Annotated in this window: 45 protein-coding genes (2 of these 45 running past the window's edge); 34 read left to right on the top strand and 11 right to left on the bottom strand. The window is 51.6% G+C overall.

The window, feature by feature from the left end:
• Positions 1-531 carry the 3' portion of a PrsW family intramembrane metalloprotease gene (locus K7P01_RS11750; protein WP_267293145.1) on the top strand. 183 nt of this gene lie to the left of the window's left edge, so 531 of the gene's 714 nt are visible here — the last part of the coding sequence; its start codon lies beyond the left edge, outside the window; the stop codon is at positions 529-531.
• Between the two features lie 39 nt (positions 532-570).
• Here K7P01_RS11750 and K7P01_RS11755 read toward each other — a convergent pair whose 3' ends face one another.
• On the bottom strand, positions 571-1,107 hold the full coding sequence (locus tag K7P01_RS11755) for a hypothetical protein (RefSeq protein WP_267293147.1): 537 nt from the start codon (positions 1,105-1,107) through the stop codon (positions 571-573).
• A 57-nt stretch (positions 1,108-1,164) separates the two neighbouring features.
• Complete coding sequence (locus K7P01_RS11760) at positions 1,165-3,540, bottom strand: GAF domain-containing protein (protein WP_267293149.1); 2,376 nt, start codon at positions 3,538-3,540, stop codon at positions 1,165-1,167.
• 200 nt (positions 3,541-3,740) lie between these two features.
• Here K7P01_RS11760 and K7P01_RS11765 point away from each other — a divergent pair, with 200 nt between their 5' ends.
• Positions 3,741-4,460, top strand: a complete 720-nt coding sequence (locus K7P01_RS11765) for a hypothetical protein (RefSeq protein WP_267293151.1) — start codon at positions 3,741-3,743, stop codon at positions 4,458-4,460.
• 114 nt (positions 4,461-4,574) lie between these two features.
• Positions 4,575-5,372 (top strand): pyrroline-5-carboxylate reductase, encoded by a 798-nt coding sequence (proC, locus tag K7P01_RS11770; RefSeq protein WP_267293153.1) that lies wholly within the window; start codon positions 4,575-4,577, stop codon positions 5,370-5,372.
• A 17-nt stretch (positions 5,373-5,389) separates the two neighbouring features.
• Here proC and K7P01_RS11775 read toward each other — a convergent pair whose 3' ends face one another.
• Positions 5,390-5,845, bottom strand: a complete 456-nt coding sequence (locus K7P01_RS11775; protein WP_267293155.1) for a hypothetical protein — start codon at positions 5,843-5,845, stop codon at positions 5,390-5,392.
• 306 nt (positions 5,846-6,151) lie between these two features.
• On the opposite strand from K7P01_RS11775, the gene rnr reads away from it, so the two are divergent.
• The 4 genes from rnr (at position 6,152) to K7P01_RS11795 (ending at position 12,026) form a co-directional block, all read left to right on the top strand.
• Positions 6,152-8,434, top strand: a complete 2,283-nt coding sequence (gene rnr / locus K7P01_RS11780) for a ribonuclease R (protein ID WP_267293157.1) — start codon at positions 6,152-6,154, stop codon at positions 8,432-8,434.
• Positions 8,435-8,498: 64 nt separating this feature from the next.
• Positions 8,499-9,476 (top strand): polyprenyl synthetase family protein, encoded by a 978-nt coding sequence (locus tag K7P01_RS11785; protein WP_267293159.1) that lies wholly within the window; start codon positions 8,499-8,501, stop codon positions 9,474-9,476.
• A gap of 126 nt (positions 9,477-9,602) precedes the next feature.
• On the top strand, positions 9,603-10,814 hold the full coding sequence (locus K7P01_RS11790) for a nucleoside permease (RefSeq protein WP_267293161.1): 1,212 nt from the start codon (positions 9,603-9,605) through the stop codon (positions 10,812-10,814).
• Positions 10,815-10,835: 21 nt separating this feature from the next.
• A complete protein-coding gene (locus tag K7P01_RS11795) occupies positions 10,836-12,026 on the top strand; it encodes a Gfo/Idh/MocA family protein (RefSeq protein WP_267293163.1) in 1,191 nt (396 codons plus the stop codon).
• A gap of 65 nt (positions 12,027-12,091) precedes the next feature.
• Here the strand turns inward: K7P01_RS11795 and K7P01_RS11800 are convergent, their stop codons facing one another.
• Complete coding sequence (locus tag K7P01_RS11800; RefSeq protein ID WP_267293165.1) at positions 12,092-14,257, bottom strand: S9 family peptidase; 2,166 nt, start codon at positions 14,255-14,257, stop codon at positions 12,092-12,094.
• Between the two features lie 113 nt (positions 14,258-14,370).
• On the opposite strand from K7P01_RS11800, the gene K7P01_RS11805 reads away from it, so the two are divergent.
• Entirely contained in the window at positions 14,371-15,357 is a 987-nt protein-coding gene (locus tag K7P01_RS11805) for a YpdA family putative bacillithiol disulfide reductase (protein WP_267293167.1), read from the top strand.
• 33 nt (positions 15,358-15,390) lie between these two features.
• On the opposite strand, the gene gldJ is transcribed toward K7P01_RS11805, so the two are convergent.
• Positions 15,391-16,617 (bottom strand): gliding motility lipoprotein GldJ, encoded by a 1,227-nt coding sequence (gldJ, locus tag K7P01_RS11810; protein ID WP_254082412.1) that lies wholly within the window; start codon positions 16,615-16,617, stop codon positions 15,391-15,393.
• A 272-nt stretch (positions 16,618-16,889) separates the two neighbouring features.
• On the opposite strand from gldJ, the gene K7P01_RS11815 reads away from it, so the two are divergent.
• On the top strand, positions 16,890-17,141 hold the full coding sequence (locus K7P01_RS11815; protein ID WP_254082413.1) for a hypothetical protein: 252 nt from the start codon (positions 16,890-16,892) through the stop codon (positions 17,139-17,141).
• Here the strand turns inward: K7P01_RS11815 and mfd are convergent.
• The gene (mfd, locus tag K7P01_RS11820) at positions 17,102-20,476 is read right to left on the bottom strand and encodes a transcription-repair coupling factor (RefSeq protein ID WP_267293172.1); all 3,375 of its coding nucleotides are present in this window, start codon (positions 20,474-20,476) and stop codon (positions 17,102-17,104) included. The two genes, K7P01_RS11815 and mfd, sit on opposite strands and share 40 nt — an antisense overlap.
• A gap of 153 nt (positions 20,477-20,629) precedes the next feature.
• Between mfd and K7P01_RS11825 the strand changes: the two genes are divergently transcribed.
• The 6 genes from K7P01_RS11825 (at position 20,630) to K7P01_RS11850 (ending at position 25,966) form a co-directional block, all read left to right on the top strand.
• The gene (locus K7P01_RS11825; RefSeq protein WP_267293174.1) at positions 20,630-20,821 is read left to right on the top strand and encodes a hypothetical protein; all 192 of its coding nucleotides are present in this window, start codon (positions 20,630-20,632) and stop codon (positions 20,819-20,821) included.
• Positions 20,818-21,282 carry a peroxiredoxin family protein gene (locus tag K7P01_RS11830; RefSeq protein WP_267293176.1) on the top strand — a complete coding sequence of 155 codons (465 nt, stop codon included), beginning with the start codon at positions 20,818-20,820 and terminating at the stop codon, positions 21,280-21,282. The genes K7P01_RS11825 and K7P01_RS11830 overlap by 4 nt, the downstream gene beginning before the upstream one ends.
• Before the next feature lies 1 nt (position 21,283).
• Positions 21,284-22,027, top strand: a complete 744-nt coding sequence (locus K7P01_RS11835) for a YqjF family protein (protein ID WP_267293178.1) — start codon at positions 21,284-21,286, stop codon at positions 22,025-22,027.
• A gap of 908 nt (positions 22,028-22,935) precedes the next feature.
• The gene (locus K7P01_RS11840) at positions 22,936-24,414 is read left to right on the top strand and encodes a Do family serine endopeptidase (RefSeq protein WP_267293180.1); all 1,479 of its coding nucleotides are present in this window, start codon (positions 22,936-22,938) and stop codon (positions 24,412-24,414) included.
• Between the two features lie 21 nt (positions 24,415-24,435).
• Positions 24,436-24,609: a hypothetical protein gene (locus K7P01_RS11845; RefSeq protein ID WP_254082419.1), complete on the top strand. Its 174-nt coding sequence runs from the start codon at positions 24,436-24,438 to the stop codon at positions 24,607-24,609.
• 130 nt (positions 24,610-24,739) lie between these two features.
• Positions 24,740-25,966: a 4-hydroxy-3-methylbut-2-enyl diphosphate reductase gene (locus K7P01_RS11850; protein WP_267295324.1), complete on the top strand. Its 1,227-nt coding sequence runs from the start codon at positions 24,740-24,742 to the stop codon at positions 25,964-25,966.
• 13 nt (positions 25,967-25,979) lie between these two features.
• On the opposite strand, the gene K7P01_RS11855 is transcribed toward K7P01_RS11850, so the two are convergent.
• Positions 25,980-26,222 carry a hypothetical protein gene (locus tag K7P01_RS11855; RefSeq protein WP_254082420.1) on the bottom strand — a complete coding sequence of 81 codons (243 nt, stop codon included), beginning with the start codon at positions 26,220-26,222 and terminating at the stop codon, positions 25,980-25,982.
• A gap of 266 nt (positions 26,223-26,488) precedes the next feature.
• Between K7P01_RS11855 and K7P01_RS11860 the strand changes: the two genes are divergently transcribed.
• The 10 genes from K7P01_RS11860 (at position 26,489) to K7P01_RS11905 (ending at position 40,629) form a co-directional block, all read left to right on the top strand.
• Entirely contained in the window at positions 26,489-28,408 is a 1,920-nt protein-coding gene (locus tag K7P01_RS11860; RefSeq protein WP_267293183.1) for a TonB-dependent receptor family protein, read from the top strand.
• A gap of 2 nt (positions 28,409-28,410) precedes the next feature.
• Positions 28,411-29,316, top strand: coding sequence for a fructosamine kinase family protein (locus tag K7P01_RS11865; protein ID WP_267293185.1), 906 nt, complete (start codon positions 28,411-28,413; stop codon positions 29,314-29,316).
• A gap of 39 nt (positions 29,317-29,355) precedes the next feature.
• Positions 29,356-32,379 (top strand): sensor histidine kinase, encoded by a 3,024-nt coding sequence (locus K7P01_RS11870; RefSeq protein ID WP_267293187.1) that lies wholly within the window; start codon positions 29,356-29,358, stop codon positions 32,377-32,379.
• Positions 32,380-32,418: 39 nt separating this feature from the next.
• Entirely contained in the window at positions 32,419-34,986 is a 2,568-nt protein-coding gene (locus K7P01_RS11875) for a M14 family metallopeptidase (RefSeq protein ID WP_267293189.1), read from the top strand.
• 24 nt (positions 34,987-35,010) lie between these two features.
• On the top strand, positions 35,011-35,625 hold the full coding sequence (locus K7P01_RS11880; RefSeq protein ID WP_267293191.1) for a 2OG-Fe(II) oxygenase: 615 nt from the start codon (positions 35,011-35,013) through the stop codon (positions 35,623-35,625).
• A gap of 85 nt (positions 35,626-35,710) precedes the next feature.
• Positions 35,711-38,452: a DNA polymerase I gene (polA, locus tag K7P01_RS11885; protein WP_267293193.1), complete on the top strand. Its 2,742-nt coding sequence runs from the start codon at positions 35,711-35,713 to the stop codon at positions 38,450-38,452.
• A gap of 33 nt (positions 38,453-38,485) precedes the next feature.
• On the top strand, positions 38,486-38,857 hold the full coding sequence (locus tag K7P01_RS11890) for an HU family DNA-binding protein (RefSeq protein WP_267295326.1): 372 nt from the start codon (positions 38,486-38,488) through the stop codon (positions 38,855-38,857).
• Between the two features lie 109 nt (positions 38,858-38,966).
• Complete coding sequence (locus K7P01_RS11895) at positions 38,967-39,470, top strand: GbsR/MarR family transcriptional regulator (RefSeq protein ID WP_254082427.1); 504 nt, start codon at positions 38,967-38,969, stop codon at positions 39,468-39,470.
• Between the two features lie 73 nt (positions 39,471-39,543).
• The gene (locus K7P01_RS11900) at positions 39,544-39,960 is read left to right on the top strand and encodes a hypothetical protein (RefSeq protein ID WP_267293196.1); all 417 of its coding nucleotides are present in this window, start codon (positions 39,544-39,546) and stop codon (positions 39,958-39,960) included.
• 66 nt (positions 39,961-40,026) lie between these two features.
• On the top strand, positions 40,027-40,629 hold the full coding sequence (locus K7P01_RS11905; RefSeq protein ID WP_267293198.1) for a 2'-5' RNA ligase family protein: 603 nt from the start codon (positions 40,027-40,029) through the stop codon (positions 40,627-40,629).
• 1 nt (position 40,630) lies between these two features.
• Here the strand turns inward: K7P01_RS11905 and K7P01_RS11910 are convergent, their stop codons facing one another.
• A complete protein-coding gene (locus K7P01_RS11910; RefSeq protein ID WP_267293200.1) occupies positions 40,631-41,317 on the bottom strand; it encodes a YciI family protein in 687 nt (228 codons plus the stop codon).
• 115 nt (positions 41,318-41,432) lie between these two features.
• Here K7P01_RS11910 and K7P01_RS11915 point away from each other — a divergent pair, with 115 nt between their 5' ends.
• From K7P01_RS11915 to hutF, 6 genes are read left to right on the top strand one after another with little or no spacing between them, the layout of a single operon-like run.
• A complete protein-coding gene (locus K7P01_RS11915; protein WP_267293203.1) occupies positions 41,433-44,207 on the top strand; it encodes a triple tyrosine motif-containing protein in 2,775 nt (924 codons plus the stop codon).
• 49 nt (positions 44,208-44,256) lie between these two features.
• A complete protein-coding gene (locus K7P01_RS11920; RefSeq protein WP_267293205.1) occupies positions 44,257-44,769 on the top strand; it encodes a DinB family protein in 513 nt (170 codons plus the stop codon).
• A 6-nt stretch (positions 44,770-44,775) separates the two neighbouring features.
• Positions 44,776-46,101: a D-alanyl-D-alanine carboxypeptidase/D-alanyl-D-alanine-endopeptidase gene (locus K7P01_RS11925; protein ID WP_267293207.1), complete on the top strand. Its 1,326-nt coding sequence runs from the start codon at positions 44,776-44,778 to the stop codon at positions 46,099-46,101.
• A complete protein-coding gene (locus K7P01_RS11930) occupies positions 46,088-47,395 on the top strand; it encodes a glycoside hydrolase family 3 protein (RefSeq protein ID WP_267293209.1) in 1,308 nt (435 codons plus the stop codon). The genes K7P01_RS11925 and K7P01_RS11930 overlap by 14 nt, the downstream gene beginning before the upstream one ends.
• Before the next feature lie 12 nt (positions 47,396-47,407).
• Positions 47,408-48,211, top strand: coding sequence for an N-formylglutamate amidohydrolase (locus tag K7P01_RS11935; RefSeq protein WP_267293211.1), 804 nt, complete (start codon positions 47,408-47,410; stop codon positions 48,209-48,211).
• A gap of 3 nt (positions 48,212-48,214) precedes the next feature.
• Positions 48,215-49,579, top strand: coding sequence for a formimidoylglutamate deiminase (hutF, locus tag K7P01_RS11940; RefSeq protein ID WP_267293213.1), 1,365 nt, complete (start codon positions 48,215-48,217; stop codon positions 49,577-49,579).
• 26 nt (positions 49,580-49,605) lie between these two features.
• Here hutF and K7P01_RS11945 read toward each other — a convergent pair whose 3' ends face one another.
• A complete protein-coding gene (locus K7P01_RS11945; RefSeq protein WP_267293215.1) occupies positions 49,606-54,411 on the bottom strand; it encodes a hypothetical protein in 4,806 nt (1,601 codons plus the stop codon).
• A gap of 65 nt (positions 54,412-54,476) precedes the next feature.
• Entirely contained in the window at positions 54,477-54,689 is a 213-nt protein-coding gene (locus tag K7P01_RS11950) for a DUF2905 domain-containing protein (RefSeq protein WP_267293217.1), read from the bottom strand.
• A gap of 44 nt (positions 54,690-54,733) precedes the next feature.
• Here K7P01_RS11950 and K7P01_RS11955 point away from each other — a divergent pair, with 44 nt between their 5' ends.
• Together K7P01_RS11955 and metK are read left to right on the top strand one after the other, a co-directional pair.
• The gene (locus K7P01_RS11955; protein ID WP_267293219.1) at positions 54,734-55,441 is read left to right on the top strand and encodes an SAM-dependent methyltransferase; all 708 of its coding nucleotides are present in this window, start codon (positions 54,734-54,736) and stop codon (positions 55,439-55,441) included.
• Positions 55,442-55,515: 74 nt separating this feature from the next.
• Complete coding sequence (metK, locus tag K7P01_RS11960; protein WP_267293221.1) at positions 55,516-56,772, top strand: methionine adenosyltransferase; 1,257 nt, start codon at positions 55,516-55,518, stop codon at positions 56,770-56,772.
• A gap of 71 nt (positions 56,773-56,843) precedes the next feature.
• Here metK and K7P01_RS11965 read toward each other — a convergent pair whose 3' ends face one another.
• Positions 56,844-57,371 (bottom strand): RNA methyltransferase, encoded by a 528-nt coding sequence (locus tag K7P01_RS11965; protein ID WP_267293223.1) that lies wholly within the window; start codon positions 57,369-57,371, stop codon positions 56,844-56,846.
• 57 nt (positions 57,372-57,428) lie between these two features.
• Here K7P01_RS11965 and mutS point away from each other — a divergent pair, with 57 nt between their 5' ends.
• Positions 57,429-57,671, top strand: partial view of a DNA mismatch repair protein MutS gene (mutS, locus tag K7P01_RS11970; protein ID WP_267293225.1) — the beginning only. Its footprint extends 2,364 nt past the window's final position; 243 of the gene's 2,607 nt are visible here — the first part of the coding sequence; its start codon is at positions 57,429-57,431; its stop codon lies beyond the right edge, outside the window.

Here is a 57,671-nt window from a genome sequence, read left to right on the forward strand (position 1 = left end):
ACAAAGCCCCACGACGTGGTAGGGGAGTTCTATAATGCCTTCTTCAAAGTCGCACTGGTGGAAGAGCTGAGCAAGTTCCTGTTCGTCCGCTTTGTGTTATACAACAACAAGAACTTCAACGAGCCCTTTGACGGCATTGTCTACGCCGTGATGGTAAGCATGGGCTTCGCCACACTCGAGAACATTATCTACGTCTATGAATTCGGCGTCACCACAGGCATCCTACGCATGTTTACAGCCGTGCCGGCCCATGCCATCTTTGGCGTGTTAATGGGATATTTTGTAGGCAAAGCACGGTTTGCCCCATACCGGCAGTTTTATTACAGCATCATAGGTCTCGGAGCGGCCGCGATCCTGCACGGCGCATACGACTACTTCTGGTTTCTCTCACACCTGCCAGCACTCTGGATCGGAGGCGTAGCCTCCCTGGTCCTGGGGTTCGTCCTCGCCCGCAAAGCCATCCGCCTGCATCAACAAGCTTCTCCTTTCTCAGTCCGAAGGGAGGAGTCCAGGCAGCAGGGAACAGAGTAAGCAAACAAGCATGTTCGCGCTCGCACGCACGCTGTATTTTTAGGGTGTTATTTCAATCCTCTTCAAAACAGCAACCTGTCTAAAATGCCCCTTTTTCAAAAGCCCCACCAACTGGGCCGGAGTAGGATCGATCTGGTATAGCTTCTTACCGTGGACAACCGACGAGTCTACCTTAATCTCGCGACCAAAGTTCTTAATAAACGTAGGAAATTCCTTTTCTTCTGCTCCCAACATAAAATAGGCTATATCGCCGTTGGCCTCGAGCCGCATCGCTCGCACCAGCCACTCCGGATTGTTAAAGAGATTGATAAAGTAATAGCCTTTATAGTAGCGCAATAACAGGCTGTCGCCCAGTACGCGCTTGTCGCCCTTGTCGCTCAGGGCAAAATAGGTATGCGCCTCCACCACCAACGTATCGCGTACTGCGCGGTTGTCTTCCGGCAACAGGTAGTGTCCGCGCATAGCCTCGGGTATTTCCGCCAGGGAATTCACCCCCTTGGGTTGGGGCGCGCGATAGGTAATTTCCTGACAACCGATGAGACCCAGGAAAAACAAGCTGATACAAAGCACTCTCATAAGATGAAGGTACAAAGCTTTCCTGGAAGTGTATAAACTAGAACGATTGAAATTTCATTACAACAACCGCAACGCCTCTTCCATACCAGCCGCCAGGGACGGGGCTTCACCAATCGTAGCGTGCTCTTCCGGGGCCACGGCTATACGCAGCGCCCGCAATCCGGTGGCGCCGGGCAAGGCTTCCAGCTCCAGCATTTCCACCACGCCCACCATCAGGTTGCGCGCCCGCAGGTAATGGAAGTACCGCTCGTATTCATCCTCGATTTTTACCTGGTTATATACAATAGCAATCTTGCCGGGTTGGGTCAGTCGTTCGCCGGTGTTTTTAATAAAAGCCTTGTCGATACGTTTCTTGACGATCTCGTACCGAATGTCATAGGCGCCGTCCACATCGAACTGGCGCTCGTCGGCGCGAAACCGGATCGACAGAGGCTGGTCGTGTACGAGAATGAGCTGGGTGATGTCCAGCGGCGCTTTCAGTGTCGCCTTGAGCGATGTTATCTTTCGTGCGATATCCACCATTGTCAGCAACTGCCACAGCCGAAAATTCTGCAGATTATAGGCGTCGAATGTTATATTTTTTAAAAGCGAGCTTCCGACATACAGCGTAAACTCCACACCGTCGGTTCTATACTTCTCAAAATAATGTGGAAACATCTTCTGCGCCTCGTCGTCGGCATCATCCAGACAGGCGCCAATGGTATGATTGATCTGTTGCAGACTGTCTTCAAATGCCTGCCGGCGCGTATAAACCACACCAAAGAACGGGTCCAGCTGCGACCGGTAATGCTCGATGGCCTGTTGCAACACAGCCTCGTGTTCAAAGCGCTGCAACAGGGGATGGATCTCTTGTTTCAAAAAGTCCAAAACATCGCTTTCGTCGCTCGACACCAGCCCGCGGCCCAACCGCGCAAAATGTTCCTCCACCTTGACCAGAGCTGCATCCAGCAACGGTAGGCTCATGTGCTCCTGAAACGTCCGCAGCAACGTGCCGGCCAGTACCAGGTTCTCCTGCAGGTCCCGTTGAATGGCCACATTCCGCTCGATCGATGAATTGCGTACGTCGGCCATACCAAACAGTGGGTATACATCTTTAAAAACAATCTCTTCCAGAACGGCCTTGTCGTTTGTACGGCGTTTGTTCATCAGGTTTACACCCGCCTCAAAGAATCGCCACTGCACTGTCGCATGGATCGCGGTACACTCTTCCTGTATCAGCGCACGCACCTCGGTCGACAGCTCCTCCTTCACACGCTTGACCGCCGTGGTAAACATGGGCAGCACATGCTCCATCTTGTGGGCGCTAACAGGATTCAGCTGGCCTGGCACCGGCGACACGAGCTCCAGCATACCGATCGTTTCTCCTTCGTCTACCAGCGGTGTCAGCAAAATATTCCGAACACCGTCTGTCAGTAAGTGTTCTTCAATGGGCGACCGGAACGGATAATCTTCTAAATTCTCTACCGTGATGCTGCGCCGCTCAATCCAGCTGCGTTCATATACCGACCCCGACAGATGGGCACCTTGCAAATCGCTGATGGTACCGAGCAGCGTCCTCCACCGTTCCGTGGCAGGATAGCTAATCGCCAGGCGATTGCTGGGGTCCAGGTACGCTATGCTCATGCGTATGTCTGCCATGCCAAACAACGACTGCACTTTGTGCTCAATGCGACTGAAGCTCTCTGGCTGCATCAGCGCCTGACGCTCCAGCAAATCATATTTGATCGACGACAGCATCTCCTGTTCGGTAACGTCGATCATGCGCATGATCAGAAAGCCTTGAAAAGTATAGTCTTCGGGCCGGAAGTATTGCAGCCATAAATCGACGTCATAAATCTTTTCGATCAGGAATTTGATAATGTTTTTGTCGATCGCCTTAGGCGCAGTATGCGGAATGATCTCGCAAAACTCTTGGTTTAGCTCCACTTTGTATACCCGGCCCAAACCTGTAACTTTATCTTTCAGGGCCACAATCACCGGCTTGGGATTGCTTGACGAGATGCGGCTGTCCTGATATTTTTCGAGGATCATGAGGCAGGCCCGCAAAATTTTCCCCAGTGTCACACGGCCACCTGGCACATTGGCCACCGCCTGCTCCTCAAAGTCTGTCAGGTCGATATGGGCGTTAAAGGCAGGAGTGGCATAAATGGCCTTAAGATTAAAGGGCTCGATAATCGCTACCAGGTCAGTGGAATTGGACGCCAGCGGAATGGCGGCCGTCAGGAGGAAGTTGATAAATGGACGGTGCTTTTCTAATGTCGAATAGTCGTCGATCGGCTGTCGCAGTTCTGGGGCTTGATCAATGTATGCCAGAAGCTGCTCCGCAAACGCCGGCAACTCGCCACTACGAATGCGCTCCTCCCAGTATTCCACCAGCAACCGCAAGCTCAATACAGTTTTAAACGGAAATGCACGGTGGTGGACGTTCGACATAAGACAGGTTTCGCTGGTAATACGCGACTGCGTGTTCAGGGTTCTAAAAAAGAGACGGAAAACACGATCGGTCTATTGTGAAATGCACATGAAATGACACTTATACGCTATCAAAAAAGGTCTCAAAACCTTATTTTTGAGGCCGTTGCAACCTAAAAGTGCAGGAGCGTGTCTATAGAGTACAACGCGGGAAAAGGACTATGAAGTCGTCAAGAATTTTAATTATCTGGGTAGGCATGCTGCTGGCAGCATGCGGCGTGGTGGGAGAGCCTGCTGTGGCAGACAGTGGGCTGCTTATTTCTTCCTTCTTATTTGATTTCAGCAAAGAGCAATACGACTGGCAAGCAGACTTTGCCGATTACCCTGTCGATTCTGCTCAAGCTGCCTCCTATTTGCTCAGCGCAACGTACACGGCCCGCCCCGAAAACCTGGGAAACGGTGTCAGCGCCATGATGCTGACCGGCAACAACCAGGGCGAGAAACTTTTTATGTATATGAAAAAGAAGGTCACCGGGTTGGTCCCCGATGTAAACTACACCGTGATCTTCGAAATTGAGCTCGCCTCTGAGCTTCCTGCGAAAGGATTGGGGAAAGAAGTATTGCTAAAAGCTGGTGCCACATACTCCGAGCCCAAAACGATGATCGATAACGGCAACTATGTGCTCAACGTTGACAAGGGCGAAAGCTTCAACCGCGGCGAGGACATGGTCCCGCTCGGCAACATTGGTACCACAGAAGGCACGAAAGACTTTCAGCTCATCACGCGCTCAAATGGGGAAACATCCGGTCCCTTCATTGCCAAGAGCAATAGCAAAGGGGAAATGTGGCTCATGGTAGGAACAGAAACGACCTTCCACGGCATCACCACGGTATACTATAGCAAAGTGAACGTTATCCTCAGCAGCAGCAACCAGCAGTAGCAAAGGCTACACAATGTATACTACCGAACAAAAGTAAGCCCACACGTATTACACAGTTGTATTAAATTTCAGACCGGGTGCTGAGAAGTCCCCGAAAGTATTTTAATTTTCACGATGAAGCATTCAAAAATAGCCATCATCGGAGGCGGAAATCTAGGCGCGGCCATTGCCGAAGGTTTGCTGAAAAGTAAGTTCATCACGCCGGACCACCTGACGGTTACACGCCGGAATACCGATGCCCTCAGTGCCCTCGCCAGGCAAGGTGTACACACCACCAGCGACAACAAAAAAGCCATACATGACAGCGACGTAATTATCGTGGCCGTAAAGCCCTATAACGTTCGCGAGATCCTTGATAGCCTGAAAGAGAGCTTCGATCCCTCCCGCCACATCGTCATCAGCGTAGTGACAGGCGTATTTCTCAAAGACTTGCAAGGTATTCTAACAGCCGGCATGCCCATCTTCCGCGCCATGCCCAATACCGCCATTGCCATTCAGGAATCTGTCACCTGTCTCTGCCACCAGGGCGCTACGACTGAACAAGTGTCGTATGTCACGGAGCTGTTTGACCAGTTGGGCATCACCATCAACATTGACGAGAAGTTGATGGATGCCGCCACTGTACTGGGTGCCTGCGGCATAGCCTTTGCGCTGCGCTTCATTCGTGCATCGACACAAGGTGGCATTGAAATTGGCTTTGATGCCAAGACCGCCAATCTCATCGCCGCGCAGACGGTCAAAGGCGCAGCCGAGTTACTGCTCAAGCTCAACCGCCACCCGGAAGAGGAAATCGACAAGGTAACAACACCCAAAGGCTGCACCATTGTGGGCCTGAACGAAATGGAGCACCAGGGCTTCAGCTCGTCGCTTATCAAAGGTATTGGCGCGTCGTACGATAAGATTGTAAAGTAACCGGGACGGGTCTGCGGCTAGAATTTGACGCGGACCTCGTCTTTGTACTTGACAGGTACTCGTAATGGAAAACCATGGTAGTTTACCTTGAGCACGCCCTCGTACCGTACTTCAAACTTCTTTCCTCCCAGCACACTGAAGATCGTATCCAGGAAGCCAAGCTCCTGCATAGCCAGCTTTACCTCCAGCGGCACCGTAAACTCACCCTTGGCGGGAATGATCGTGTTCAGCTCCTGGTCAACCGTACCAGCCTTCTTGCCGTCGACAAAAATCTCGACGTTAATACGCTTTAGCTTACCGTGCTGCGGATTGGGGTTGAAAAAAATGGCCTGTGCTTTCAGCATCGGGGCCGTGGTACCATCGACTACCACGTCTTTAATTTGTCGTAAAACAATGTCTTCCTTCGGTGTTTTACATGACGCCAGCATCACCAACAGACCGACTACCAGAAATTTTAACGTAGCTTTATACATAGTAAACAGATTCGTAACACACTATTTGTAGCAAGGATCGAACCATATCGAGCTGTTTACCGTTGGAAGGTGTGTAGGGGCTTCCCCAGCCTGACGATTTACCGTTGCAATCAGTTGTTGCTAATAATTGATTCTGCCGACCCTTCCATGTTTAAATGACCATGATCCGGGCAAGCACAGCGATATTTTTTGAATATAGCGACCACAAATATGCAGGAATTGGCTGAATTGCTGATATTTAGATGTCAAAATAACAACGTGGGGCATTTTTTTTGACTCCTACACCCCAACTAAAACAAGCTCACTATGAGCAAAAAGACAAAAAACGAAAAGACCAAAGCTCCGAAAGGAACGAAAACTCCAAAAGGGACCAAAAAACCGAAAGGCAAAGACCTTAAGAAATTCTTTCAACAGGCCATCCTCGAGATGCTCGACCATGCGGACGGAAGAGGCTACAGCATCAAACAAATTCTGAAAAAGCTGGACCTCAAAAAACGCGACGATATCAAACTGGCCACGTTCACCATCTATCAACTCGAAGACGACGATCAGATAAAACCGCTCAAGAACGGTAGCTTTGTCAGCAACCGTAAAGTAGAAGAACTCACCGGCATTGTTGACCATGTCAGCTCACGCTTTGCGTATGTTCGCCTAGGCGCAGGGAAAGATGATATCTTTATCAAAGGTGGCCGCGACCTGGCCGGCGCTGTCGATGGCGATACCGTGAAGATCACGCTGCTGTCTACACGCCACGGCGATCACCAGGAAGGTAGAGTAATAGAAGTCATACGCCGTAGCCGTACCCGCTTCGCGGGCAAGATCGAAATCTCAAAAAGCTTCGCCTTCGTCGTACCCGACTATCGCAAAATGCATCAGGACTTCTTCGTGTACCCCGAGAATGTCAACGGCGCCCGTAGCGGCGACAAGGTAATCGTAGAAGTCACCTCATGGGCAACCGACGATCGCAAGCCCGAAGCCAAGGTAATAGAAGTCCTCGGCCGCGCAGGCGAGAACGAAGCCGAGATCCACTCCATCATGGCGGAATTCGGACTGCCGTTCCGCTTCCCGCAAGAAGTAGACGACGAGTCGAAAAAGGTTAAAGAAGGCATTACCAAAGAAGAAGTTAAAAAGCGCTGGGATTTCCGCGAAGTCACGACCTTTACAATCGACCCCTTTGACGCAAAAGACTTTGACGATGCGTTGTCATTCCAAACACTGCCAAACGGCAACTATGAGATTGGCATACATATCGCCGACGTGACACATTATGTGAAACCCGACACCGAGTTGGAGAAAGAAGCGTATGAGCGAGCCACCTCGGTATACCTGGTAGACCGTACTATCCCAATGTTGCCCGAACGCATATCCAACGAGTTGTGCTCACTGCGTCCGCATGAGGATAAACTTACCTTCTCGGCCGTCTTCGAATTGGACGCCTCGGGTAAAATCAAAAAAGAGTGGTTCGGACGTACCGTTATCCACTCCGATGTACGCTTTAGCTACGAAGAAGCACAAGAGATCCTCGAGCGTGGCACAGGCACCCTGGCCGAAGAGCTGAAGATCTTGAACGACATGGCCAAGAAGCTACGCAAGCAACGCTTTGCCAAAGGCGCCGTGAACTTCGAAACAACAGAAGTGAAGTTCAAGCTCGATGAAAAGGGTAAACCGCTCGCAGTCATTCCGAAGGTGCGCAAAGATGCTCACAAGCTCATCGAAGAGTTTATGCTGCTGGCCAACAAACGTGTGGCCACCTATATCTACGACATGAAGAAGGGCAAGGAGAAAAATACGTATGTATACCGTATCCACGACTCGCCCGATCCGGAAAAGGTGCAAGACTTTGCCGTGTTTGCTAAACAATTTGGACACCAGATCAACATCGATGATGCGTCGATCAGCCAGTCGCTGAACAAACTGATGACCTCCATCGAAGGCAAGCCTGAACAAAATATACTGGAACAGCTCGCCATTCGCACCATGGCAAAGGCCAAGTATTCGACAGAAGCCAAAGGACACTTTGGCTTGGCGTTCGAACACTACTCGCACTTTACATCGCCGATCCGTCGTTATCCCGACATGATGGCGCATCGCCTGCTGCAGCACTACCTGGACGAAGGTAAGTCCGCAAACAAAGCCGAATACGAAGAAAAATGCGTGCACTCTTCCGAACGTGAAAAGCGTGCTGCCGATGCCGAGCGGGCGTCGATCAAATACAAGCAAGTAGAGTTCATGGCCAACGCCGAAAACCGCGCGTACGAAGGCCTGATCTCGGGCGTGACCGAATGGGGTCTCTATGTCGAGATCGTCGAGACGAAATGCGAAGGCATGATCCGATTGGCCGATCTTTCAGATGACTTCTACGAGTTTGACCAGCGCAGCTACCGCGTGATCGGCCGCAAGACGAAGAAGGTCTATACGCTGGGCGATAAAATAAAGGTGAAGGTGAAAAAGACCGACATCGACAAACGCCTGATCGATCTGGTCTTCGCCGACAGCAAACTGGAAAAAGGCCAGCGTGACGAGAAAGTCGAGCGGGGCGCCAGAGGGGAGAGACCCAGGAAAGGCCGCAAAAAAAGTTTTGAAGATTAACGCATAATTTGCTCTCTTAGCAGCCTGGTAGTAACACTACCAGGCTTTTTTTATACGTATACACATGGAGCAACAGGTAAAATCGTACTTGGCATTGGTTGAAAAGGAAATCGCCCGGCACAAATACGGCCGGCAGCCCGACTCCCTGTACGAACCCATCCGGTATCTGATGAGCCTGGGCGGCAAACGCCTGCGTCCCATGCTCACACTGCTATCGTATTCACTGTATAAAAGTGATGTCAAAAGCATTCTCCCCTATGCCGCCGCGGTAGAAGTATTTCACAACTTCACGCTTATGCACGACGACATCATGGACAAGGCACCCCTGCGCCGCGGCCATGCCACCGTACACGAAAAGTGGAATACCAACACCGCCATACTCTCAGGCGACGTCATGCTCATAAAAGCATACGAAATGTTTATGGGCCTCGAACCCACCACGCTCAAGACCGTGCTCAAGTCGTTTAACCAATGCGCCGCCGAAGTATGCGAAGGCCAGCAATGGGACATGGAGTTTGAGACCAGCCCTACCGTAACGGAGGCGTCCTATATTCAGATGATCCGGCTCAAGACCGCCGTACTGCTCGGCTTCAGCTTAGAGCTCGGCGCCATCCTCGCCGATGCACCCGAACAAGATCGTAAGGCTTTACGTGAATTCGGTACCAGCATCGGCATCGGCTTTCAGCTGAAAGACGACCTGCTCGATGCGTATGCCGACCCGAAGAAATTTGGCAAGCAGGTAGGGGGCGACATCATCGCCAACAAAAAGACCTTCTTGCTCATCAAGGCACTGGAACAAGCCAAAGGCAAGCAGAAAAAAGAGCTACAAACCTGGCTGGAAGCCAGGCGATTCAGCAAAAAGGAAAAAGTCACAGCCGTCAAGGCCATCTACGACGACCTCTCCATCCCAACACTTACTACAAAGAAGATCAACAGCTTCTTCACCAAAGGCTTTAGCCAATTAGAAAAACTCTCCGTGCCGGCCACAGCCAAAGACGCGCTACGCGCATACACGCAGGCGCTGATCGAACGGCAGTCGTAAGCCACAACGCACACGCACACATGTATTTCCGCTCTCACACTCACGCTCACGCTGATTATTACGTGGGTGGCTTCGTTGCTACGAAGCATCCCTGTATCTTTCTAGGCATGTAAAATTAACCATCCTATGAAGCCAATAGTTTTTACGAAACTCTCCGTCATGATGCTCCTCGAGTATTTTGTCTGGGGTGCATGGTACGTTACCTTGGGAAAATACATGAAGACTGTTCTTCATACGGACGATGTGGATGTTGGGAAAACCTTTGGTGCGCTGGCCATCGCTACGATGATCTCACCATTCTTTGTCGGCATGGTGGCCGACCGGTATTTCGCAGCACAACGTATCATGGGGGTATTGCACCTCCTGGGTGCCGCGGTGTTGTTCTTCGCCATCCAAGTAACAGACAAAGATGTATTCTACTACGTTATCCTTTTTTATTCGTTGCTCTATACACCCACCATCGCCTTGTCTAACAGCATCGTCTTCCATCAAATAACGGACCCCGGCCGGCAATTTCCGTGGATCCGCGTATTTGGTACGGTGGGGTGGATCCTGTCAGGCTTACTCATAGGATACCTGGCCCTGGAAGAGTCGGCAATCACGATGCCTGCCACCTTTCAGATTGCCGCCGCCGCATCGGCTCTGCTGGGCGTCATCAGTTTCATCATGCCTCATACACCGCCCAAGGGTAAGGCAGCTAAAAGCTCTGCTTTTAGCGCATTGGGTGGTGAAGCCCTGGTACTATTCAAAGACAAAGCCTATCTCGTCTTTTTTATCGCCGCAATTTTAGTATGTATTCCATTGTCGTTCTACTATGGATTTGCCAACATCTTCCTGGACGAAGTGGGTATGAAAAAAGCGGCCGGCGAAATGACCTGGGGCCAGGTATCCGAAGCAATCTTTATCCTGGCAATACCGTTTCTTTTTTACAGCATCGGCGTAAAGCGAATGTTGCTGCTGGGCATGGCCGCATGGATCTTACGATATCTCCTCTTTGCCTATGGAAACGTAGACGCTAACCTCTGGATGCTATACGCCGGCATCGTGCTGCACGGCATCTGTTACGATTTCTTCTTTGTAACAGGCTACATGTATACCGAGAAAAAGGCCGGCGAGAAAATCAAGAGCGCAGCCCAGGGACTATTCACCTTTGCTACCTATGGTCTGGGTATGTTCATTGGAACCTGGTTCTCGGGGTTGACGACCGATTACTATAGTGTCGGAAAAGTACACGACTGGAAAAGCATCTGGTTCGTGCCTGCCTACATTGCCGTGGCCGTCGTACTCTACTTTATATTGTTCTTCAAAGAAAAAAGCGAGATCAAGCAATCATCCTAAAACCAAAACATATACCGCACTATGAATATCGCCATGCTCGGCTCCGGATTTATCGGCAGATTTTATGCTGACTCCATGCAAGGTTACCGGAGCAAAGACAAAGTCGTCACCATCTATTCGCGCCGCGAAGAGAGTGCCAAAAAATTTGCCACCGACTACAAAGTGGCCTTTACTACCACCAATATGGAGGCGGCCATCAATCGCCCCGAAGTAGACGTCGTTTGCATCGCACTGCCCAACAACCTCCACGAAGAGGCTGTGATGCTCTGCTGCAAGCACAAGAAAGCCGTAATCACCACCAAGCCTCTCGGCCGCAATGCCCAGGAAGCCAAACGCATGCTGGAAGCCGTAGAAAAAGCCGGCATCTTCAACGGCTACCTCGAAGACCTCGTATATACTCCCAAGTTCATCAAAGCGCTGGAAAGCGTTAAGAACGGCGCACTCGGCCGTATCCTGTGGGCGAAGTCACGCGAAACACACCCTGGCCCACACAGCGATTGGTTCTGGGACATCGAGCAAGCCGGCGGCGGATGTATCCTCGACCTGGGATGTCACTGCGTAGAAATCACACGTAGCTATATCGGCAAAGACATCAAACCGGTAGAAGTAATGTGCTGGGCAGACACACAAGTAAAACCCATCGACGCCGAAGACCACGCCATCGGCCTGGTAAAATACGAGAACGGCGCCATCGGCCAGTTTGAAGTAAGCTGGACATTCCGTGGTGGCCTTGACTTACGCGACGAAGTAATGGGCAGCGAAGGCACCATCTGGATCAACAGCTTCCTACGCACCGGCTTCGACATGTTCACCACCGGCAAAGGCGCCGACTACGTAGCAGAAAAAGCCGAAAGCAACACAGGTTGGCTATTCCCAGTAGGGGATGAGTTGAACGAGCTCGGTTACAATCACATGTTCATGGACATGTTTGACGCCATGGAAAAAGGCATAGCCCCGAAAGAAACCTTCTACGACGGCTATGTAGTAAACTCCATTCTGGATTCAGCCTATCGCTCCGCCAAAAGCAAGCAATGGGAGCCCGTAAACCTCGACATCTGGCGCGGCAAAACCGGCGTAACAAAAGACGGCCACCTAACCGAATACGACGCCGACCACTACCTGGTAAAAGAAGAAATAACCCACTACGGCGCCAAAAAAGTCATCATCAAAAACAAAACCACCGGCAAGATCTCCGAAAAAGTAGTAGACTAAGCTTGACGGTTTCAAAAAAAAGAGGCTCCAACCAGGGAGCCTCTTCCTTTTATAGCGTCATCTTCTTACAAGCTCTCCACCACATAATCCACCATCATAGTATAAAGATGCAAGCGCGTCGCCCCACCCTGAATACCATGATGCTTATCCGGATAATAAAACGACCGAAACTTCTTCCCCGCATTAATCAACGCTTCTTGTAAAACAACGGAGTTCTGGAAATGCACATTATCGTCCCCGGTACCATGAATTAAAAGAAAATTGCCCTGTAAATTCTTAGCATACGTAGACGGCGAATTATCATCATACCCGGAAGCATTCAACTGCGGCGTCTGTTGAAACCGCTCTGTGTAAATGTTGTCATAAAACCGCCAGTTCGTAACAGGTGCCACAGCAATCCCCATCTTAAAGACACCCGCACCCTTCGTCATCGCCAACGACGACATATAACCACCAAAGCTCCAACCCCAGATGCCAATCCGGCTCGGGTCTATAAACGGAAGGCTTGCCAAATACTTAGCCCCCGCCAGGTGATCCTCCAATTCATACTTTCCAAGTTGCTTGTACGTAAGCTTTTTAAAATGCTCGCCACGCGCACCCGTACCGCGCGGATCGATGATAGCAACGATATACCCCTTCTGCACCAATATCTGATGGAAAATAAAATGGCCACCGCCCCAGGAATCAGTTACCTGCTGCGACCCAGGTCCACTGTATTGATATACCAACACCGGATACTTCTTACTCGCATCGAAGTTACGAGGCTTCAGAAAAAACCCATCCAGCATCGTACTACCATCAGCCGCCTTGAATGAAAAGAACTCCTTACCAGCAAAGCCATACTCCTCCTGTGCCTTAACCAACGCCTCGTTGTTCTCCAGCACCTTCAACACCGCATTGCCTTTCGTCTTATACAAGCTCACCACTTGCGGCTTGGCCGCCTGTGAATAATAATCGATATAGAATTGATAATCACTGCTCATGTTAATACGGTGAGTACCCGGAGCAGTCGAAAGACGCGCTTTCTTCTTCCCATCAAACGAGAGCGAGTACAAATAGCGCTCACGCGGCGAAACTTCAGTCGAAGTAAAATAAAGCACTTTTCCCTTCTCATCCACACCAACAACATCCGCTATCTCAAAGTTACCCTGCGTCAGCTGGCGCACCAGCTTACCATTCATATCGTACAGGTACAAATGCTTATATCCGCTCCGCTCACTGGCATGAATAAACTGCGTACCATTCTCCAGATACAGCAGATTGTCAATAAAGTCAAGATCCACATACGTCTCGCTCTTCTCATTCAGCACAACACGCGATGCACCTGTGGCCGCATTCACATGCAAAACATCCAGGCTATTCTGCAGCCGGTTCAGACGACGCACAGAAAGCAGTTGCGCATCATTCGTCCACTTGATCCGCGGTATATAAATATCCGTTTCAGTACCAATGTCTGCTTTAATTTTTTGTTTAGACGCTAAGTCGTACACCCAGATCTCGACAACAGAGTTTGCTTCACCCGCCTTAGGATATTTAAAACGATAATCCGTAGGATACAATGTCTTACCCCACCGCTGCAGATTATACTCATGCACGCCAGACTCATCAAAACGATAATACGCCAGCCTCTTCCCATCAGGCGACCAGTGAAAGCCATCAACAAAGCTAAATTCCTCCTCATATACCCAGTCCGTCGTACCGTTAATAATGTGGTTGAACTTGCCATCCGTTGTCACCTGCACCTCCTGCATATCGGCCAGCGTCACGTAGAAAAAATTATTCTCGCGCACAAACGCCACCTTACTGCCATCTGGAGAGAACGCTGCATAAGATTGCTTCCCGTTACCCGACAACGGCTTCACCGTCTTCTGCGCGATGTCGTACACAAAGTACTGCGCCGTAAACGAGTGGCGATATATACTCTCCACATTCGTCAGAAGCAACACCTTAGTTTCGTCGACGCTCAGCGAATAATCGTCGATTCGCAATGCCGGGCTCAGGGCAGAGCCGTCTACGATAGTCTCCACAGGTTGTCCCGTGGTAATACTGTACTTAATGACCTTATTGTCTTTTAAAGACGAGTAAAACTGGCCGTTTTTCATCCAGTTAATGCCGTACACGGATTTCTGTGCAAACGTATTCCGCACGGTAAAGTCCTCCACGGCGATCTGGCGCTGTGCGCTGGAGGCGTAGAAGGCTACGACTAAACAACTTATCAGAATCAGTCTCATAAATAGGTTAATGGATTTGGTTAATCAGTTATTCAACCACAAGAATAAGAAAGTTACCAGTAAACTCCCTACCGAATTATTTTGAATGGCGATTTCTGCCATCTTTGCCAACCATGCAAGACACATACGACCTCATCATCATCGGGGCCGGGCCCATTGGCCTGGCGTGTGGCATAGAAGCCCAGAAAGCCGGACTGCGGTACCTGATTATTGAAAAAGGATGCCTGGTCAATTCGCTATACCACTACCCGCTAAACATGACATTCTTCTCCACGTCGGACCGACTGGAGATTGGCGGCGTACCCTTCGTTTCCCATCAACCCAAACCCAACCGGGCCGAAGCCCTGGAATACTTTCGCCGTGTAGCCACCAGCTGGGAACTGAACGTGCATCTATACGAAGAAGTGCTCTCTGTAACACACGCCGACAACGGCAACCACCATACCGTCACCACACCCAAAGCACAATACAATACCAAAGCGCTTGTACTGTCGCTAGGCTTTTATGATCGTCCGTACTTGCTGAATGTACCAGGCGAAGACCTGCCGAAAGTAAAACACTACTACGACGAGCCCCATCCCTACTTCGCGCAAAAGATCGTCGTAGTAGGCGCGGCGAACTCCGCTGTAGACGTGGCCCTCGAAACCTGGCGCAAAGGTGCAGAAGTCACCATGGTCATCCGCGAGAACGGCATCCGCGACAGCGTCAAATATTGGGTTAAACCCGACATCGAAAACCGCATACAGGAGGGATCCATCAAAGCATACTTTCATTCGACCGTAAAAGCCATTACCCCCCATGCGGTGCAGATCATCACCCCCGAGGGAGAAGTATTAGTGGAAAATGATTTTGTATTAGCGATGACCGGCTACGAGCCGCCCTTCGCGTTTATGCGCGACATGGGCATTGCCTTTCAGGACGATGCCTTTCACACACCGGTCTATAACGAAGAGACCATGGAAACCAATGTGCCGGGCCTATACCTGGCGGGTGTGGTATGCGGCGGGTTAAAAACCAACAAATGGTTTATTGAAAATTCGCGCGTACATGCGGAGATGATCGTCACCCACCTGCAGAAAGCAAAAAAAGCCGCTCAATGAGCGGCTTTTTTATATCGTTGTTATTACGAGTTCTTAGTAGTTCGAACCGGCACGGATCATCGCGCAACGGAAACCTACAGTAGCCGTAGCAGAGTCCTGATCCAGGAAGCGGCGTGTACCGGGTGACATCCAGTAGGCTACGTCTTTCCATGAACCGCCTTTGAATACGCGGGCCTTGTCGGTAATAAGTGACGTGAAAGATTCAGGATTCTTGTCAGCGTCGCTGTTGTAACCGGCAGAAGGATCAAGGAAACCATCACGACGGATCGGGTTCAGATCGTCGAAGTCTTGGTAGGTAGTAGGACGGTAGATGTCTTGCACCCACTCGCTTACGTTACCAGCCATGTTATACAGACCATAGTCGTTCGGAGGGAATTCGTAGATATACGAAGTGATCAGCGCACCATCGTTCAGACGACCGGCAATACCGGCATAGTCACCACGACCGCGTTTGAAGTTCGCCAACATAAAGCCCATCTGCTTACCGTAGGGGTTACGCACAGCGTGACCATCCCAAGGGTAAATGCGTTGGTGGGTTTGCATTTCTTCCAGCCACTGTGTGCCGATGAGAGCTTGAGCAGCGTACTCCCATTCTGCTTCTGTCGGCAGGCGGTAAGCCGGAACAACGACACCAGATTCCAGGGGAATGCGGCCATCGCTTTCAGCGTATTCTTCACCAGCATTTTCAGCCAGTTTAATGTTTACAGCACGAGTTCTCCATACAGCATATTTGCTGGCCTGGTTCCAGGTTATACCCACAACAGGGAAATAACGGAAGCCCGGGTAACGCAGATAGTGATCCACGTACGGATCGTTGAAGGCCAGTTTACCCACCCACACCGAAGTGTCGGGAAGAGCAGCCTGGTAAGCTTCCTGCGACGAGTCCTTCGCCAGGTAGTGCATGTACTCCAACCAGTGAATATTAGCAATCTCCGTTTCGTCCATATAGAATGACGCCACAGAAACAGTTCTCTCAATATTGTCGCGATACGACATAACATCTTCCTCGAACGAGCCCATGACGGCACGGCCACCTTCGATGAATACCATATTCGGCGCATCTGGCTGACCTTCGTAAGGATTGACCATAAAGCCGCCCTGATCTTCGTCATTATAAGCGAGGCCTGTAGCCGAGCTCATCTGACCGGGGTTTTGGGCTGTAGGCTTACCGCCTTTGCCTCCAAAAAGTGAGCAGGAAGACAGCGCCACTGACCCTCCGGCTACGAACAAAAGAACCCTGAAAGAATACTTTATTTTCATTTTCTGATATTAAATCAAATGCTAATTAAAAGGATAATACCATGTTTTCCAAGTAGTCGCAAGTTATTCGTGAATCTTTGATAAAAGCGAACGAGTAAGTTTTTGAAGCGTTTTGCATGTGTTTTTAAAACGCCAAAAAGGCACTGGAATTGTTTCGGGAATATGGTATCCAGTTTTGGGAAGGCCAGCAGTCAAAAGTACGGTTTAGTGAACAAATTCGGCGGTTGGAAAAATGGCACATTATTTCGATTAACCACCTGCAAAAACCAACCATGTTAACACTAGACGATTTCCGCGTGATGCCTTTTGAGCGAAAATGCGATGTAATTACCTTCCATGGAAATTACCTGATGCAACGCGTTCTCGCAGACTGCAAGGTGTTCCTGTATTTCACGGAGGGCTTTTTTATCGAGGTGTTTTATTCACCAAAACACCAAAAAGTGTTGATGATCAACGCCTTCGATAATACGCTCGGCCTGAAGCCCTATTTGGACAAAATCTCTTTGACCGACCTGCTCTCCTGACCGGCCATCCGGCCAAGCAAGTCGATCGCTGCATCGACCGTCTTGATCGCATCCACGATAAGCATAGCTTTACCGCCGCTATCCTTCATCTTACACTGCTTCGAGTTCTTTTGCACGAACGAAAGGACCTGACCAAAGATATCGGAGCTGAAATAAGTGTCATTCGTGGATATGAAATAAGCCCGCAGCTTTTCATTTTTCAAGCTTAGTTTCTCAAATCCCAGTTTTTCGCCGAGCCAGCGTAGCCGCACCGTGTTAACGAGCTCCTCTACCGACGCCGGCAACGGACCAAACCGGTCGCGTACTTCGTTGGCGAACTTCGCCAGTTCCTCTTCATTGTCAATGTTGTCCAACCGCGAATACAGTTGTAGGCGCTCCGTGACGCTGGCCACGTAAGTTTCTGGAATCAATATTTCCAGATCGGTTTCAATAACGCAGTCCTGTACAATCAGCTTTATCTTCTCGGCAAGATCAGAAGCAAACAGGTCGCGGAAGTCCGTTTCCTTCAATTCCTGAATAGCGTCGTCGAGGATCTTGTGATAGGTGTCGAAACCCAGGTCTGTAATAAAACCTGTCTGTTCGCCACCCAACAAGTTACCCGCCCCGCGAATATCGAGGTCGCGCATAGCCACTTTAAAGCCATCCCCTAATTCCGAAAACTCTTCCAGCGCGCCCAGGCGCTTACGCGAATCGGCCGTTAATAGCGACGCCGGCGGTGTCAGTAAATAACAATATGCCTTTTTATTTGAACGCCCCACACGCCCGCGCATTTGGTGCAGATCGGAGAGACCAAACATGTGCGCCTGGTTGATCATAATCGTATTGGCATTAGGAATGTCAAGACCCGACTCGATGATATTGGTAGACACCAACACATCATACTCGCCGTCGATAAACCGGGCCATAACCTTTTCCAGCTTGTCGCCTTCCATCTGGCCATGGCCAATACCAATGCGCGCATCGGGCACCAGCTTATAGATCGTGTTGGCCATTGACTCGATGTCGCTCACCCGGTTGTGTACAAAGAAAACCTGGCCCCCACGACGAAGCTCGTTGCTGATAGCATCGCGTATAACCTCCTCGTTAAACGTATGCAGCTCGGTCGTAACCGGTTGCCGGTTAGGCGGCGGCGTCGCGATCACACTCAGGTCGCGTGCACCCATAAGCGAGAAGTGCAGTGTACGCGGAATAGGCGTTGCCGTAAGCGTCAATACATCGACGCTAATTTTCAGTTCTTTTAAGCGATCCTTTACTTTAACCCCAAACTTCTGCTCCTCATCGATGACCAACAACCCCAGGTCTTTAAACTTGACGTCCTTGCTCACAATACGGTGAGTGCCGATCAGGATATTTACTTTTCCCTCACCGGTATCTTTAATAATCTCCTTTATATCGGCATCGCTCTTAAAGCGCGATACATAGTCGACACGTACCGGGAAGCTTGCCAAACGATCGCGGAATGTACGGTAGTGCTGCATGGCGAGGATCGTCGTCGGCACCAACACCGCCACCTGCTTCCCTTCCGACGCTGCCTTGAACGCGGCACGTACCGCCACCTCGGTTTTACCAAAGCCTACATCACCACACACCAAACGGTCCATCGGGTGTGGGTTCTGCATATCGCGCTTCACGTCCTCAGTCGCACGGGCCTGATCAGGAGTATCTTCATAGATAAACGACGACTCCAGTTCCGCTTGCAGAAACCCATCGGGTGAATACGCATACCCCGGCGCAGACTTGCGCTTGGCATACAGCTCGATCAGCTCCTTGGCAATATCTTTAACGCGTCGTTTTACTTTCGACTTCTTCGTCTCCCACTCCTGCGTACCCAGCTTGCTCATGATCGGCGGCGTACCTTCCTTGCCGGAGTACTTCGAAATCTTGTGCAGCGAGTGAATGCTGATATACATCAAATCATCATCACGGAACACAAGGCGGATCGCTTCCTGCTCATGTCCGTTCACATCGCGTTTCTCGAGGCCGGCAAACTTGGCAATGCCGTAGTCGATATGCGTCACAAAGTCGCCGGGCTGTAGCGTTTGCAGCTCGCGCAGCGTAAGCGCCTTCGACTTGGTAAACTTTTCTTTGGCGCGGTACCGATGGAAACGCTCAAAGATCTGGTGGTCCGTATAACACACCATTTTCATGTGCTGGTCCACATAGCCTTGACGCAACGCAAACTCCAGGGGTTGGAACTTCAGACTGATGTTGATCTCCTCCAGAATGCCCTTAAGGCGATCCAACTGACGCGGTACATCCGCCGCGATAAAATTACTGTAGCCATGACCCTGTTGATCGTACAGATCCGTGGCCAGCATGTCAAAATTCTTGTTAAACGAAGGCTGTGCCGACGAAGGATAATCAAAAATAGCCGCATCGTGAAAAATGGCACGGCTGCCAAACTCCACACGCACAAACGCGTTGATGCGCTGCAGAAAAGCATCACGTGTATCAAACAGCTTCTCCGGTGCGCTGACAACCTGAGCCCCACTCGCACGAATGATCTTATCAAATGAGGCCGCAACCTTCTCAAAGCTCTTCTGAATGATGTCCGCCGTAAGCTGAACATCCTTGAACCACACTCGTGCTTCCGGCGAAATAAACTCAAAAAGCGACTGCCGTTCCTCTTGTACGAGCTTGGTCTGTACATTGGGGATGATACTGACCTTGTCGAGCTGTGCTACCGACAACTGCGAGCCCGGCTCAAACGTACGAATGCTGTCCACTTCGTCACCGAAAAGCTCGATACGAACCGGCAGCTCGTTGGCAAATGAAAATATATCGATGATCCCGCCGCGAATGGCAAACTGCCCCGCTTCGTACACAAAGTCGGTCTTCTCAAAATCGTACGTGTGCAGAAAATCTTCCAGGAAAGCGATGTCGAGATTCTCCTGCAGCTTAATTGTAAAGGTATTGGACGCCAGCGAGCGCTTGTTGATCACTTTCTCGCTAAGCGCTTCAGGATAGGTAACGATGATCTCCGGTGCCGTTTTATTGGCAATGCGGCTCAGTACCTCGGCACGCATCAGAATGTTGGCATTTTCAGTTTCGTCGTATTCGTACGGACGACGATACGACATCGGGAAGATCGGCACCTCACGATCCAGCAGATTTTGCAGGTCGTTTTGAAAGTACGCAGCCTCCTCACGGTCCTGTAAAACGATGACGTAATCCTGTGGATGAAGCTTAAAAGTGGCCGCTACCATAACAGCGTCAAGGCTTCCAGCCAGCCCTTTAATGCGCACAGCTTGCGCCTGAGACGCCTTTATCCCTGCGGCTACGGTCTTGACAAATCCATCCGCTTTGTAAATACTTATAAAATCGGTCGCCCTCACTGTATCCTGATCCGTGAATCGTTTAAAACGTTAATGTGTGCTGAATGTTTTGCCTGCAACGTGACCCGTCGGTAAAACGAAGACACAAAGATAATGGCTTTCGAAAATTTTGTGCCAGTGCATACAAGTGATATTTTTAAGGCTGCGAGTCATATGTTTTTTATCCGCCAGCTTTTTCTGTACATCAGCATCACCGCCGGGTTGTTCCTGCTCATCGGTCTTTTCCGGCCATGGATCATGCTGTGGTGGGAAGACGTTCAAAACCGCCGCAAAGTAATTAAGCTGTACGGCAGCGTAGCCGTGGTCGCTTATCTCGTATATTGGCTCACGATTCTCCTCGTATGATAAAACCTGCAATTTTTCTCCTGGCAACGTTACTGCTGACCGTCGCGTCGTATGCGCAACAGGTTACCTCCGATCTGCCCGCCCTGCAAATCACCGGCCTCGATGGCAAATCCTTTTCCGCCAAAACCCTGAAGGGCAAAACCGTAATCGTGATGTATCAACCTGACTGCGACCACTGCCAGCGCGAAGCGACCCAGATACAGCAAAACATCGCATCCTTCAAAGCGTACCAGATTTACTTCGTCACTACCGCTACATCCGCCGAAATCAAAAAGTTCGCCGCCGAATACAAATTAAACACTTCCCGCAACGTACACTTCGGCACAACCACCCTCGGCAACATCCTCAGTACCTACGGCCCCGTCGAAACTCCATCACTATACATCTACAGTGCCGATGGCCACCTCGTAAAAAAATTCAATGGCGAGACCGACATTCAGGTAGTCAAAAAGCACTTGTAACATGGCCGGCACATTCCTGACCGCCGAATGGAAAAAGTTGCTCATGGTGAACTACGTAGTAGACCCCGCCATACTGCAACCTCACGTACCCGTCGGCACCGAGCTCGACCTGTGGCAAGGCCGCTGTTACGTAAGCGTAGTAGGCTTTATGTTCGTCAACACGCGCCTGCGCGGCTTTCGCATCCCCTTTCACAGCAACTTCGAAGAAGTAAACCTGCGCTTCTACGTGCGCTATAAACACCCCGTGGACGGCTGGCGTCGGGGCGTGGTGTTCATCAAAGAGATTGTGCCAAAGCCAGCACTCACGTTTGTAGCCAACACCATCTATCGCGAAAACTACCAGACCATGCCCATGGCACACCGTTGGGAACAGTCTAACGACACCCTCACGGTGGAATATCGCTGGCACCACAACGACTGGAACAGCATTAGCCTGACTACGGCAAATGCCCCCGCACCGTTACAACCAGGTAGTGAAGAAGAATTCATAACAGAACACTATTGGGGCTACACCCGCATCGGCACTGCCCGCAGCGCGGAATACGGCGTCGAGCACCCCGCATGGCTCGTTTACCCACCCGCAACCCAATATATCGTTAATGTCGACTTCGGCCCACTCTACGGCCCAGAGTTCGCCCACCTGGCAACCACCACCCCAGCCTCCGTCTTCCTCGCCGAAGGATCCCAAATCGTCGTAAAAGAAGGCCATAAGCTACCCCATCAAGCATTGCTCGCGCAAGCCTGAGGCCCGCCCAGGGCCAGCGACCTGTGACCACAACTGCCAGGTTTCCACAAGCCATTCAGCTACGTATCTATCGCCCAAAACCAAACAACAGTTCGTTCTCTGTGCGGGCACACGATATAAAGCTTTCTCCCAACATGTGAAGAGTTTGTTAAAAAGCGCGTCATAGCTAAAAAATCACCCAAATTGGGCCAAACATAAAGCTAACGAGTTCCGTAACGGAGGGTATAAATATGGAACAATCGTATCCCCACCCCATGCGGTCTAACCATGATGTAAAGGAGTCTGCGAATAGGAGTCTCCGACGCTTGCGTATTTTATTACTGATCTGGTTGATTTCGTTAATGGCAACAGTGCTTTGGTATTCGCTGAGCGTCTAGACGTAAACGGCCCCGAGCCTCCAGTTGTACCCACTCCTTACGTTATGGCCTTTCCCCGACCTGAACCAACAGGCCCGCCTGCCGTAGGCCTGCCCGAAATATTAATTTATTATTATTTTTCACCACGTTGCCATAGGCCAAAACCATAGCCGAAATAGACCATCGCTAGGGTCCAGCTAGGGATTACCCGTATCAAACCTATACCATAGCCATACCTTAGCTATACCCGACATATAGCTGACTTTAGCATAGAGGGGGTCTGGCAATAGGTCCTTCAACATTTCCCCAAAAACCGCGCTCTTCTTTCAACTTTCCACCGAGCATTTTCATCCTCAATAAATCAGCACGAAACACCCAAAAAACCGTTTGAAAAGATCCTTGAACCAAAATCCGAAAAGTTTCGTAGATAGTACTACTGCATAAAAAATCAGCAAAAAAGTCGCTCCTGACACGGCCGTGCTGACAAAATTTCTGACGAGGGCTTGTTGCCTGATTTTTGATATGCAATGAACCGCTAATAAAAACGTGATTATGAAAAGATTCGCATCTCTTTTTTTAGCCGCAGTGCTCGGAAGCGCCAGCACAGTGGCCATCGTACAGTGGCTTGACAACAACAAACCCGTGAAGTTGGAGTATATGAGCGGCGTGCCGACGACGCAGGTCGCCTACAGGGTTGATGAACATGGGCAAGCCGTTCCATTGGATTTCACGCAAACTGCCGAAGCCGTAACGCCCGCAGTCGTATTCATTCAGTCTACGCAAGACGCCCCGCGTCGCAGTGAAGCGCCCGCCGAGGGATATGATCCCTTCCGCGAGTTCTTCGGGCCCCGTGGTCCGCAAGGCCCCAGTCAAAGCTCCGGCTCGGGTGTGATCATCAATGAAAAGGGCTATATCGTGACCAACAACCACGTGGTACAAGATGCCGACGTGGTGGAAGTAACACTCTCTGACAACCGTACACTGAAAGCCGAGGTGATCGGTACCGACCCCGATACAGACATTGCCTTGATCAAGATCGAGGCAACCGGTTTACCGCACCTTTCTTTCGTCGATTCTGACAAATCAAAGGTAGGCGAATGGGTACTGGCCGTCGGCAACCCTTACAACCTGAACTCCACCGTCACGGCGGGTATCATCAGCGCAAAGGGGAGAAACATCAACATTTTGCAACGCAACTCGCAGGAAGGAAACACCGCCATTGAATCGTTTATTCAAACCGATGCGGCCATCAACCCCGGCAACAGCGGCGGCGCACTGGTAAACCTCAACGGCGGCCTGCTGGGTATCAACACCGCCATTGCCAGCCCGACCGGTTCATACTCCGGGTATGGTTTTGCAGTACCGGCTAACATCGTGAGCAAGATCACCGAGGACCTCATCCAGTTCGGGGCAGTGCAGCGCGGGTGGTTGGGAGTATCGATTGCGAGCGTAAACAGCGCCCTGGTGAAAGAAAAAGACCTGACTGTAAACGAAGGTGCTTACGTCTCTGCCTTTGCTGAAAAGAGCTCTGCCAAAGATGCCGGATTGAAGGAAGGCGACGTGGTTACTAAAATTGACGAAACGCCTATTCGGTCCAGCGCTGCGCTGATTGAATACATCGGCCGTCACCGCCCGGGCGATAAAGTGAACATGGTCGTAAACCGCCATGGCAAAGAGATGACGCTTCCCGTAACATTAAAGAACCGCGACGGTAATACTGTCGCGGTAAAACCGGAAGAGCGTGATGGTTTTGCGGCCCTTGGGCTGGAGGTAGAAAATATTGATGGAAATGTTCTAAAAAAATTGGATATTGAGAACGGTGTTCGGGTAAAAGAACTCAGCAACGGCAAACTAGCCAAGCACACCGATATTCGTGAAGGCTTCATCATTACGAAAGTCAACGAAGTGCAGGTGAAATCCGTTAAAGAGTTTAACGAACTACTGAAGAAGAAAAAACCGGGCGAAATGGTAATTCTTTCCGGCATCTACGAAGACCTGCCAAGAGAGTTCAATTACGCCTTTAGGATGTAATCTTATAGGTAACACACACATATGAGGAGACTTTTTAAAAAAGGCGAACGTGTTCGCAGCAAGATCGACGGGAAAGTGGTGGAAGTTTTAAAGTACATTAAGAACAACTTCGTTGAAGTAAAATGGTTTGATCTCGAAACAAAGGAGATCCACACCAACAAGATCAAAGAAGACAAGCTCTCAAAAGCTGCATAGAAACTATAGTCCTTACCCGTTAATAGCCACATATCAGGATGTTCTCATCCCTAGTAACTATTAACGGGTAATTACTCCGTTTTTTACCCGCAACATCCCTAACTTTGCAGTTAGAGTAAAAGCTATTGTTATTAAAAAGTTTGAAATTCCCGCGTATTACCGGTCTTCCATCACAGGCAAGATCAAAGAAGCACGCCGAATAAAAGACCTGCGCAAACAGGATTTTACCCCCACTGTACTGGACTTCGGACCAGTTCAATTCTACATCGCACGCCATTTTGGATTCTGCTACGGCGTGGAAAATGCCATCGAGATCAGCTACCGCGCCCTGGAAGAAAACCCGCATAAACGCGTATTTCTCTTAAGCCAGATGATCCACAACCAGGAGGTAAACAACGATTTACAAAGCCGCGGCATCGAGTTCATCATGGACACCGACGGCAATCAGCTCATTCCGTGGGATGCCCTGCGCCCGGAAGATGTCGTGATCATTCCCGCCTTTGGTACCACCGTTGAGATCGAGCACTTGCTGCTCGACAAAGGCATCGAAGTACAGAAATACAATACCACCTGCCCCTTCGTGGAGAAAGTATGGAACCGCTCCGAAAAGCTAGGCAAGGATAGCTATACCGTGATCATTCATGGCAAGCCGCGCCACGAAGAGACACGCGCTACGTTTTCACACAGCGCGCAGAATGCGCCGTCGGTAATTGTGCGCGATATGGAAGAAGCCCGCGCGCTGGGCGAGTATATGCTTGGCCACAAACAGCCGGCGGAGTTTCTGGAAGAGTTTAAAGGCAAACATTCGGTCGATTTTAATCCTGCAATAGATTTGCGCCGCATTGGGGTGGTCAATCAAACAACGATGCTGGCGACAGAGACACAAGCCATCGCCGATTACTTCCGCAGTATCATGATTGATGTATATGGTGTCGATACCTTGCGCGAGCATTTTGCCGATACACGCGATACCCTGTGCTACGCCACCAACGACAACCAGGACGCTACCTACCAGCTGCTCGAAACCGATGCCGACCTGGCCATAGTGGTGGGCGGCTATAACAGCTCGAACACTTCACACATCGTGGAGCTCTGCGAACGTAAATTCAACACTTATTTTATTAATTCGGAGCACGAGATAAAATCGCCCCACGAGATCCACCACTATCACTACCACGCAAAGGAGAAAGTGGTCACAACAAATTTTTTGCCCGGCAAAAGTCCCGTGAAGATTGTCCTGACCAGTGGCGCGTCCTGTCCGGATACGCTGGTAGACCGGGTTATGCTGCGTGTATTAGAGTTCTTTCCGGGTGTACGGCCCGTAGAAGCGGTATTACAAGACTTTGGAGGAAAATAAGAAGCCGCCCTTACTAGGCGGCTTTTGATAAGGTTTTCTTCTTTTTAGCGCCGCCAGAGGCGTCCTCAACTTTTTTACCATTACGGTGCTCACCGAGGATCACTACATCTTTGGTGTTTTGATATTGACGGGCAGCCTGCATCATCGCTTCTTCCGTATCTCGAATGATAATAATCCCCGTCTTGGCTCCTTTGTTTCTCAACTCGAGCCAGAATCCGTCCTTTTTCTTCTTCGGTAATACTGGAGGTCTTCCCATGATAATACTTTTGTTAATTATACTGTTATAACCAGATAATGAGGCATTTGGTTCTGACCTTCCATCAAAAACCCTGCCGCTGCGACCTAATTTCCGCTATCTTTCCCTTCTATTTTCTTCAATCGAGCACAATGATACGCCGTTTTATTATCTTTTTATGTACAACCCTCTCCCTTTCAGCGGTTGCCCAGCGTGAAAACACATTCGCAGACACCACAAGGGTACTGGGAGAGGTCACAATACAAGCCTATCAATACGACCGGCCTTTGTCTGAAATCCCTGCTTCCGTCGCCTTTTTAGGGCAGCGCGACCTGGCACGCTTCAGCGATGCCTCCCTGCTTCCTTCGTTAAATACCGTACCCGGTGTGCGGATGGAAGAACGTTCACCCGGCAGCTACCGGTTGGCGATCCGCGGCAGCGCCGTCCGTTCGCCTTTTGGCGTCCGCAATGTAAAAGTGTACTGGAACGACCTGCCGTTTACCGACGCCGGCGGCAATACATACCTAAACTTGTTCGACCTGCAGGCAGTACAACAAGCCGAGATTATCAAAGGTCCGGGTACAAGTGTATACGGCGCCGGCACAGGCGGCGTACTGATGTTAAACAATGCCCCTCCCATCCAAAGCGGTGTAGATATTTCTACCCTCGTAGGAAGCTATGGATTGCGTCGTTACGACGTACAAGCACGGATAAAGTCAGACAAGGCCTATAGCCGCTTGCTCTACGCCCACCAGGAATCCGACGGCTATCGTCAGCAGACTGGCATGGCCCGCGACGCAGTACAACTGCAAAGTAACTTCACGCTGAGCGACAAGTCTGCATTGTCAGTATACATGCTATATTCCGACCTGCTATACCAAACACCGGGTGCGCTGACCAAACAACAATACGACGAAGACCCGAAGCAAGCACGCCCGGCAGGAGGCCCGAACCCCAGCGCGATCGATCAACACGCGACCATCTACAACAAAACCTTCTACTCGGGCCTAAGCTACCAGCACCAGTGGAGCAATCACTGGTCTAACCGCACAGGCTTTTACGGCACCCTCACGCAGTTCGATAACCCTACTATTCGGAACTATGAGCGTCGTGCCGAGCAAGGCTTTGGCGGCCGCACCAGCACCGCGTACAATTTTGCCAAAGGCAAGCTCACCTTTGGCGGCGAGTTCCAACACAGCTTCTCACCCGTCCGGGTATATGATAACAATCAAGGACAAAGCGGAGCGCTGCAAACCGACGATGAGATTGCCATCACCACCTACTTTGCCTTCGCACAAACCGAGTTCTTTCTACCCGCCAATTTCTTCCTGACCCTCGGCGGTAGCATCAACAAACTGAAAGTAGACTTCAAACGCTACTCCGACGTACCCAACGTAACGGGCGACAGCGACTTCGACGCTGTATTCTCACCGCGCATAGCCTTGCTCAAAAAGCTAAACGACAACCTGTCTCTCCACGGCAGCTTCAGCCAGGGCTACTCACCGCCCACCGTGCAAGAGCTCTACCCGTCAGCCGGCTTCTTCGACACAAACCTGAAACCCGAGCGCGGTACCAACTTCGAAGCGGGCATCCGCGGCGCATGGTTCCACAAAACGCTGTCGGTAGACGCCGTCGTATATGACTTTGGCCTGCGTGAAACAATTGTAATCCGCCACACCGACGACGGCGGCGAGTACTTCATCAACGCCGGCAAGACCTCACAGCAGGGCGCTGAAGTGGTGATCGCCTGGACACCGAATCTCAATCCCTCCTCCGCGCTCTCGAACATCCGCGCCTGGACCAGCCTGACCTGGAACCGCTATACCTTTGAGGATTACGTGAAAGACAACGTAAACCTCGATGGTAACGACCTGACCGGTGTATCGCCCAACGTGCGGGTAGTGGGCTTCGACCTCGCATTACGTGCGGGCCTCTATCTGAATGCCACCGGCACCTATACAGACCGCGTTCCGCTGGACGACGCCAACACCGCCTACGCTGACAGCTACATGCTGATCGGCGGCAAGCTGGGCTACAAAAAGACCTGGAATCAGCTGGCGCTGGATGTCTTCACAGGCATAGACAACGCCCTGGATGAGCGCTACAGCCTGGGCAACGACCTCAACGCCGTAGGCTCACGCTACTATAACGCCGCCATGCCGGTGAATTATTATGCAGGGGTAAAGGTCGGTTGGAGCTTTTTATAGGCATGACACGCGATATTCCCAACGACGTTCAGCGGGGCGCGACGGCCGCCCTGCAGCAGGCCTACCCCGGGGGATATACTGGTGACGTTGTATTAGAAGATTTTATACTGGTTGGAGGGGGGTCTATCAACCAGGGAGGTAAGCTCAGTACTTCCGTCGGCACCTTCTTTCTAAAGTGGAATGATGCTCATACATTGCCGGGCATGTTTGCCGCCGAGGCGAAAGGGCTCAGCCTCCTGCGTGACACACGCACGCTTTACATACCCGATGTGGTGGCTTCTGGAGAGGGCAGCAGCGATCAATTTCTCTTACTGGAATACTTGGAGCCGGCACACCGCCCGAAAGATTACTGGGAACGCGCAGGACAGGAGCTTGCTCAGCTGCACGCAACCACGGGACCTTCGTTTGGCCTCGATCTGGCTAATTATATTGGTTCGCTACCCCAGGCGAATACGCTCCATGACTCATGGATACAGTTCTTCATCCGCCAACGCCTGCAACCACAACTGACACGCGCCAGGCAAGCGGGTCTGGCCGATACCGCGCTGGTGAACCAATTTGAAACGTTGTACACCCGGTTGCCCGACTTATTACCCGAAGAAAAACCGTCGCTACTGCACGGTGACTTGTGGAGTGGCAACATCATGGCGGCGCAACAGGGTATACCGTGTCTTATCGATCCTGCCGTTTATTTCGGACACCGGGAAGTAGACCTGGCCATGACCACGCTCTTTGGCGGGTTTGAGCCTGCTTTCCTGGAAGCTTACCTCGAAGCCTGGCCGCTGTTGCCCGGCTACCGCGACCGTTTTAGCCTGTATAATCTATACCCGTTGCTCGTGCACGTTAATCTTTTCGGGAAAAGCTATCTTTCCCAAATAAATTCCGTGCTCCGACAATTCCTTTCCTAACCTTGATCGCGTAAATTCGTTGTTCCGCATGTACTTACCGTGAACCTAAAACACACCCTTCTACTGTTATTATTTGCCGTCGCGCTGCACGTCACAGCACAATCTTTCCGGTTTGATCATGTCACCGGCCGCGAGGGTCTTTCGCAGTCGCAAGCCTATTGCATGCTGCACGACAGCGAAGGATACCTCTGGATCGGCACACAAGACGGTTTGAACCGGTTCGATGGAAGCGAGTTCAAGGTGTTTAAGAACGACCCGTTCGACAGCACCACCCTCACGCATAACTGGATTTGGAGCGTGGAAGAAGATCGCCATGGCGACCTGTGGCTTGGCACCTTCCAGGGCCTTTGCAAGTATGTACGCAAAGAGAACCGCTTTGTACAATACTATAACAAACCCAACGACTCCACCACGGTCAGCGGCAACCGCACAAACTACGTCCTGCGCGACAACAAAAACCGGATATGGGTTTCTTCCTGGGGTAGCGGTCTAAGCCTGTACAACGACACGACCAACACCTTCCGCCAGTTCCGGCACAACGCAGACGACCAGCGCACGATCAGCGACAACTATGTGCGCGCCATCTTCTGTGACCGCGAGGGTACCCTGTGGGTGGGCACCTGGAACGGCGGCCTGAACCGCGTGCTGGAAGACGCGAACGGCAATGTTTCTTTCCAGCACTACTATTCCACGGAAAACAATATGTTTCAGGGCGGCAATCAGATCACATCGATTGCCGAAGACACACAAGGCAACCTGTGGATCGGTAGCTACCAGGGCGGGCTCTTTCAGTTTAACAAAAAAACAAACCAATTCCGGCGTATACCCGAGTTTGTAGCCAACGACATCAACAAAGTCCTCGGCGACGCACAAGGCAACATCTGGATCGGCACCAACAAAGGCCTGAAATTTTGGGATGCCACCGCGCAGACCTTTCGTACCTACCATCATCATCCTAACCAGGGCTCCAGCATCAGCAGCAATACGATCTATGCGTTGTTACAAGATCGCAACGGCATGGTTTGGGTCGCTGGCAACGGATTAGATAAATACGATCCACGCAAGAATATATTCCGCTCGTACGAGAGTGAGCCTGACAACAAGAATAGCCTGAGCGAGAACAGCGTATGGTCATTCTGTGAAGACGACGAGGGCAAGATCTGGATCGGTGGCGAGAGCGGGCCGCTAAACGTCTACGATCCCGTCACAGGCACCTTTCGTCACGTAATCATACACGACGACCGGGGTAACCTCGCCAGTAACGTGCAACGCCTCATCTATACGGACAGCGTCTTCTGGATCGCGTCGTTCAACAACGGGTTGATCCGGTACAATAAACACACCGGACGCTCCCGGTTCTTTCTGGGCAGCCATCCCTCTCCCTTGGGTAAGACCGCTTTCATCAAAGAAGTGCTCCGCGACCGCGACGGCACATTGTGGATAGGTACATACGACGAAGGCCTCATTCACTACGACCCCCGCACAGAGGCCGTCACACATTACCGCATGAGTAAGACCGACCCCGGCAGTATCGGCTCCGACTTCATCAACTCCATCATGCAAGATCGCCAGGGCAACGTCTGGATTGGCTTTATGGGCGGCGGCATTAGCGTCTACGATAAAAAGACCTCCGCCTTCACACACTATCGATACGACCGCAAAAACGCCAGCGGCTTGAGTGACCAGATGGTATCAAGCATTACGCAAGAGAGCGATAGCATCTTTTGGATTTGTACGCACTCCGGTATAAATCGCCTGAACGTACACACAGGTAAGTTCCGGCACTTCTTTGAAAAAGACGGCCTCGCCAACAACGTCGCCTACGAAATGCTGCACGACCCCGCCGGCTTTTATTGGATCAGTACCAACAAAGGCCTTAGCAAGTTCAACCCGCAGACCTACACCTTCCGGAATTATACCAAGGAGGATGGATTGCAAGACGACGAGTTCAACGCCAACGCCTCGTTGCGCAGCCGTCGTGGCCAGTTTTACTTCGGCGGCGTAAAAGGCTTCTCGGTCTTTGATCCGGCGCAGATCCAACCCGATACTGTACCACCCCAACTGATCATTCAATCGTATTCCATTTTCGATAAGGTCTTTACCCCCGAGCCCTCGCTGGCGTTGGACTACGATCAGAACTATATAACCATCCGCTTTGCCGCGCTGGAATTTTCGTCCCCGGAAAAGATCCGCTATCGCTACAAGCTGGAAGGTATCGATGCCGATTGGATCGACGCGGGCACTGCCCGCCAGGCACATTATACCAACCTCGATCCTGGCCGCTATACCTTTCGCGTCAAAGCCGCCAACGAAGATGGCTATTGGACAGAGCCCGGTGCTACCATGAATCTGGTCATTCACCCGCCCTTTTGGAAAACCGGGTGGTTCATTGCCCTGGCCATTGTTTTTTGTGGATTGTTGATCTACGCAGCCCACCGATACCGCCTGGAACAGTCACTTAAGGTAGAACGCCTGCGAAACAAGATCGCCAGTGACCTGCACGACGAAGTGGGCTCGAGCCTGACGCGCATCTCGATCTATTCCGAGCTGGTACAAAATGGCACAACCGTCGGCACCGAGAGCAGCAGTTACTTAAAAAACATTGGGACACTAAGCCGCGAAGTGGTCAGCACCATGAGCGATATTGTGTGGTCCATCGATAACCGATACGATACAGTCGAAGCGCTGGTCCTGCGCATGAAAGACTTTGCCATTGAAATGCTGCAAACGCGGAACATCACACTGGAATTTCACACCGGCAAATTCGAACTGACAAAAGTCCTCGACCCTGCTACCAAACAGAATATATACCTAATCTTCAAAGAGGCCGTCAACAACATCGTCAAGCACGCCCAGGCCACCCGTGTTGCCATTCTTTTTAGTGACGACAAAGGAACGCTAACGCTGACGATACAAGACAACGGCAAGGGACTGCCAACCGACAGTTCCGGCAAAGGCCACGGCCTGCGCAACATGAAGCGGCGGGCAGAAGCGATCGGCGCCACGCTCACCTTTGTACAGGAAGCAGGTACGACCATCCACGTACGCGGCCGCAGCCTGTAACCGGATCGCCTTTTAAACAATTCGTATACAACGACATTAATGTTTCCCTATTTTCGCTACATGAACCTCTTTCGCTTGATAAAATGCCAGCTCACCCTCGCCGCGGTGGGGCTATGCCTGGCCGCCACCGCCCAGACACGTCTTCAAAGCCCCCGCGAGTTTTTAGGATATGAGCCCGGCGACCGCTTTACATATCACCATCGCGTGGTGGAATATTACAAGCACGTGGCCGAAGCGTTGCCCAACGTAGACGTGGTGCAATACGGAGAAACCTATGAACATCGCCCGCTGATCTACGCCATCGTAACCGCGCCGGAGAACTTCTCGCAATTGGAACAAATCCGCACCAACAACCTGCGGCGCACGGGCCTGACCGACGGCAGCGCTACAGGCGACAAAAAAGCGATTGTATGGCTTAGCTACAATGTACACGGCAATGAAGCCAGCGGCACCGAAGCAGCACTCGAAACGCTGTATGCGCTGAGCAACCCGCAGAACCAGCAAACACAAGCATGGCTTAAAAACACAGTCGTCATTCTCGACCCGTGTCTGAACCCCGACGGTCGCGACCGGTATGTGCACTTCTACAATCAATATGGCAACTTTCCACCCAACCCCAGTCCCGAAGCACAAGAGAACCGTGAGCCGTGGCCGGGCGGTCGCCCCAATCACTACTTCTTCGACCTGAACCGCGACTGGGCGTGGGCCACACAACAAGAAACGCAACAGCGCATCAAACTATACAATACCTGGATGCCGCACATACACGTGGACTTCCATGAGCAAGGGTATAACTACCCATACTTCTTTGCCCCGGCCGCCGAACCTTTCCACGAAGTCATCTCAGGATGGCAGCGCACCTTTCAAGGCATGATCGGCAAGAACCACGCAAAATATTTCGACGAGAACGGCTGGCTCTACTTCACCAAAGAAGTCTTCGATCTATACTACCCCAGTTATGGCGATACATACCCAACGTACAACGGCGCCATCGGCATGACCTATGAGCAAGGCGGACAACGCGGCCTAAGCATCCATACCAGGGACGAAGACATCCTCACGCTCCACGACCGTCTGACACATCACGTCACCACGGGCCTGTCGACCGTGGAAGTGGCATCGCAGAATGCTACACGCGTGGTGGATGAATTTGAAAAATACTTCCGCGAAAACAATACTACACCCACCGCGCCGTACAAAAGCTACGTCGTCAAAGCCACCAACAATGCTGACAAGCTGGACCGCCTCACGCGGTGGCTCGACATACATGGCATCCGTTACGGGCATGTAACCGCAGGGCGTAGCACGCGGGGCTTTGATTTCCAAACGCAAGGCAACGGTGCAGTAAACATCGCTACCGAGGACCTGGTGTTCAACATCTATCAACCAAAGTCACGCTTTATCACCGCCGTATTCGAGCCGCAGTCAGTCCTGGCCGATTCCCTGACCTATGACATCACCGCCTGGAATCCCTTCTACGCCAGCAACCTGAAAGCCTATGCGTTGCCCGAGCGCCTGACCATAGGGAAGCCCTACAAAGCACCGGTACAGCCACCCGCTGCGCCGGCAGGCAAGCCGTATGCCTATATCTTCAAATACCAAAGCATGCAAGACGTGGCCTTCCTGTCGGCCATGATGCAGCAGGGCATTAAAGTTCGCTCGTCGGCGCTCGCCTTCAGCACCGGCGGTCAGGACTTCGAGCCGGGCACGCTGGTCGTCACACGCAAGAACAACGAGAAGCTGGAGCGCTTCGATAGCCTGATCGTCAACCTGGCTACCCGCATGGGCCGTCGCCTCTTTACCACCACCACCGGGTTTATGGATCGCGGCAAAGATATAGGTTCAGTGTTCGTGCATTACCTCAAGCCGCCAAAGGTGGCGCTTCTTACCGGCGATGAAACACACTCGCTGTCAACCGGCGAAGTATGGCACTTCTTCGAACAGCAGCTGCACTACCCGCTCACGCTGCTACACACCAGCTACTTTAAACGCACAGACCTCAGCAAATATACCGTGCTCATCGTCCCCGAAGGGTCCTACACCTCGCTCGACGAAAAATACCTCGAGGTGCTTTCAGCCTGGGTCGGTGAAGGAGGGAAGCTCATTGTGATTGGGAATGGCCTCACCACCTTTGAAGACAAAAAAGGCTTTGCCTTAAAAACTTTTGCTTCTAACGAAGAGCGCGAAGAAGCGGAAAAGTCCGAAGAGAAATTAGAAAAGCAAGACGCCCTGCAGCGCTTTGAGACCGTGGAGCGCCGCGATATCTCCAATGTTATCTCCGGCGCTATATACAAACTACAGCTCGACAACTCGCATCCATTGGCCTTCGGATTGAGCCCTGTGTACTATTCTCTTAAAACCAACGAATTACACTACGCCTACCTGGAACACGGCTGGAATGTAGGGATTCTGCCCGGAAAGGCTCGTCCCGTGCAAGGCTTTGCCGGTGCACGTGCCAATCAGCGGGTGACCAATAGTCTGGTATTTGGTGTGGAGGAGCGTCGAAGAGGCAACATTGTATACCTGGCCGACAACCCGCTGTTCCGCAGTTTCTGGGAAGATGGAAAAATGTTATTTGCCAATGCGGTTTTTGTCGTCGGACAATAGCGCAAGCGATGTACATTTGCACCCATGAATGACACCTTGGAGCGCATTGTAGACGGGCTGGCAGAGCAGGGATATGCCGTCATTGACAATTTCCTGGAACCGGAAGAGGTAAAAGCCATCGTGGGCCTCGATGCCTTTCACGAGGCGGCCGCCTCGTTTAAGAAAGCCGGCATCGGCAAAAACCAGGACCTTCAAATCAACGAAGCCATCCGCGGCGATTACATTCAGTGGGTAGACCGCAACACAGCGCCGGCGCCGGTGAAGGTATATCTTGACAAGCTTCAGGCATTGATCCAGGCCGTCAACCGCGGCCTCTTCCTCAGTCTGAAAGACTACGAAGTGCACATGACCGTGTACCCGCCCGGCAGTTTCTACAAACGTCACCTCGACCAGTTCAAAAAAGACGACCACCGTAAACTGTCGGTGATCTGTTACCTGAACGAAGACTGGCGCGAAGAGCACGGCGGCCAATTGCGCATGTACCTGTCCGACCAAACCGTGGACTTTCTTCCACTGGCAGGCCGGCTGGTGTGTTTCCGCAGCGACCAGATTGAGCACGAAGTGATCGCAGCCACCCGCGAACGCCGCAGTCTTACCGGTTGGATGCTCGATCAGGTCGCCGAATTGAGGCACTTGTAATCCACGCCGCGGCAGACTTTTTCAATCGTTTTTTATTTCTCGCCCGGTCGTGATTATTTAGTCATCTTTTCCAACTTTGCAGGCTATGAGTAGCCCTGACAAAAAACTCTTCCTGCTGGACGCCTACGCGTTGATCTATCGCGCACACTTCGCTTTTACAAAAACGCCACGCATCAACTCCAAAGGAATCAATACATCGGTACCGTTTGGTTTTACCAATACGCTGTTGGAAGTCCTGCAAAAACAAAAGCCGACACACATCGGCATTGCGTTCGACACACCCACCAAAACCTTTCGCGACGAGATCTTCGCAGAATATAAAGCCAACCGCCAGGAGACACCCGAAGACATCCGGTATGGCATTCCCAAATGCAAAGAGATCATCCGCGGCTTTAACATACCCATTCTCGAAATGGATGGCTACGAAGCCGACGACGTGATCGGTACGCTGTCCTACCAGGCCTGCCGCCAGGGCTTTGAAGTGTACATGATGACGCCCGACAAAGACTACGGCCAACTCGTAAATGACTGTGTATTCCTCTACAAGCCCGCCTACATGGGCAACGCCGTGGATATCCTCGGCGTAAAGGAGGTATGCGAAAAATGGGATGTCGAAAATGTGTCGCAGGTCATCGACATGCTGGGCCTGCAAGGCGATACATCCGATAACATTCCGGGTATTCCAGGCTTTGGTCCGAAGACAGCTGCTGTCTTACTAAAAAAATATGGTAGCGTAGAAGGCATTATCGCCCACGCCGACGAGCTCAAAGGAAAACAGAAGGAATCGGTCATACAATACGCCGACCAGGCGCTGCTCTCCAAAAAGCTGGCGACCATCATCACCGACGTACCAGTGGCCTTCGACGAAGAAGCGCTGCGTTACAAAGGACCCAACGTAGAGGTACTGAAGCCCATCTTCGACGAGCTGGAGTTTAAGAATATTGCCCAACGCGCCTATGGCGATGCGGCGCCTAACGCACAGGCCGCCGCCAAACCCCAGGATGCACAACTGTCGATGTTCGGAGGCAGCGCTGAAACCGAAATAGCGGCAGACGTCCCTTCCGAAAAACGCACACTGGCGCAAGGCACTATACAATACCAGGTCATTGACACCAGCGAGCAACAGAAAGCCCTCGTCGAAAGATTGAAAGACCAGACAGCGTTCGCGATCGAAACCATTACCGATGACCTGACCAACTTTGACTATACACTAAAGGCCCTGGCCATTAGCTACCGCGAGAACGAAGCATACTTTCTGCAAGCCGGCACAAACGAGCTGCGCGACGAGATTATCCGAAACTTTCAGGAGATATTACAGAACGATAAGATCCTGAAAATTGGCCATAACATTAAACATACCGTGCTGGCGCTGAAGAAAGCCGGTGCTGAAGTAAAAGGCCCGCTGTTTGACAGCATGATAGCGCACTATCTCATCGAGCCCGAAGCCTCACACGATCTGCATAGCATCGCCTCACTATACCTCAACTACGATCTGCTGCCCGACCATCACACCGACCTCCGCGAGCGGCTGTGTGAGCGCGCAGATCTCTTGATCCAGCTACGCCCCAAGCTACGCGTAGCGCTCGAAAGCCGGCGCCACATCAAGCTCATGGCCGAAACCGAAATGCCGTTGACCCTCGTACTGGCCGCCATGGAATACGAGGGTGTGAAGGTCAACACCAACGCCCTCGGTAAAATGTCAGACGAGCTACGCCAGGAAAGCGACAAGGTACAACGCGATGTATATACCATGGCGGGCACCGAGTTCAACATTGGCTCGCCGAAACAACTGGGAGAAGTGCTCTTCGAAAAGATGAAGCTCATTGAAAAGCCGAAAAAGACCAAGTCGGGCCAATACGCTACAGGGGAAGAAATTCTGCTTACCCTGGCTCCTAAGCATGACATCGCACGCAAGATCCTGGACTACCGTGAGTTTGAAAAGCTGCGCTCTACCTACGTCGACGCATTGCCAAAAATGATCAGCAAGACCGACGGACGAATTCACACCGACTACCGCCAGGCGGTAGCCGCCACGGGACGCCTGAGCTCGAACAACCCCAACCTGCAAAACATCCCTATCCGCACGGCGAAGGGACGCCTGATCCGCCAGGCCTTCGTCTCGCGCGGCGAAGACTACCGGTTTATGTCCGCCGACTACTCGCAGATCGAGCTGCGTATTGCCGCCTCGTTTGCCAAAGATCAAACCATGATCGATGCCTTCCGCAACAAACGCGACATCCATACTACTACCGCGGCGAAAGTCTTCAAAGTAGCACTCGACCAGGTCACACCCGACATGCGTCGCAAGGCGAAAGAAGTAAACTTCGGCATTCTGTATGGTAGCACTGCCTTTGGGTTATCCCAGAACATCGGTATTTCGCGTACAGAAGCGTCGGAGATCATTGACTCGTATTTTAAGGAGTTCCCGGCTATTAAGCAATACATGGATGACTCCATCAATACGGCGCGGGAAAAAGAATATGTAGAAACATTGTTGGGCCGTCGCCGCTACCTGCGCGACATCAACTCCCGCAACGTGACGACACGGCAGTTCGCCGAGCGAAATGCCATCAACGCGCCCATCCAGGGTAGCGCTGCCGATATTATCAAGATCGCTATGGTCAACATTCACCACTGGATGGAAAAAGAAAAGTTACAGTCTCGTATGATCATGCAAGTACACGACGAATTGGTCTTTGACGTACACAAAGACGAAGAAGATCGGGTAAAAGAACGCATCGTCTATTTGATGAAACACGCTGTAAATCTTGAAGTACCGATGGAAGTAGAGGTAGGCATTGCTGACAACTGGCTCGAGGCACACTAGTGTTATTTATATCCTGTATATACAATGTAGGGTATAAAAGGTACAGATGAATATCGGAGTTTTACGCGCAAAGCATTTGCAGGAAACAAAAAGCCTTTATATTTGCGTCCCAACAAACTTACACTAAGTAAAACTATGACGAAAGCTGAATTAATTAGCAAGATTGCCGATGACGCTGGTATCACTAAAGTAGCGGCGGGAACTGCCTTGTCTTCTTTCATGGAAGCTGTTGAAAAGACGCTGAAGAAAGGTGACAAAATCACCCTGACCGGCTTCGGTACTTTCTCTGTGTCGAAGCGTGCTGCCCGCAAAGGCCGTAACCCCTTCACCGGTGAGACCATCAAAATCAAAGCTAAAAAAGTTGCCAAATTCAAAGCTAGCAAAGAGCTTTCTGGCAAGCTGTAATCGAGCTAACACGAATAGAAAAATGCCCCGGCCACAAACCGGGGTATTTTTTTTCAACATGTTTCAATAAAACCTGAAAGTTTCGAAACTCTTACTATCTTTGGTACGTATGAAATACACAGAAGCAAAGGAAGAACTGATCCAGGCGTGGGGTAATCTCGGGTACAGCTGGGGCCTCAACAAGACTATGGCGCAGATTCACGCTTTGCTCATGATCTCGACCAAACCGCTCTCGACAGAAGAGATCATGCAGGAACTCGCCATCTCCCGTGGCAATGCGAACATGAACATCCGGGCCTTGCTGGACTGGGGCATCGTGTCGCGCGTTTCCATACCCGGCGAGAGAAAAGAGTATTTCAAGTCGGAAAAAGACACGTGGAGCCTGGCCCGCCAGGTAGCACGCGAACGGAGAAAACGCGAGCTGGAGCCAATCTTAAAAATACTACGCGAGGTAAGCGAAGTATCCAACGATGGCACCGACGAAACAAAAGAATTCCGCAAGGTGGTAAAAGACCTGAAGAACTTCGCCGAGAAGTCAGACAACCTGCTCGAGACGTTTATCAAAGCGGAAGAGAGTTGGTTCTGGAACTCGATCATCAAGCTACTCAAGTAGCTTTTTATTTTGCCTTTTAATTTCAGTAAAGATTGAAAGTTTGAAAAGATTAGACACTTAAAAATATTTGGGTATGCGTCTCTACGGGAAATATATTGATCTTGTTGTACAGAGCCTGTGTATAGTAATAGCTTCGTTCATCGGTGTGGCCGTAATCATCGCATCTAATCCGCACGACCGCGATTGGCCGTTGGGCATACTGTTTATTCAGTTAATACTGGGACCCTGGCAGTTAATTGGCTCACTTGTATCCGTTTTCCGCAAGGCAAAATCGCGAAAGCTTAAAAGCATACACCTCTTTGCATCCCTGCTGTACCTGGCTGTTCTAATTCCACTTATCCAGGCAGACTTCGCCAATAAACACACACGTCTTCTTCTCTTGACAGTACCTGCGTGGACCCTGGCAATCGGCTACTATAGCATTACCTGGCGTGGGATTCTGAAAAGAAGCGAACGGGGCAAAGGCTTTCTTCCGCACCTGGGCTTTTAGAAAAGTTTATGGGGAAAGATTATTAGATACAGAATTTGTTTTCGAATTTCCGGGTCTGAAAAGTGCATGGAAAGACTGGAAAGACAATACTTTATTGCGATTATCCCACCACCCCCGGTGTCCGATGATGCCTTACGACTGAAGCACTACTTCCGCGACCAGTACAACAGCAAAGCCTCCCTCAACTCGCCGCCGCACATCACGCTGCATATGCCCTTTAAGTGGAAGGAAGAAAAGGAAGGCGACCTACTGGAAGCCCTGACACAGTTTGCCACAGGTCGTGAAGCCTTCAAGGTAGAGCTGATAAACTTTAAGGCCTTCCCCCCACGCGTGATCTTCATCGACGTGGAGGCGAACCCGTTGCTCAACGCGCTGAATAAAGACCTGCACCGCTTTTGCAAACGCAGCCTGAACCTCTTTAACGCTGACTATAAAGACCTGCCCTTTCATCCACACCTCACGCTGGCGTTCCGCGACTTGAAAAAGCCCCTGTTTGCAAAGGCATGGGAGGAATTTCAACAACGCACCTTCTCCGCGCGCTTTAATGTCGGCAGTTTCGTGCTGTTAAAACACAGTGGCAAAATCTGGGAGCCCTTCCGGGAATTCCTATTCGACCCCGCGGCTTCGTTGGGGGATGAACGGCCGGGGCCTATCGAGCTGCATCAATAATTTATTCCTTCGGCTCGCAGAACGAACCTTTGGCGATCCACAGCGTTTTATACTGCACTTCAAATAACCCTTCCTGTATGCCGGGGTCCGCTTCGATTACCTCACGCTGCACCTCGCCTTTCATGACCAGGATGCCCGTATCGTGCTCACCCAATATACCGTAGGTAACGACGTTGCCCGTCGTAGCCAGCTTCTTGACAAACTCTTCGTGACGCCGCAGGATATCAGGGTAGCTTTGTGCCGTAAACTTGGTGACGACCATATCGAAACGCACAAAAGCATAGCTCACCATTTCGTACGGTTCCTTCACCGCGCAGACCGAGCCGATCAAAGGTTTATAGGGATGTAACGTTACCTCCCATCGGCGCGCACGGATTCCCGGATCGGTGCTGAGCCAGTCCTTGGCCTGGTCCGTCGAAGCCGTGCGCAGGATAAAAATACCCCCGCCACCATCAAAGGGACCTGCCGCAATAAGCTTGCCTTCCGCTGCCAGGCGGTTGATATTGGCCATGTGCCCCTTCATGAGCGAATCCAACAAAGTCTGCGAGATTTTATCGGCGTTGGCGTTTTTTGTTAGGAAAACAAACGTGTACGCATCCTGTTGGGCCCGTCCGCAATACGCGGGGCCCAGTAACAGTAAACAGAAAAACAACCGTTTCAGGTGCATAATGCTGTAGTCAAAAGCCATCTATAAAGCTACTAATTTGGAGTATCTGTTTATGAATATTACATCGCTATTCTTTTTTAACCGGTCACTACTTTTCACGGGCTACACTCCGTAACTTTGAGACACCTGGCTTTATATGAAATTTACTGTGTTCACCCTCCTGCTGCTGGCTTCGCTTCAGCTGTATAGTCAGACAGGAAATTATTTCCTTTCGCACTACACGCCTGGTGAAGATCGGTTTGACGAGGTCTGTTTTGATATCGCTCAGGAAAAAAGCGGCCTGGTATATTTTGCCACACGCCGCGGTATACTCGAATTTGATGGCCGGAACTGGAACACGCTGCTGAACGACGGCGCCGTATATTCCATTCAAATAACTCCTTCGGGCGAGCTTTATTGGGCCGGCGCGGCCGGTTATGGTACCCTTGCGCCCCGCAAGATCGGCAATCCCAAAACCACCGTTATTTCACCCAAAGGCGTTACCGACGTCTATCAATGCCTCATCCAGGAAAAGAAATCCTACTTCGTGGGCGAAAATTCGCTCTACATCGAAACACCCGGCCAGACTACGCTTACCATAAGCGCCACCAAACAAACCGGTGCGTTCGGCAGCATCTTTGAGATCTTTGGCGCAGTATACGTCAACACCGCCCACATGGGCTTGTTCAAAGTAGACGGAAACAAACTGGTGCGGTCGCGGTTAAACTTCTCGAACACCGAAGAAGTGGTCTTCTCGCAAGGCTACGACAATCAATACCTCATTGGCCTTTCTGATAACAACGTATACCTCGTCGGCGAAAATCTCAAGCCCCGTTTGATCGTGCTGGAAGACGAAATGTATGCCAGCGCCAGTGTAATTGTGAGCGGTACATGGGTAAACAAAGACATGTTTGTGCTGGGCACACTGCGCGGCGGCCTCATCTTCGTACAAGCCAGTACCGGTAAAACACAAGAGATCGTAAACTATAATACCGGCCTGCCCGACAACGAAGTCTATGCGTTGATGAGTGATCAGAGCCAAAGCATTTGGGCAGCCCATGAATATGGCTTTACGCGCGTGTCACCGTACCTGCCCTTCCGCTCTTTTAGTCACTACAACGGACTTGCCGGCAACCTGCACTGCGCACGGGGCTTCCAGGGAAACGTCTACGCCGGCACGTCGGTGGGACTCTTCAAGCTGGAGAAAGAAGATCTCTACGATGAGATTACGTACTTCACGGAAGTGACAGAAAAGAAACCGGCACCCGCTATTACGCAAGCGGCGACACCGGCACCCGCTACACAAACAACGCCGACCACGCCCACCACCGGAACAGCCCAGCCCGCCACGGAGCCTAAGCGCAAAGGATTGCTCCGTTTCCTGAAGAAGAATCGCAGCAAAGAAAGTGCGTCGGTCGTAACACCCGCCAGACCCGCGGAGACCACCACAGCGACTACACCGACGACTCCGTCGGTGACACCACAACCAGAAACCGTCAAACGCAGGATCAAAAAGAGTGAGCGCGTACTCCGCACCACCACGTATCGGTATAAAAAAGTACAGGGTATAAATGCCAAGATCACACAGCTGGTGATCGTCAACAACAAACTGATTGCCGTTGGCCTGGGTGGCGCCTTTGAGATTGAAGGCCTGACCGCCCGACCCATCCTGGAAGAGCCCGTGCGGATAGCCTATGCCTCGCGCAACCTAAAGATGCTGCTGGTATCGACCTACGACGACGAAGTACGTGCCTTCACACCCGGCGCAACAGGGTGGGTACCGTCATCCATTCTCAGCACCATCAACGACGACATCGAAGCCATCACGGATGGTAACAACCAGGACCTCTGGCTGTGTGCATCCGACAAAGTATACCACCTGGACGTCACCACCGGCACGTTAAAGAATGTCGAGGGGCTGCCCATCAGCAACCCCACCCTCAACAAAATTGCGTGTGTGCGTTGGAACAAAGATATTGTCCTCGCCCACAAAGATGGTTTCTTCCGGTTCGATGAGCCGCAGCAAACCTTTGTGCGCATCGACTCGCTACCCAAGCCCCTGCTGCACTTCTCCGACGGCGAAGACATTCTCTACAACGACGGCCGCACCTGGAACATCCTCGGCAAGACACATGGTCAAAGCAACCTGCAACTGTTAAACCTGCTGCAGAACCTACGCTTTGTGACGATTGACCAAAATGGCGAAAACCTCTGGGTCGTAACCGGCAACAACGAGCTATATAAATTCTATGGTGAAAAACTGACGCCCTATGAAGTCGGCAACAAGCCGCTTCTCAAAGCCGCCCGCAACGAAAACGAAACGATGGACTTGCGCGACTTCGCCCTGGACGAGACTAAAAGCTCGCTGACCTTCGACGTTATTCAGCCCGACTACCTCGCACCGCAGTCCATTGAATACCGCTATCAATTGGCCGGCCTGGAAGACGAATGGTCCGATTGGTCCATCAGCAACAACATCATCAACTTTGCCTACCTGCCTTCCAACGACTACGTGCTGATGGTACAATCACGCGACATCTTTGGCAAGATCCGCGAGCTGCCCACCGTAGCCTTTGAAGTATTGCCGCCCTATTGGAAACGCCCCTGGTTCTATGCCCTGGAGTTCTTTGTCTTCTCAGCCCTCGTGATGCTCTCGATGCGCCTGAGCAGTCGCTTCCGCATTATCAGCCGCGTGCTGTCATTGCTCACCATCATTATGCTGTTACAGTTCATTCAGACAGTCATCGCCAAAACCTTTGAGACCCGCACCAGTCCGGTCATTGATTTCTTTATACAGGTGGTGGTCGCCCTGATGATCCTGCCTGTAGAAGGCTACCTCCGCAACGTCATGTTGAAGGAAGGTACGCTCGCCGGCAGGCTGCAACGCTTCCTGACACCCGAGGCCGCCCCGGCCGACGACAAAAAAGACTAAGCGCCACCATCCGGCTTCTTGTGTTCATGTTCTTTCGTTATTTTTGGACATGGCAAGACCAGATCTATCGGTAATTCCCGAGGGCTACAAAGGTTATGTAACCCTGGCAAAAGAGTACGATTTTCTCGACGCCCTCGACATCGCGCGCAAGCGCATGGCCGAGTTGGTACAAACACTACCCGAAGCCAAAGGCGAATACCGGTATGGTCCTGACAAGTGGACGATCAAAGAGCTCCTTTGTCACCTGATCGACGCCGAGCGCATCTTTACCTACCGCGCCCTGCGTTTCGCCCGCAACGACAAGACCGCCCTGCACGGCTTTGAAGAAAACGACTACGCCCCCGAAGCCAATGCCCACGGACGCACCCTGGCCGAAATAGCACAAGAAGCCATGCACGTACGCCAGTCGACTGTCGATCTATACAAAAGCTTCACACCAGAGATGTTGCAACGGTCGGGAACCGCGAATGGCAAGACACTGTCCGTATTCCACCTGGGCTATGTCATCGCCGGCCACGAGCTGCACCACTATAACATCCTCCGGGAGCGATACCTGCAATAGCCTGGCATGCAGTATAGCGTTCGCTCATTCACCAGTAAGGCAGTAAGCCACTTTTTTCTCCCAGCGATCGTCGCGACGCTTTACGCCTGCTCGCCCGTGTCACCCAGGGCACTGCAAAAAAACTTCCACCAAACAGAAGCTGCACTGCAGGAACACGTCGGGTTTGTTCTGTACGACCCGCTTAAAAAGGAAAAGCTCGTCGACTACAACGGCAGCACATACTTTACGCCTGCCTCAAATACCAAGATCTTTACCTTCTTTACAAGCCTGAAGCTATTGGGCGACTCCATTCCCGCATTGAAGTACGTGGTGCGCGGTGATTCACTTATCTTCTGGGGCACGGGTGACCCATCGTTCTTATACCCGTTTGTTTTCACGAACGGCACAGCCTATACATTTCTAAAAGGCGCTCCCCAACAACTATACTTCGCGGCCGATAATTTCCCGACCGCTTTCTATGGTCCGGGGTGGGCATGGGACGACTATAACGACTACTATGCCGCTGAACGAAGCTCCCTTCCGATCTATGGCAACCTGGCTACTTTTACCGCTGCCGGCAGCACCGTGCAGGTAGTACCGCCCTTCTTCCGCACCAGCATTCTGCCAGGAGCCGCTCAGAAAAAACCAGTTATTATTCGCAACCTCGATCAAAATCAATTTATATATCACCCCGGCGAACAGCCCTCGACCGAGACCTTTACCATTCCCTTTAAAACCGGCCCCCTGTTGATAGCGCAGTTGCTGAGCGACACCCTAAAACGCCTGGTGACCGTACTGGAGAAACCTGTAGTGCGTCTCGGCACAAAAACACTGAACGGTATCCCCACTGACAGCCTGTACCGCGTCATGATGCAAGACAGCGACAACTTTATCGCGGAACAACTCCTGCTGGCTTGCGCCGGCGTAATCAGCGATACGTTGAAACCCGAGATCGCCATCAACTACATGAAACAGCATGACCTCCACGACCTGGTAGACACCCCGGTATGGAAAGACGGTTCGGGCCTATCGCGTTACAACCTGTTTACACCAAGAGCCATCGTGCAACTGTGGGAAAAGATATATCACACCGTGCCCCGCGAGCGACTCTTTCCACTCCTCGCAATCGGTGGTTCGAAAGGCACCATCCGAAGGTACTACAAAAGCGACACGCCCTATATCTATGGCAAGACCGGCACACTGAGCAACAACCATTGCCTGAGCGGATTCCTGGTCGCAAAAAGCGGCCGGTTGCTGATCTTCTCGTTCATGCATAACAATTATACCGCATCAACTGCCATCATCCGGCAGCACATGCAGGAAACCCTGAAGAAAATCCATGAGAATTATTGAGATGAAAAAACACATATCCTATCTGTGCTTGAGCCTCACGGCGCTACTGGCAACACCCCACGTCTACGCACAAACCGACAGCCTCGACATCAAGATCGGACAGATGATCCTCATCGGCTTTCCAAAGGCCGATGTCGATTCGGAAGTGTTGCGCGAAATACGGCAGGGCAAAGTGGGTTCTATTCTCATTTTCGAAAAGAATATTCCGCAGAAAAATTCTTTTAATGCATTGAAGAAGATCACCTGGACATATCAACAGGCAGCACCGATCCCGCTGTTTATTACCATCGATCAGGAAGGCGGCAAGGTAAACCGGCTCAAAGACAAATACGGTTTTCCAAAGTCGATCACAGCCGCGGACATGGCAAAGGCGAAGAACCTCGACTCCGTACGATTCTATAGCGAGTCAACGGCCTCCACACTGGCCGGACTGGGCATTAACGTAAACTTTGCACCCGTCGTCGACCTCGCCTCAAATCCCACCAATCCCATCATCGCCAAACACGGCCGGGCCTTCTCGGCAAACGAAGACACCGTGGCATGGATGGCCAAAGAAGTAATAAAAATGCACCGTAAATACGGTGTGCTTACATCGCTCAAACACTTTCCCGGTCACGGCAGCTCAAAAGATGATACACACCTGGGCATGGCGGATGTTACAAACACCTGGAATGAAAAAGAGTTGAAGCCCTATAAAGTACTAATCGACTCGGGCTATGTAGATGCCGTCATGACCTCGCACATTGTAAATCGCAACCTCGACAAAAACGGCTTCCCGGGCACACTTTCCACCGATGTATTGACGGGACTGCTGCGCAGCCAGTATCACTTCAAAGGCGTAATCTTTACCGACGACATGCAGATGCAGGCCATCACCAAACACTACGGCTTTGAGCAAGCCATCAAGATGGCCATACTGGGCGGTGTCGACATCATGACCTTCTCCAACAACATCGCCGGCAGCGACCAGCGTACAGTGGACAAAGTCCATACCATCATTCGCGGCATGGTAGAACGCGGCGAGATCCCCCGCCAGCGGATCGACGAAAGCTTCCGCCGCATCATGACACTGAAGAAACGCCTCTCGCTAAACACCATGGCCGCCAACAACCAGCAACAGCTCGACAAGCTGAACGCAGAGTTGGCCAAAAGCCAGGATGCACTTCGCCTGAAGACACAAGAGCTTGAGCAGGCCCAGGCGGCGTTGCAAAAAGCCACGCAAGAAAGCCAGCACAAGCAAAGCGAAGAGCAGTCATCTAAAAAGAAAAAGAAGAAACGTAAGGCTGATCGTTAAGCCACACGCAGTATGAATGCTTTTACGATTCACCCGGCCGAAGGAGAAGAGCTGCCCATTCTGGTCAGCGTGCCGCACTGCGGCACAAGCTTTCCGGACGACATCAAAGACCAGTATAAATCGTCACGGACCGAGGAACCCGATGACACCGACTGGTTCGTTGACAAGCTATACGGCTTTGTTCCTTCCATGGGCATTACCATGATCTCGGCCAACTACAGCCGTTGGGTGATCGACCTGAACCGCGACCCCGACAGTAAGCCGCTCTACACCGACGGCCGCATCATCACAGCCTTGTGCCCCACGACAGACTTCCTCGGCAACCCACTATATAACGACGAACGTAAAGACGTTGCCGCAGACGAAGTAGCGCGACGTCTGGATCTATACTATAGACCCTACCACCGACAGCTGGACGAGCACCTGACCCGGCTACAGGCAAAGTTCAAAAAAGTATTACTGTGGGATTGTCACTCCATTCGCCAGGTAGTACCCACCATCCAATCTGACGCTCTTCCCGACTTAATCCTCGGCGATGCCGACGGCCGCGCAGCCTATGCAGCCCTGACCCAGACCGCGCTGCAATCACTCCGCAGCACAATATACCAGGTAAATCACAACCATCCGTTTAAAGGTGGTACGATTACCCGCCACTTCGGCACACCGGCCAGCGGTCGTAATGCACTGCAACTGGAAATGACCAAAGTGCACTATATGGACGACACCGAGCTACGCTACGACCTGCAGCGCGCCACGGCCATGCAGAAGGTATTAAAACGTACACTTGAAAATCTTGCCATACAGCTACAGCAATAAGGCATGCAACACGATCTGAAATATTATCAATTCACCGGCCTTCTCTTACAGGGTGGCTGGCTCTCGCCGGCGGTAGTAGGCATTGATGCGCAAGGCATCATTCAATACTTAGCCGACAACGCACCGGCCGCGCCAGTAGCCATCGAAGCAGTACAAGGCCTGGCGATCCCCGGCTTTCAAAACGCACACTCGCATGCGTTTCAATTTGCCATGGCCGGCATGGCCGAAAAACATCCCACCGGCTCGAACGACGACTTCTGGAGCTGGCGCGAGGCCATGTACCGCTGTGCGCTCACAATGGACCCTGACCAAATGGAAGCCGTCGCGTCCATGCTATACGCCGAATTGCTCAAGCGCGGGTATACCCACGTAGCCGAATTTCACTACCTCCACCACGACAAGAACGGCAAGCCTTATAACAACCTGGCTGAGATGGGAGAGCGACTCGTTGCCGCGGCAAAGACTACCGGTATCAAAATCACGCTCGTACCCGTGATGTACCAGAAAGGTGGCTTTGGTGCAGCACCGCAGCCGCGACAGATTCGATTTATCTCCAACACAACCGACGAATACTTCCAATTGCTGGATGACTCCGCCCACGCCGTGGCAGCATACACGCAAGCACGTCTGGGCTTTGGCGTTCATTCTCTCCGGGCGGTAGAAGCGCCCGATGTTATACGCGTCATGCAGGAAGGACCCAAAACTATACCTTTCCACCTGCATGCAGCCGAGCAACGCAAGGAAGTAGCGGACAGTATAGCCCACTTGAAACAACGCCCCGTAGAGTGGCTGTTGAATAATCTCCCCCTGAATGAGCGGGTACACATCGTACACTGCACCCACCTGAGCGACGACGAAGTGAGCCGACTGGCAGCCAGCAAAGCGAACGTTGTTCTTTGCCCGGGCACGGAAGGCAACCTCGGCGACGGCATCTTCCGTCTGACAGATTTTGCAGCACAGGGTGGTAGTTGGTCTATCGGTACCGATAGTCACATCAGCCTCAACCCACTGGAAGATTTACGCTGGCTTGATTACGCCCAGCGCTTCACAACGCACAAACGCAATACGTTTGATGACGGCGCGGGCACCTTGGTTCATAAAACACTGACAGCCGGGCGCCGCGCAATGGGTGTCGAATCCACCGACTATTTCGCCATAGGCCAGCCCCTGGATGCCGTAGTATACAATGCCCGCACGCCCTTGTTGGCACAGGCGGGACGTGAGCATTGGCTCCCGTCCATTATCTATACCTCCGACAGCTCGGCAATACTGGGCACATTAGTAGATGGACAATGGAAAGTAAAGGGACACCACCACGTAGAAGAAACGCGCATCCTACGCACATTTCTAAAATATACCGGCGCGTAGCGCGTAAAGCAACAACAATCAAAAGCTTAGAAACCGTCGTCTTCCTTCTTCGGCTCTTTCTTCGGCTCTTCGGTCGGTTTCTCCTTGGCCACAGAAGAGCCTTCGCTCAAGCTATAGGGTACATCGATGCCATAGTACTGCGCGCGGAAGCGGTTGATGAATGTGAGCGTCTCGTCGTCGCTACCAGGTATGAAAGCCACCTCACCGATCTTAGCCTTGCCGGCATTGCTCTTCTTAGAAATAATAGTGTTGAAGTCGCTATTGGACGAATGCACCATCAGGCGGTTGTCTTCAAAACCGAAATAATACCATGCATCCGGTGATGCCTTAAAGAAAATGTGGGCCACCGGTGCGCCGTCTTCATTCTTGCGAATCTCGATAAAGCCTTCAAAAGCTCCATTGATGTCGTTGCGGCCGATGTTGGAAATGCCAATCGTACCTTCGCTATAAAACCCTTTCTGCTTCTCCGACCATTTCATATTGACATTCGAAATGACCAGAGGCTTCGCCAGCGCGGCAATGGTACTCAGCGACACATAGCCTTGTAAGCTGCGCTGCTCAAAATCTTTAACAACCTTCTCGCCAACAATGTCGGCGATCTTATACAACAGCTCGGTCTGGTCGCCCAGACCCTCGTCTGCACCTTCGTTTTTAATGACCTCTTGAATCTGCTTACCCATGAGGTCGAACGCTCCCACCGGCACATTACTCTCCATCATCATGAACGTATTCATGCGAATCTCGTTCGTCTCCATGTTGCCCTGGCCGAGCGCGGTGGTGACGAGATTAAAGTCTTTCATACCCGGGAAAAGCTTGACCGGCCCTTCAAACCGCACCTGCATGTTGTCGTCATTGTAGGCAAACACCTTTCCGGAAAGCGAGGTACCGGCTGCCTTCTCCAGGCTCTCGATCTTAAACTCACGCGACGCGGTATCATAATGCAGGGCACCACTCGGCGTAAAAAAGTCTTCGTCCTCTTCGCTCTTCTTGTCGTTGACAAACGTGATGTACAGATCGTTGTCCGTCGAGAAGTGCAGGCCGGCATTTATCTTTTTACCGTCTTCGGTCACGGCATTGTCGAAGTCGATGTGTACCTCGGTTTCATCACCGGTCTGCGTATACTCGATCCACGTATTATAGTTCTTGATCTTTTTGATGTCGAGCTTCACAAAGCCGGTAAGCTGCAACGCCGGGCGCGTGGCATACATTGTCATGTTACCTTTATAGAACATGCCGGCACCCAACACCAGCTTCTCTTTGTCCTCCACTGCACCGGTACCTACGGTCTGCTGCAATGCAACGGAGTTCTTCCGCGACTTAGACCGGCGCGACGTTTCCTCTACCGCGATGTCTTCGAGGTGGAAGTCCGTCATCTTAATGGCAAACGTGTCGCGTAGGAAGTTTACGTACTGGTAAGTAGCGTAACCGCTGAACTGCTTCCGCGAAATAATATCCACCACACCCTCCGTGAGGCGGTGATAGCCATTGAGCGTGTCGAGTATGATCGTGGTGTTTTTCAGCGTACCGATCTTGGCATTCTCGAGAATGAGTACTTCGTTGTTCTCGGGTGTAATCTTTGCATCCGCTACAGTAATATAGGGAATGCCGCTTACCTTCAGCTCCTGCGTTTTCAGGTTATACTCCGCACGCTCGGCGTTGAAATGCAACGAATCGAGGTCTTTGCGTGTGGTATAAAAATATGACTTCTCGATGGGTACATCGGGGTCCTTGCTCATGGTGATCTTCTGCTCGTCAAGATCCCATCGCATCTTCGGGATGGATGTCTTGAACTGCGCAAACGGGAACGCGATCGCCGCCACCCCTTCTACTTCCGGACTGATGTCGGCATAATTTTCTTTCAGGTTAAACTTCATCCGCACATCCACACCGTATAAGAGTGGCTTGCTGACGTCCTCAGACTTCACGGTGAACCGCGCATGGCGCGCACTGAAATCGTCGGCAGTAAAGTTCATGTTGCGCGAGATCAGCTCGCTGCCACGGGTCTCTAACTTACCCGTACCGGCAACACCTTCTTTTGATATCGTCAGTGTACCACGCATCTGCGCGGTGGAGTCGTAGAAGTTAAACGGCGACTTCTGGTTCTTCAGTCGCATCTGGTCCTGCTTGGGCAACCACTTCATTTCATAGTCGGGCAGTGACGCCTGCGGAAAGCGCACATTGCCAAATTGTTTCTCGGAAATCGTGGCACGTTCACCACGGCCCACTACCGAGTCGGGATAAAACACAAAGTCGTGCGACGCTACCGTAGCAGCCAGGTATTCAATCTTACCCGTACCACGCAGACCACGGTTGTTCAGCGAAACGGCGCCGTGCATCTTACCATCGCCGTTGTATAGCTGGTAGCCACCCTTCGGTATATAGTGCTCAAAACCGAGCGACTTATCGGGCTGCGAATGTAGCTTCTCTTTAAAGGCAGGGAACATGCCGTTCGACACAAACGTACCATCGAAGTTAATAGACGCCGGATCGGCATCGTTCAAGCTGTCGAGCTTAAACGGCGGCACGGCAAAGAACATCGAGCGATCGTACACGCCGCCCAATACTTCGGGTCGATCAAAATAAATAGCGCCACCGCCGGATGCGTCAAGACGCGGGAAGTTGGGGATCTTTTTCATGCCCGACTTATTGCCCGCCTTGCTGATATACAGCGTACCCGATTTCTGCGATGCATCACCCAGACCACTCACCTTCGCGGTAGACGAATCGGCCCCCACCATGTTGTTGTTAAGCTTTCGTCGGACCATCACGCCCTTGGCATTCCGCTCCATCACAAAGAAGTTGATGGAGTCAATGCGCGTCAGGTCGATATAAAACCCTTCGTAGTTCAGCGTAAAGCCTTTGCCACTGATCTCGAAATTACCGGCATTGATCGTACCGTCGAATTTCATATCACGGTTTTGCAACAGCGTGATGATGGCGCTGTCGGGCTGAATCCGTACGTTTAGTGAGTCGCTTATTTTAAACTCCTCTACGCCGCGTACAGTCATATAGCCTTTCTCAAAGTTCAAGGTCGCGTTGGCCGAGCTGTCGATGACGGAATGTATCTTCAGATTATCGTAGTCCATCTCGCCTTTAGAGGCTTTATAAATGAGAATGGCTTTTTCTTTGACGCGTACTATGTCGGTCTTGGAATCGTACGACACCAGCCCCTTCTCCTTCAAAAACTCGATCGCGGCTTTAATGTCGCGCATTTCCTTGCCAGAGAATTGGGCGAGGTTACCCGAGTAAAACTCGCGCGTTTTATTCTTTACGCAATAGTTCGCGACCAGGCCCAGCGGATGGAATGAAAAGCCTTCACCTTTTAACAGGCGGAAATCTTCCTGATCGTAGAAGTCCGCCGACTCGATCACCATCGGCACCGTGTTACGCCCGCCGTCGGTATAAATATCAAGACTGTCGGAGTACAGGTTCCAGCGAATCACGTCGGCAGCAAAATCTACCTTAAAGAAAGAAGACGAGTAAGGCGTATGTTTCATGTTGCCCTTATCCTTCTGAATGACGATCCGCTGCAGGCTGTCACGACCAAACGCATAGCGCATCCGTACCGCCGGGTGCGTGATCGAGTCACGACGCTGCTGCAGTATGACCGATGCCTTGTTAGACGTGATCGTCGAGTCGCTAAACAAAAACTCCGACGAGCGTGCAACAAATTTTTTATCGCCATTATGCGAGATCTCAATGACGGCAGGATCACCACCCACCGAGGCGCTGGAGATCTTACGACCCGTAAGCGAGAAGCCGCCCCGATATTTCACATTCTCATCGCCGAGGCCGGTGATGTTGAGGTTGCTTTGGTAGGACTTAAAGCGCGGATAACTGGACGCCACCGAATCTTTGCGTGTAACAGACTTAAACTCAAACGTGCCGGGAATCAACCCAGGCGTGTGACCGGTATAATTAAACTTTACCAGGTCGGACTTAAACTCCGGCTTGTTGACCGGGAAATTATAAGTACCCAGGTTACAGTATACACTGTCGGGGCTTAACAGCGCAGGGGTCCAGTCGACCGTACCCGACTCGCCCACAAACAGGCCATTGCGCAGGGAAACGACACCCTTGGTATTCTTGACAAAGATAGAATCGTACTTCGTGACAAAGTTGAGTGTCACCCGGTTGAACCGTAGCACCGGCCCATCTACTACCGGCGGGGGAGGAGGGTTCATCCAAAGCGGTGCTTCGGAGAAAATAGAGTCGGCACCGCTGCCCGCATCAAAGTTTTCATTCGGGTCGGACTGCACGGGGTCTACATATACCTGGTCGTTGTTCAACGACGCGATGGAAGTCGTGTCGTTCATATCAAATGTCGGCGCCGGCGTGACGTATTCAAACGTATAGTCGTCGTCGCTGGCATACAGACGGAACGGGCGCTCGTAGTTCAGCGCGTGATATTGAAAGAACGTGCGGCTGAGGCGAAAGAAATTCTGCGCCCTGGTAGACGACTCCTGGGCGATGACCTGGCCGGCTACCGTCAGGTACGCCGTAAGCTTGGCAGGATCGGCATGCTCAACGGTGACGGCGTTGGCAAGGGCTCCGAAGTAGTGAATCATGGCCGGCTTGAGCGGATATTTCTTTTTACGCAGTTGGAAAGCCTGGCGATGCACCATGTCCTGCTGGTCGGGCGACAAATTCCCCCACGCGGAAGCAAAGCTCGCGCCGATCACGGACGCATCTACGTTACGGGTGTTCTCAAACACCACCCGGATACTGTCTGGGAAACTCAGCGGAATAGCACTTTCTGATCTCTTCTGGGCCGACACCACCAGGGCGGGCAAAAAAGACAGGAGAAAAAAATATGATCGTACCTGCTTCACAAAAACTAAACCTTGAAATTCGGAAATAATAGTTGAATAATAAACTAACGCTGGACCAACCGGGGTTAGTTTTTCCACCGGTTAACAAAATACAGGATCAACGAAAGTAGCACGCTTAACAACAGGGACGTCACAATGGGAAAATGAAAGCTGTAATTTTCACGTTCGATCCGGATATCGCCCGGCAGGCGTCCAGGCCACAAGTGTTTGGGGCCATACAACACAACCAGGCCGGCGATAATACAAACTAAACCTACAACGATCAGGATTTTGCCCATAGTGTTGTTTTCTTACGAACTTAGCGCCCCGTCAGCTAAAACACATGAAAAAAGGCGTCCTGTACCTGGTTCCCAGTAGCATAGCAGAAGAAACTCAGCAAACCGTCATCCCGGAGCACGTGCGCCAGGCCTTACCTGGCATACGCCATTTTCTGGCCGAAGACATCCGCACGGCTCGCCGCTTTCTCAGCAGCCTGAAGCTTTACGCTTCCATCGAGCCGCTGCAGTTCGAAGTTCTCAACAAAGATACAAAACCGGCTGAACTCAAAGCCCTTTTTCAACCCTTGCTGGAAGGGCATAACCTGGGCGTGATTTCCGAGTCGGGTTGCCCCGGTGTAGCTGACCCCGGCGCACTCGCCGTAAAGTACGCCCATGAGCAGGGTATTCAGGTAGCGCCGCTGGTGGGTCCTTCGTCGCTGTTGTTGGCCTTAATGGGCTCCGGCCTGAATGGCCAACGCTTTACCTTCCATGGCTACCTGCCCATTGATAGCAAAGAAGCGGCCGCAGCGATTAAGACACTGGAGAAAGAGTCGCAGAGCCGCCGGCAAACGCAGCTCTTCATCGAGACACCCTATCGTAACAACGCCATGCTGAAAAACCTGCTGCAGAACCTGCAGGACGATACACTACTATGTATTGCGGTAGACCTTACTGGCAAAGAGGAGAGCATTAAAACGTTGCCAGTAAGTAAATGGAAAAACCTACGGCCTGAATTGCCTAAAGTACCAGCGGTATTTTTATTTTTGGCGTAAAGCCGTTTGATTTGATTTCTTTTACAGTTTCAACCAAATTTGCCGCTAAAATTTAAAACCCAGTGTAAATCCTTATGCCGTATTTATTTACCTCCGAGTCGGTGTCTGAAGGCCATCCCGACAAAGTAGCAGATCAGATCTCTGATGCCCTTATCGATTATTTCCTCGCCTACGATCCTGCTTCCAAAGTCGCCTGCGAAACCCTCGTTACCACGGGCCAGGTAGTGCTGGCAGGAGAGGTAAAATCAGAAGCTTACCTGGACGTTCAAGACATTGCCCGCGAAGTTATCCGCAAGATCGGGTACACCAAGAGCGAGTACATGTTCGAAGCCAACTCGTGCGGTATCCTTTCGGCTATTCACGAGCAGTCGCCCGACATTAACCAGGGCGTTGTTCGCAAGAAGAAAGAAGACCAGGGTGCTGGTGACCAGGGTATGATGTTCGGCTACGCCACAAACGAAACCGACAACTACATGCCCCTGCCGTTGGAGCTTGCACACTTGCTGCTCCGCGAGCTGGCGATCCTCCGTCGCGAAGGCAAGGCGATAAAGTACCTGCGCCCCGACGCCAAGTCGCAAGTGACCATCGAGTACAGCGACGACAACAGGCCGCAACGCATCGACACCATCGTAATTTCCACCCAGCACGACGACTTCGCGAAAGACGCGGTCATGCTGAAGCAGATCAAAGACGATGTAATCAACATTGTTATTCCCCGCGTGAAGAAGAAGCTGCCCAAGCACGTACAGAAGCTTTTCAACAGCGAAATTCAATATCACGTCAACCCTACAGGCAAATTCGTAATCGGAGGTCCCCACGGCGACACCGGTCTGACAGGCCGTAAGATCATCGTTGACACCTACGGCGGTAAAGGAGCCCACGGCGGTGGAGCCTTCTCCGGCAAAGACCCTTCAAAGGTCGACCGCTCAGCAGCCTACGCTACCCGTCACATCGCCAAAAACCTGGTAGCAGCCGGTCTGTGCGACGAAGTACTGGTACAGGTAGCATACGCCATCGGCGTAGCCCAGCCAGTAGGTCTGTACGTAAACACCTACGGCACTTCCAAAGTGAAGCTCAACGATGGCGAAATCGCGCAGAAGGTTGCGAAGATCTTTGACATGCGTCCTTACTTCATCGAGCAGCGCTTCGCCCTCCGCACCCCGATCTACGCCGAAACCGCTGCCTACGGACACATGGGCCGCGAGCCCCAAGTGGTAGAAAAAATCTTTAACAAGGGTAAAGCTTCTGAGAAAACAGTGAAAGTAGAGCTATTCCCCTGGGAAAAGCTCGACTACGTAGACGCCGTGAAGAAGGCCTTCAAAATCGCCTAACTCACACGTGTCACAATAACACCCAAAGCCCGTTCCGGACCCCGGAACGGCTTTTTTGTTGCAGCCTATATCTACCGCAACTGCTTAAAAAACTCCCACGCAACAATCCCCAAACAAACCGAAACATTTAAAGAATGCTTCGTCCCCGCCTGCGGAATCTCCAACGCCACATCCGTTAAAGGCAGCACCTCCTCACTCACCCCATTCACCTCATTCCCAAACACCAGGCAGTACCGTGCATCAGCAGAAGGCTTAAACGTCTCCAGCGAAACACTATCCGTCGTCTGCTCCACCGCAACGATCGTATGCCCCTCCTCTTTCAGTTTTCTCACAGCATCCACCGTCTCCGCTACATACTCCCATTGCACAGACTCCGTTGCACCAAGCGCCGCCTTTTGAATCTCCCGGTGCGGCGGCGTGCCGGTAATGCCGGTAAGATAAATCTTACCAATGCGGAAAGCATCCGCCGTGCGAAAGGCCGCACCCACGTTATGCAGGCTGCGGATGTTATCAAGCACGAGGCATATAGGTAGCTTTGGTGCTTCCTGAAACTCCGCAACAGACATTCTTCCAAGTTCTTCCAGTATTAGCTTCTTCATGCAGATCAGACAAATGAATCCTTCCGCAAACAAAAGAAAAAGTATTTAATTTGCCCCATGGCCGAAACCAAGACCTCTGCTGAAACACCGTTGATGAAGCAATACAATGCCCTGAAGGCAAAGTACCCCGGTGCAGTCCTCCTCTTCCGTGTGGGCGACTTTTACGAAACCTTTGGACACGATGCCATGACGGCCAGCAAGGTACTCGACATCGTACTTACCAAACGGGGCAACGGCTCGGCCTCCGAAACCGCCCTGGCAGGCTTCCCCCACCACGCCCTCGACACCTATTTGCCCAAA

The organism is Parachryseolinea silvisoli, assembly GCF_021190955.1.
GTDB classification, from domain to species: Bacteria; Bacteroidota; Bacteroidia; order Cytophagales; family Cyclobacteriaceae; genus Ohtaekwangia; species Ohtaekwangia silvisoli.

Coding starts and splice junctions, on each gene's coding strand:
- K7P01_RS11800 (WP_267293165.1), bottom strand. CDS start 14,257: ATGAGACTGATTCTGATAAGTTGTTTAGTCGTAGCCTTCTACGCCTCC.
- K7P01_RS11965 (WP_267293223.1), bottom strand. CDS start 57,371: ATGAAGAAGCTAATACTGGAAGAACTTGGAAGAATGTCTGTTGCGGAG.
- K7P01_RS11790 (WP_267293161.1), top strand. CDS start 9,603: ATGAAGCCAATAGTTTTTACGAAACTCTCCGTCATGATGCTCCTCGAG.
- K7P01_RS11825 (WP_267293174.1), top strand. CDS start 20,630: ATGTTTTTTATCCGCCAGCTTTTTCTGTACATCAGCATCACCGCCGGG.
- K7P01_RS11765 (WP_267293151.1), top strand. CDS start 3,741: ATGAAGTCGTCAAGAATTTTAATTATCTGGGTAGGCATGCTGCTGGCA.
- K7P01_RS11925 (WP_267293207.1), top strand. CDS start 44,776: ATGCAGTATAGCGTTCGCTCATTCACCAGTAAGGCAGTAAGCCACTTT.
- proC (WP_267293153.1), top strand. CDS start 4,575: ATGAAGCATTCAAAAATAGCCATCATCGGAGGCGGAAATCTAGGCGCG.
- metK (WP_267293221.1), top strand. CDS start 55,516: ATGCCGTATTTATTTACCTCCGAGTCGGTGTCTGAAGGCCATCCCGAC.
- gldJ (WP_254082412.1), bottom strand. CDS start 16,617: ATGAAAATAAAGTATTCTTTCAGGGTTCTTTTGTTCGTAGCCGGAGGG.
- K7P01_RS11880 (WP_267293191.1), top strand. CDS start 35,011: ATGAATGACACCTTGGAGCGCATTGTAGACGGGCTGGCAGAGCAGGGA.
- K7P01_RS11855 (WP_254082420.1), bottom strand. CDS start 26,222: ATGGGAAGACCTCCAGTATTACCGAAGAAGAAAAAGGACGGATTCTGG.
- K7P01_RS11865 (WP_267293185.1), top strand. CDS start 28,411: ATGACACGCGATATTCCCAACGACGTTCAGCGGGGCGCGACGGCCGCC.
- K7P01_RS11920 (WP_267293205.1), top strand. CDS start 44,257: ATGGCAAGACCAGATCTATCGGTAATTCCCGAGGGCTACAAAGGTTAT.
- rnr (WP_267293157.1), top strand. CDS start 6,152: ATGAGCAAAAAGACAAAAAACGAAAAGACCAAAGCTCCGAAAGGAACG.
- K7P01_RS11785 (WP_267293159.1), top strand. CDS start 8,499: ATGGAGCAACAGGTAAAATCGTACTTGGCATTGGTTGAAAAGGAAATC.
- K7P01_RS11875 (WP_267293189.1), top strand. CDS start 32,419: ATGTTTCCCTATTTTCGCTACATGAACCTCTTTCGCTTGATAAAATGC.
- K7P01_RS11815 (WP_254082413.1), top strand. CDS start 16,890: ATGTTAACACTAGACGATTTCCGCGTGATGCCTTTTGAGCGAAAATGC.
- K7P01_RS11950 (WP_267293217.1), bottom strand. CDS start 54,689: ATGGGCAAAATCCTGATCGTTGTAGGTTTAGTTTGTATTATCGCCGGC.
- polA (WP_267293193.1), top strand. CDS start 35,711: ATGAGTAGCCCTGACAAAAAACTCTTCCTGCTGGACGCCTACGCGTTG.
- K7P01_RS11955 (WP_267293219.1), top strand. CDS start 54,734: ATGAAAAAAGGCGTCCTGTACCTGGTTCCCAGTAGCATAGCAGAAGAA.
- K7P01_RS11805 (WP_267293167.1), top strand. CDS start 14,371: ATGCAAGACACATACGACCTCATCATCATCGGGGCCGGGCCCATTGGC.
- K7P01_RS11930 (WP_267293209.1), top strand. CDS start 46,088: ATGAGAATTATTGAGATGAAAAAACACATATCCTATCTGTGCTTGAGC.
- K7P01_RS11830 (WP_267293176.1), top strand. CDS start 20,818: ATGATAAAACCTGCAATTTTTCTCCTGGCAACGTTACTGCTGACCGTC.
- K7P01_RS11905 (WP_267293198.1), top strand. CDS start 40,027: ATGGAAAGACTGGAAAGACAATACTTTATTGCGATTATCCCACCACCC.
- K7P01_RS11795 (WP_267293163.1), top strand. CDS start 10,836: ATGAATATCGCCATGCTCGGCTCCGGATTTATCGGCAGATTTTATGCT.
- K7P01_RS11900 (WP_267293196.1), top strand. CDS start 39,544: ATGCGTCTCTACGGGAAATATATTGATCTTGTTGTACAGAGCCTGTGT.
- K7P01_RS11895 (WP_254082427.1), top strand. CDS start 38,967: ATGAAATACACAGAAGCAAAGGAAGAACTGATCCAGGCGTGGGGTAAT.
- K7P01_RS11760 (WP_267293149.1), bottom strand. CDS start 3,540: ATGTCGAACGTCCACCACCGTGCATTTCCGTTTAAAACTGTATTGAGC.
- K7P01_RS11915 (WP_267293203.1), top strand. CDS start 41,433: ATGAAATTTACTGTGTTCACCCTCCTGCTGCTGGCTTCGCTTCAGCTG.
- K7P01_RS11845 (WP_254082419.1), top strand. CDS start 24,436: ATGAGGAGACTTTTTAAAAAAGGCGAACGTGTTCGCAGCAAGATCGAC.
- hutF (WP_267293213.1), top strand. CDS start 48,215: ATGCAACACGATCTGAAATATTATCAATTCACCGGCCTTCTCTTACAG.
- K7P01_RS11935 (WP_267293211.1), top strand. CDS start 47,408: ATGAATGCTTTTACGATTCACCCGGCCGAAGGAGAAGAGCTGCCCATT.
- K7P01_RS11755 (WP_267293147.1), bottom strand. CDS start 1,107: ATGAGAGTGCTTTGTATCAGCTTGTTTTTCCTGGGTCTCATCGGTTGT.
- K7P01_RS11835 (WP_267293178.1), top strand. CDS start 21,284: ATGGCCGGCACATTCCTGACCGCCGAATGGAAAAAGTTGCTCATGGTG.
- K7P01_RS11775 (WP_267293155.1), bottom strand. CDS start 5,845: ATGTATAAAGCTACGTTAAAATTTCTGGTAGTCGGTCTGTTGGTGATG.
- K7P01_RS11910 (WP_267293200.1), bottom strand. CDS start 41,317: ATGGCTTTTGACTACAGCATTATGCACCTGAAACGGTTGTTTTTCTGT.
- K7P01_RS11840 (WP_267293180.1), top strand. CDS start 22,936: ATGAAAAGATTCGCATCTCTTTTTTTAGCCGCAGTGCTCGGAAGCGCC.